The organism is Pseudomonas sp. Wu6 (genome assembly GCF_019891515.1).
Classification (GTDB): Bacteria; Pseudomonadota; Gammaproteobacteria; order Pseudomonadales; family Pseudomonadaceae; genus Aquipseudomonas; species Aquipseudomonas orientalis_A.
The window spans coordinates 57,672-114,408 of record NZ_JAFLXH010000017.1; the positions used below are offsets into that span (position 1 = coordinate 57,672).

The 56,737-nt window shown below is 60.5% G+C and carries 52 protein-coding genes and 2 pseudogenes (2 of these 54 only partly in view); 26 read left to right on the forward strand and 28 right to left on the reverse strand.

Features of this window, described 5'->3' with window-relative positions; all coding sequences use genetic code 11:
• From J1G34_RS13770 to J1G34_RS13785, 4 genes are all read left to right on the forward strand, one after another.
• Positions 1-49: the end of a CBS domain-containing protein gene (locus J1G34_RS13770; RefSeq protein ID WP_065884401.1), read on the forward strand. 392 nt of this gene lie to the left of the window's left edge; 49 of the gene's 441 nt are visible here — the last part of the coding sequence; the start codon falls outside the window, past its left edge; its stop codon occupies positions 47-49.
• 8 nt (positions 50-57) lie between these two features.
• Complete coding sequence (locus J1G34_RS13775; protein ID WP_222994200.1) at positions 58-900, forward strand: NAD-dependent protein deacetylase; 843 nt, start codon at positions 58-60, stop codon at positions 898-900.
• 8 nt (positions 901-908) lie between these two features.
• Positions 909-1,205, forward strand: a complete 297-nt coding sequence (locus J1G34_RS13780) for a hypothetical protein (protein WP_222994201.1) — start codon at positions 909-911, stop codon at positions 1,203-1,205.
• 226 nt (positions 1,206-1,431) lie between these two features.
• Positions 1,432-1,761: a hypothetical protein gene (locus J1G34_RS13785; protein ID WP_222994202.1), complete on the forward strand. Its 330-nt coding sequence runs from the start codon at positions 1,432-1,434 to the stop codon at positions 1,759-1,761.
• 58 nt (positions 1,762-1,819) lie between these two features.
• Here the strand turns inward: J1G34_RS13785 and J1G34_RS13790 are convergent, their stop codons facing one another.
• The gene (locus J1G34_RS13790) at positions 1,820-2,722 is read right to left on the reverse strand and encodes a LysR family transcriptional regulator (RefSeq protein ID WP_065898296.1); all 903 of its coding nucleotides are present in this window, start codon (positions 2,720-2,722) and stop codon (positions 1,820-1,822) included.
• A 188-nt stretch (positions 2,723-2,910) separates the two neighbouring features.
• On the opposite strand from J1G34_RS13790, the gene J1G34_RS13795 reads away from it, so the two are divergent.
• Genes J1G34_RS13795 through J1G34_RS13805 form a run of 3 tightly spaced genes read left to right on the forward strand, consistent with a single transcriptional unit; the run spans position 2,911 to position 5,493 of the window.
• The gene (locus tag J1G34_RS13795; protein WP_057725645.1) at positions 2,911-3,609 is read left to right on the forward strand and encodes a CoA transferase subunit A; all 699 of its coding nucleotides are present in this window, start codon (positions 2,911-2,913) and stop codon (positions 3,607-3,609) included.
• Between the two features lie 31 nt (positions 3,610-3,640).
• Complete coding sequence (locus J1G34_RS13800) at positions 3,641-4,300, forward strand: CoA transferase subunit B (RefSeq protein ID WP_057725646.1); 660 nt, start codon at positions 3,641-3,643, stop codon at positions 4,298-4,300.
• Positions 4,301-4,311: 11 nt separating this feature from the next.
• Positions 4,312-5,493 carry an acetyl-CoA C-acetyltransferase gene (locus tag J1G34_RS13805; RefSeq protein ID WP_122738406.1) on the forward strand — a complete coding sequence of 394 codons (1,182 nt, stop codon included), beginning with the start codon at positions 4,312-4,314 and terminating at the stop codon, positions 5,491-5,493.
• Between the two features lie 217 nt (positions 5,494-5,710).
• Here the strand turns inward: J1G34_RS13805 and J1G34_RS13810 are convergent, their stop codons facing one another.
• The gene (locus tag J1G34_RS13810) at positions 5,711-6,796 is read right to left on the reverse strand and encodes a DUF1615 domain-containing protein (protein WP_065936103.1); all 1,086 of its coding nucleotides are present in this window, start codon (positions 6,794-6,796) and stop codon (positions 5,711-5,713) included.
• A 235-nt stretch (positions 6,797-7,031) separates the two neighbouring features.
• On the opposite strand from J1G34_RS13810, the gene J1G34_RS13815 reads away from it, so the two are divergent.
• A complete protein-coding gene (locus J1G34_RS13815; protein ID WP_222994203.1) occupies positions 7,032-11,732 on the forward strand; it encodes an RHS repeat-associated core domain-containing protein in 4,701 nt (1,566 codons plus the stop codon).
• The gene (locus J1G34_RS13820) at positions 11,729-12,058 is read left to right on the forward strand and encodes a hypothetical protein (protein ID WP_122464224.1); all 330 of its coding nucleotides are present in this window, start codon (positions 11,729-11,731) and stop codon (positions 12,056-12,058) included. The genes J1G34_RS13815 and J1G34_RS13820 overlap by 4 nt, the downstream gene beginning before the upstream one ends.
• 85 nt (positions 12,059-12,143) lie before the next feature.
• On the opposite strand, the gene hemB is transcribed toward J1G34_RS13820, so the two are convergent.
• The 3 genes from hemB to J1G34_RS13835 all read right to left on the reverse strand — a co-directional run bounded on the left by hemB (position 12,144) and on the right by J1G34_RS13835 (position 14,766).
• A complete protein-coding gene (gene hemB / locus J1G34_RS13825) occupies positions 12,144-13,118 on the reverse strand; it encodes a porphobilinogen synthase (protein ID WP_016977356.1) in 975 nt (324 codons plus the stop codon).
• A 116-nt stretch (positions 13,119-13,234) separates the two neighbouring features.
• Positions 13,235-14,065: a PhzF family phenazine biosynthesis protein gene (locus J1G34_RS13830; protein ID WP_122464223.1), complete on the reverse strand. Its 831-nt coding sequence runs from the start codon at positions 14,063-14,065 to the stop codon at positions 13,235-13,237.
• Positions 14,066-14,067: 2 nt separating this feature from the next.
• Positions 14,068-14,766 carry a glutathione S-transferase N-terminal domain-containing protein gene (locus J1G34_RS13835; protein WP_065891833.1) on the reverse strand — a complete coding sequence of 233 codons (699 nt, stop codon included), beginning with the start codon at positions 14,764-14,766 and terminating at the stop codon, positions 14,068-14,070.
• A gap of 249 nt (positions 14,767-15,015) precedes the next feature.
• On the opposite strand from J1G34_RS13835, the gene J1G34_RS13840 reads away from it, so the two are divergent.
• A complete protein-coding gene (locus J1G34_RS13840) occupies positions 15,016-15,717 on the forward strand; it encodes a histidine phosphatase family protein (RefSeq protein ID WP_065884075.1) in 702 nt (233 codons plus the stop codon).
• A 58-nt stretch (positions 15,718-15,775) separates the two neighbouring features.
• Positions 15,776-16,831: a permease gene (locus J1G34_RS13845; RefSeq protein WP_065884073.1), complete on the forward strand. Its 1,056-nt coding sequence runs from the start codon at positions 15,776-15,778 to the stop codon at positions 16,829-16,831.
• A gap of 171 nt (positions 16,832-17,002) precedes the next feature.
• Here the strand turns inward: J1G34_RS13845 and J1G34_RS13850 are convergent.
• The 5 genes and pseudogenes from J1G34_RS13850 to J1G34_RS13870 form a co-directional block, all read right to left on the reverse strand.
• Positions 17,003-17,158, reverse strand: a pseudogene (locus J1G34_RS13850) (transglycosylase SLT domain-containing protein); the annotation flags it as partial.
• Between the two features lie 53 nt (positions 17,159-17,211).
• Positions 17,212-18,315, reverse strand: a complete 1,104-nt coding sequence (gene mnmH / locus J1G34_RS13855; RefSeq protein WP_065896552.1) for a tRNA 2-selenouridine(34) synthase MnmH — start codon at positions 18,313-18,315, stop codon at positions 17,212-17,214.
• Positions 18,315-19,349, reverse strand: a complete 1,035-nt coding sequence (gene selD / locus J1G34_RS13860) for a selenide, water dikinase SelD (RefSeq protein ID WP_065891831.1) — start codon at positions 19,347-19,349, stop codon at positions 18,315-18,317. Before selD ends, mnmH begins: the two co-directional genes overlap by 1 nt.
• 93 nt (positions 19,350-19,442) lie before the next feature.
• Complete coding sequence (locus J1G34_RS13865; protein ID WP_065884069.1) at positions 19,443-20,192, reverse strand: TerC family protein; 750 nt, start codon at positions 20,190-20,192, stop codon at positions 19,443-19,445.
• A gap of 28 nt (positions 20,193-20,220) precedes the next feature.
• On the reverse strand, positions 20,221-20,472 hold the full coding sequence (locus tag J1G34_RS13870; protein ID WP_065891830.1) for a hypothetical protein: 252 nt from the start codon (positions 20,470-20,472) through the stop codon (positions 20,221-20,223).
• A gap of 134 nt (positions 20,473-20,606) precedes the next feature.
• Between J1G34_RS13870 and nhaR the strand changes: the two genes are divergently transcribed.
• Positions 20,607-21,509 (forward strand): transcriptional activator NhaR, encoded by a 903-nt coding sequence (nhaR, locus tag J1G34_RS13875; RefSeq protein WP_065937400.1) that lies wholly within the window; start codon positions 20,607-20,609, stop codon positions 21,507-21,509.
• 159 nt (positions 21,510-21,668) lie between these two features.
• Entirely contained in the window at positions 21,669-22,889 is a 1,221-nt protein-coding gene (gene sstT, locus J1G34_RS13880; RefSeq protein WP_065896553.1) for a serine/threonine transporter SstT, read from the forward strand.
• An 85-nt stretch (positions 22,890-22,974) separates the two neighbouring features.
• Here sstT and J1G34_RS13885 read toward each other — a convergent pair whose 3' ends face one another.
• Positions 22,975-23,484 carry a DUF1993 domain-containing protein gene (locus tag J1G34_RS13885; protein WP_057726249.1) on the reverse strand — a complete coding sequence of 170 codons (510 nt, stop codon included), beginning with the start codon at positions 23,482-23,484 and terminating at the stop codon, positions 22,975-22,977.
• A gap of 115 nt (positions 23,485-23,599) precedes the next feature.
• On the opposite strand from J1G34_RS13885, the gene J1G34_RS13890 reads away from it, so the two are divergent.
• A complete protein-coding gene (locus tag J1G34_RS13890) occupies positions 23,600-24,250 on the forward strand; it encodes a YceH family protein (RefSeq protein WP_065896554.1) in 651 nt (216 codons plus the stop codon).
• 169 nt (positions 24,251-24,419) lie between these two features.
• Here J1G34_RS13890 and J1G34_RS13895 read toward each other — a convergent pair whose 3' ends face one another.
• Complete coding sequence (locus J1G34_RS13895; protein WP_065884062.1) at positions 24,420-25,238, reverse strand: shikimate 5-dehydrogenase; 819 nt, start codon at positions 25,236-25,238, stop codon at positions 24,420-24,422.
• A 165-nt stretch (positions 25,239-25,403) separates the two neighbouring features.
• Here J1G34_RS13895 and J1G34_RS13900 point away from each other — a divergent pair, with 165 nt between their 5' ends.
• From J1G34_RS13900 to J1G34_RS13910, 3 genes are all read left to right on the forward strand, one after another.
• Positions 25,404-25,757, forward strand: coding sequence for a hypothetical protein (locus tag J1G34_RS13900; protein WP_065884089.1), 354 nt, complete (start codon positions 25,404-25,406; stop codon positions 25,755-25,757).
• 233 nt (positions 25,758-25,990) lie between these two features.
• Positions 25,991-26,185, forward strand: coding sequence for a hypothetical protein (locus tag J1G34_RS13905; RefSeq protein WP_057726255.1), 195 nt, complete (start codon positions 25,991-25,993; stop codon positions 26,183-26,185).
• A gap of 91 nt (positions 26,186-26,276) precedes the next feature.
• Entirely contained in the window at positions 26,277-26,459 is a 183-nt protein-coding gene (locus tag J1G34_RS13910; RefSeq protein ID WP_065884060.1) for a hypothetical protein, read from the forward strand.
• Here J1G34_RS13910 and J1G34_RS13915 read toward each other — a convergent pair.
• Entirely contained in the window at positions 26,456-27,523 is a 1,068-nt protein-coding gene (locus tag J1G34_RS13915; RefSeq protein WP_065891825.1) for an AI-2E family transporter, read from the reverse strand. The genes J1G34_RS13910 and J1G34_RS13915 overlap by 4 nt on opposite strands.
• Positions 27,524-27,779: 256 nt before the next feature.
• Between J1G34_RS13915 and flgE the strand changes: the two genes are divergently transcribed.
• Positions 27,780-29,090: a flagellar hook protein FlgE gene (gene flgE / locus J1G34_RS13920; protein ID WP_222994204.1), complete on the forward strand. Its 1,311-nt coding sequence runs from the start codon at positions 27,780-27,782 to the stop codon at positions 29,088-29,090.
• Positions 29,091-29,158: 68 nt separating this feature from the next.
• On the opposite strand, the gene J1G34_RS27650 is transcribed toward flgE, so the two are convergent.
• From J1G34_RS27650 to J1G34_RS13930, 3 genes and pseudogenes are all read right to left on the reverse strand, one after another.
• Positions 29,159-29,980, reverse strand: coding sequence for a methyl-accepting chemotaxis protein (locus J1G34_RS27650; RefSeq protein WP_371914185.1), 822 nt, complete (start codon positions 29,978-29,980; stop codon positions 29,159-29,161).
• A gap of 36 nt (positions 29,981-30,016) precedes the next feature.
• Positions 30,017-30,838 (reverse strand): annotated as a pseudogene (locus J1G34_RS27655) (cache domain-containing protein); the annotation flags it as partial.
• A gap of 177 nt (positions 30,839-31,015) precedes the next feature.
• Positions 31,016-32,335, reverse strand: coding sequence for a Na+/H+ antiporter family protein (locus J1G34_RS13930; RefSeq protein ID WP_163002846.1), 1,320 nt, complete (start codon positions 32,333-32,335; stop codon positions 31,016-31,018).
• A 241-nt stretch (positions 32,336-32,576) separates the two neighbouring features.
• On the opposite strand from J1G34_RS13930, the gene J1G34_RS13935 reads away from it, so the two are divergent.
• Positions 32,577-34,724: a methyl-accepting chemotaxis protein gene (locus J1G34_RS13935; RefSeq protein WP_222994206.1), complete on the forward strand. Its 2,148-nt coding sequence runs from the start codon at positions 32,577-32,579 to the stop codon at positions 34,722-34,724.
• Positions 34,725-35,119: 395 nt separating this feature from the next.
• Here the strand turns inward: J1G34_RS13935 and J1G34_RS13940 are convergent, their stop codons facing one another.
• Genes J1G34_RS13940 through J1G34_RS13955 form a run of 4 tightly spaced genes read right to left on the reverse strand, consistent with a single transcriptional unit; the run spans position 35,120 to position 37,711 of the window.
• Entirely contained in the window at positions 35,120-36,433 is a 1,314-nt protein-coding gene (locus J1G34_RS13940; protein ID WP_128875600.1) for a sensor histidine kinase, read from the reverse strand.
• Positions 36,430-37,098 (reverse strand): response regulator transcription factor, encoded by a 669-nt coding sequence (locus J1G34_RS13945; protein WP_065884046.1) that lies wholly within the window; start codon positions 37,096-37,098, stop codon positions 36,430-36,432. Before J1G34_RS13945 ends, J1G34_RS13940 begins: the two co-directional genes overlap by 4 nt.
• Complete coding sequence (locus J1G34_RS13950; protein WP_057726271.1) at positions 37,098-37,409, reverse strand: PepSY domain-containing protein; 312 nt, start codon at positions 37,407-37,409, stop codon at positions 37,098-37,100. The genes J1G34_RS13945 and J1G34_RS13950 overlap by 1 nt, the downstream gene beginning before the upstream one ends.
• Positions 37,409-37,711: a PepSY domain-containing protein gene (locus J1G34_RS13955; protein WP_065891818.1), complete on the reverse strand. Its 303-nt coding sequence runs from the start codon at positions 37,709-37,711 to the stop codon at positions 37,409-37,411. The genes J1G34_RS13950 and J1G34_RS13955 overlap by 1 nt, the downstream gene beginning before the upstream one ends.
• A gap of 137 nt (positions 37,712-37,848) precedes the next feature.
• Between J1G34_RS13955 and J1G34_RS13960 the strand changes: the two genes are divergently transcribed.
• The 4 genes from J1G34_RS13960 (at position 37,849) to codA (ending at position 42,147) form a co-directional block, all read left to right on the forward strand.
• The gene (locus tag J1G34_RS13960; RefSeq protein WP_065891817.1) at positions 37,849-38,928 is read left to right on the forward strand and encodes a patatin-like phospholipase domain-containing protein; all 1,080 of its coding nucleotides are present in this window, start codon (positions 37,849-37,851) and stop codon (positions 38,926-38,928) included.
• Positions 38,929-39,004: 76 nt separating this feature from the next.
• A complete protein-coding gene (gene queD / locus J1G34_RS13965; RefSeq protein WP_065884039.1) occupies positions 39,005-39,361 on the forward strand; it encodes a 6-carboxytetrahydropterin synthase QueD in 357 nt (118 codons plus the stop codon).
• Positions 39,362-39,577: 216 nt separating this feature from the next.
• Entirely contained in the window at positions 39,578-40,846 is a 1,269-nt protein-coding gene (gene codB / locus J1G34_RS13970; RefSeq protein WP_122483469.1) for a cytosine permease, read from the forward strand.
• A 65-nt stretch (positions 40,847-40,911) separates the two neighbouring features.
• Complete coding sequence (gene codA / locus J1G34_RS13975) at positions 40,912-42,147, forward strand: cytosine deaminase (RefSeq protein WP_222994207.1); 1,236 nt, start codon at positions 40,912-40,914, stop codon at positions 42,145-42,147.
• A 7-nt stretch (positions 42,148-42,154) separates the two neighbouring features.
• Here the strand turns inward: codA and J1G34_RS13980 are convergent, their stop codons facing one another.
• The 5 genes from J1G34_RS13980 to J1G34_RS14000 form a co-directional block, all read right to left on the reverse strand.
• Positions 42,155-44,305 (reverse strand): lipase family protein, encoded by a 2,151-nt coding sequence (locus J1G34_RS13980; RefSeq protein ID WP_222994208.1) that lies wholly within the window; start codon positions 44,303-44,305, stop codon positions 42,155-42,157.
• A gap of 15 nt (positions 44,306-44,320) precedes the next feature.
• Positions 44,321-45,094 carry a hypothetical protein gene (locus J1G34_RS13985; protein WP_222994209.1) on the reverse strand — a complete coding sequence of 258 codons (774 nt, stop codon included), beginning with the start codon at positions 45,092-45,094 and terminating at the stop codon, positions 44,321-44,323.
• Positions 45,087-45,923, reverse strand: coding sequence for a DUF4123 domain-containing protein (locus J1G34_RS13990; protein ID WP_222994210.1), 837 nt, complete (start codon positions 45,921-45,923; stop codon positions 45,087-45,089). The genes J1G34_RS13985 and J1G34_RS13990 overlap by 8 nt, the downstream gene beginning before the upstream one ends.
• A complete protein-coding gene (tssI, locus tag J1G34_RS13995) occupies positions 45,923-47,941 on the reverse strand; it encodes a type VI secretion system tip protein TssI/VgrG (RefSeq protein ID WP_222994211.1) in 2,019 nt (672 codons plus the stop codon). Before tssI ends, J1G34_RS13990 begins: the two co-directional genes overlap by 1 nt.
• A 292-nt stretch (positions 47,942-48,233) precedes the next feature.
• Positions 48,234-49,220 carry a diaminopimelate epimerase gene (locus tag J1G34_RS14000; RefSeq protein ID WP_065891839.1) on the reverse strand — a complete coding sequence of 329 codons (987 nt, stop codon included), beginning with the start codon at positions 49,218-49,220 and terminating at the stop codon, positions 48,234-48,236.
• 225 nt (positions 49,221-49,445) lie between these two features.
• Here J1G34_RS14000 and J1G34_RS14005 point away from each other — a divergent pair, with 225 nt between their 5' ends.
• A complete protein-coding gene (locus J1G34_RS14005; RefSeq protein WP_065891810.1) occupies positions 49,446-50,597 on the forward strand; it encodes an MFS transporter in 1,152 nt (383 codons plus the stop codon).
• A gap of 56 nt (positions 50,598-50,653) precedes the next feature.
• Here J1G34_RS14005 and J1G34_RS14010 read toward each other — a convergent pair whose 3' ends face one another.
• From J1G34_RS14010 to bglX, 3 genes are all read right to left on the reverse strand, one after another.
• Positions 50,654-51,577, reverse strand: coding sequence for a hypothetical protein (locus J1G34_RS14010; protein ID WP_240997043.1), 924 nt, complete (start codon positions 51,575-51,577; stop codon positions 50,654-50,656).
• A 599-nt stretch (positions 51,578-52,176) separates the two neighbouring features.
• The gene (locus tag J1G34_RS27205) at positions 52,177-52,974 is read right to left on the reverse strand and encodes a hypothetical protein (protein ID WP_240997044.1); all 798 of its coding nucleotides are present in this window, start codon (positions 52,972-52,974) and stop codon (positions 52,177-52,179) included.
• Positions 52,975-53,253: 279 nt separating this feature from the next.
• Positions 53,254-55,518, reverse strand: a complete 2,265-nt coding sequence (gene bglX / locus J1G34_RS14020; protein ID WP_222994212.1) for a beta-glucosidase BglX — start codon at positions 55,516-55,518, stop codon at positions 53,254-53,256.
• A gap of 178 nt (positions 55,519-55,696) precedes the next feature.
• Here bglX and J1G34_RS14025 point away from each other — a divergent pair, with 178 nt between their 5' ends.
• Together J1G34_RS14025 and J1G34_RS14030 are read left to right on the forward strand one after the other, a co-directional pair.
• Positions 55,697-56,497 carry a glucose 1-dehydrogenase gene (locus J1G34_RS14025; protein WP_065891808.1) on the forward strand — a complete coding sequence of 267 codons (801 nt, stop codon included), beginning with the start codon at positions 55,697-55,699 and terminating at the stop codon, positions 56,495-56,497.
• Positions 56,490-56,737: the beginning of a glycoside hydrolase family 15 protein gene (locus J1G34_RS14030; RefSeq protein WP_222994213.1), read on the forward strand. 1,579 nt of this gene lie beyond the right edge of the window; the window shows 248 of its 1,827 coding nt (coding positions 1-248); it begins with the start codon at positions 56,490-56,492; its stop codon lies beyond the right edge, outside the window. The genes J1G34_RS14025 and J1G34_RS14030 overlap by 8 nt, the downstream gene beginning before the upstream one ends.

Here is a 56,737-nt window from a genome sequence, read left to right on the forward strand (position 1 = left end):
ACAAGCCGCCTTGATCAAACAGCTGGAGCAGTACATCCGCGGCGAATAGGAGATCCCATGCTCGACACGCTGCAACATCAAGCAGACCACCTCGACACGCTGCACCGGGCGATGGTCGAAAAGCGCTTCCTGGTGCTGACCGGTGCGGGCATCAGCACCTCGTCGGGTATCCCCGACTACCGTGACGGCGAAGGCGTGCGCCGGGGCAAGGCGCCGATGATGTACCAGGAGTTCCTCGCCACCGCGCAGGCACGTCGCCGTTATTGGGCCAGGGCAATGCTGGGTTGGCCACGGGTGCGCCTTGCCCAACCGAACAGGGCGCATCAGGCCCTGGCGACGTTGCAGCAACGTGGGATCATCAGTGGCCTGATCACGCAAAACGTCGACACGCTGCACGATCAGGCCGGCAGCCACGAGGTGATCGAGTTGCATGGCAGCTTGCACCGGGTGCTGTGCCTGGATTGCCGGCAGCGCAGCGAGCGCGACGCTATCCAGCGGCGGATGGAAATCGACAACCCGCACTTTGCGCACGTCCATGCGGCGCAGGCGCCTGACGGCGATACCTTGCTCGACCCTGTTTTCGAGGAGCACTTCCAGGTCCCATGCTGCCCCCACTGCGGGGGGCAACGGCTGAAACCGGACGTGGTGTTCTTTGGTGAAAACGTGGCGCCCGCTACCGCAGCCAGAGCCATGGCTGCCGTGCATGATGCCGAAGGGCTGCTGGTGGTGGGATCATCGCTGATGGCTTATTCGGCGTTTCGCCTGTGCAAGGCGATGGTGGAACAGGGCAAGCCGGTGATTGCCATCAACCTGGGCAAGACCCGCGGGGATGAGCTCCTGCAGGTAAAGATCGAAGCGCAGTGTGAGCAATTATTACCTCTGCTGGTCGAGCGCCTGTAGGAGCGAGCGTGCTCGCGAAAAACCCACAGGCGCCGTGCAACTTTATCCACTTTACCAAACGCTATCACGCGACCCACCGCACGAAAAATGACGCCCAAGTCACGTTTCTCCTGCATCTCCCCGCCCCCACAGCGATTTATGTAGTGCCTAAAAATAATCACTACATAATCGTTGACGTAAGCTTTTTGTCCTTGCATTATCGAGACGTCTCCCGGATCGGGAGTGTTGGTAACACGCGTTTTGAACAGGCTCGTCTGACCGCCGAGCTGTTTTTCCGGATGTGCACTGCCCACAAGGCAGATTGATGAAGCTGACTGGCCCCGAAAGGGAACGGTACAAGGAGCTAAAGCGCTGCTTGTCTTCGTTATGAAAGCGTTGCGTAGCGGTTCATCAGCAAAACTACATGCATCGGTTCACGACCCTGCCCGTATTCGGCAGACCGTCACTGACGCCCGGTTTTCTGAGCCGGAGACAACTTTGAAGTGTTAACGAATCAATTGATAGATCGCCAACTGGTCAAGGGGCTTACACATGAATCTGAACAACCAACCTACTATTGATGAACTGGCTGAGATGTTTGCCGCGCAGAAAGACACACTCGACGACCATATCCTGTGGATTGGCAAATCGGGCGAAGTTCAACTTGACTGCGTAGCGCCTCACACCGAGGAAGCCGAGTTCGACCGCAATCACCGTGAACTGGCGGCGCGCCTGAAGATGTACCGTCGCGGCCAGGGTTATGTCGGCAAGAAAGCGGCGGCCGATCGCAACTTCATCGAGCATGTATTCGACACACTTAACAATGCCTGGGCGTCTTTCAAAGACAGCTCGCAAGTTAAAGTGATAGATCGTTACTACTAAGTAGTTGTTCTAATGTGGGGGCTGGCGTGCCAGTCCCCACTTTTATTATGTGGTGTACTCAAAAAGTTGGAAACCGCCCCTTCCCCGCTTCATCTTTAAAGATATCGAACAGCACCTGCGCCGCTGCCGACAGTTCATGCCCAGGCTTGGTCAGTACGCCAATAGGCCGCTCGATCACCGGGCCGGTCAAGGTGATGCAACGGGCACCCGCCTCCTCCATCTGCCGTGCGCACAATGCCGGCACAGCACTGACCCCCAAGCCGCTGGCAACCATCTTGCCCACCGTAGCCAATTGATGGCTTTCCAGCGCCACGGGCAGTTTCATCTGCAAGGCGCCCAAGTGCTCTTCCAGCATGACCCGCACCGTCGATGGACGCTGGAGGGTAATGAAGGGTTGCTCCAGCAGCGTTTTCCAGTCGATCTCGGCCACCTGTGCCAAAGGCGAATCGCCCGGTACCACGGCGATAAACCGGTCCAGGTACAACGGCGTGAACGCCAGTGACGAACCGTCGGACGGCTCGAACGCCACGCCCAGTTCCACTTGGCGATCGCGCACCATCTCCAGCACCTGCTCGTTGATCAAGTCATGCACCGTCACGTTCACCTGAGGGTAACGCGCGCGGAATATCTTCAGGATCGGTGGCAGCAGGTTGCCGGCAAATGACGGCATCGCCGCCACCGTTACACGCCCGCGTTGCAGGGTGAAGCGTTGGCGCAGTTCGTCCTCGGCGTTGTCCCAGTCGGCAATCAATCGGCGCGCCAGCGGCAGCAGGGATTCGCCTTCGGGCGTCAGCGCGACATTGCGTGTATTGCGGCTGAACAGGCGCCCGCCCAGGCCTTCTTCCAGGCCTTTGATCGTCAGGCTCAGCGCCGATTGGGACAGGTGCAGACGCTCACACGCAGCGGCAAAACTCAGGCTCTGGGCCACGGCCAGGAAGGCACGCATTTGTTTAATAGTCATAGGAAGCTCCAAGCGACAAGTTGAAAGCTGCAAGTCAAAGCAGTCGCCGACTAGGCTTGAAGCTCGCGGCTTGAGGCTGATTATGCTGTTTTCCAAACCAATCAACCTTAAAAAACAACTTAACAAATCAATCCTTCAGCGCAACACTCGGTCCATTTGCTGGCCCACAAACAATAAAAGAGGTGCATATGGCAGGTTTCGATAAGCGCGTGGCGTCCTACGAAGAAGCGCTGGCAGGCCTGGAAGACGGCATGACCGTACTCTCCGGCGGTTTTGGCCTGTGCGGCATTCCGGAAAACCTCATCAATGAGATCAAGCGCAAAGGCACCCGTGACCTGACCGTGGTGTCCAACAACTGCGGCGTCGACGGTTTCGGCCTGGGCGTGCTGCTGGAAGAAAAGCAGATCCGCAAGGTGATCGCTTCCTACGTGGGCGAAAACGCTCTGTTCGAAAAGCAGTTGCTCAGCGGCGAAATCGAAGTGGTGCTGACCCCCCAGGGCACCCTCGCGGAAAAAATGCGTGCAGGCGGCGCCGGCATCCCGGCCTTCTTTACCGCCACCGGGGTCGGCACTCCTGTCGCCGAAGGCAAGGAAACCCGCGAATTCAACGGCCGCCCCTACCTGATGGAAGAGTCCATCACCGGTGACTTCGCTATCGTCAAAGGCTGGAAAGCCGACCACTTCGGCAACGTCATCTATCGTCACACCGCCCAGAACTTCAACCCGCTGGCCGCCACCGCCGGCAAGATCACCGTGGTCGAAGTCGAGGAAATCGTCGAACCGGGCGAACTGGACCCGGCGCAGATCCACACCCCTGGCATCTACGTCGACCGGATCATCTGCGGCACCTTCGAGAAGCGCATCGAACAGCGCACCGTCCGCAAATAATCCACGTCCAGAACAATAAGAGGAATCAACCATGGCTCTTACCCGCGAACAAATGGCTCAACGCGTCGCCCGCGAAATGCAGGACGGTTTCTACGTCAACCTTGGCATCGGCATTCCAACCCTGGTGGCCAACTACATTCCCGACGGCATGGAAGTGATGCTGCAATCGGAGAACGGCCTGCTCGGCATGGGGCCGTTCCCGACTGAAGACACCATTGACGCCGACATGATCAACGCCGGCAAGCAAACCGTCACCGCACGCATCGGCGCCTCGATTTTCTCCTCCGCCGAGTCCTTCGCGATGATTCGCGGCGGCCACGTCGACCTCACCGTACTCGGCGCCTTTGAAGTCGACGTCCAGGGCAACATCGCCTCGTGGATGATTCCCGGCAAGCTGGTCAAGGGCATGGGCGGCGCGATGGACCTGGTGGCCGGCGCGGAAAATATCATCGTGATCATGACCCACGCGTCCAAGGACGGTGAGTCGAAACTGCTCAGCCAATGCAGCCTGCCGCTGACCGGCGCCCACTGCATCAAGCGCGTGCTGACGGACCTGGCCTACCTGGAAATCGAAAATGGCGCTTTTGTCCTCAAGGAACGCGCACCTGGCGTCAGCGTTGAAGAGATTGTCAGCAAGACCGCCGGTAAACTGATCGTCCCGGACCACGTTCCAGAAATGCATTTCCAGTGAGGACAGATTCCATGCAAGACGTCGTGATTGTTGCTGCCACCCGCACCGCCGTGGGCAGCTTCCAGGGTTCGCTGGCCACCATCCCGGCCCCTGAACTGGGCGCTGCGGTGATTCGTCGCCTGCTGGAGCAGACCGGCCTCGACCCGGCCGAAGTCGATGAAGTGATTCTCGGCCAGGTACTCACCGCAGGCAGCGGCCAGAACCCGGCGCGCCAGGCCTCGATTCTCGCCGGCCTGCCCCACGCCGTGCCGAGCCTGACCCTGAACAAGGTGTGCGGCTCCGGCCTCAAGGCCCTGCACCTGGGGGCGCAGGCGATCCGTTGCGGCGACGCGGACGTGATCATCGCCGGCGGCATGGAAAACATGAGCCTGGCGCCGTACGTATTGCCCGCCGCGCGCACCGGTCTGCGCATGGGCCACGCCAAGATGATCGACAGCATGATCACCGACGGCCTGTGGGACGCGTTCAACGACTACCACATGGGCATCACCGCTGAAAACCTGGTGGACAAGTACGGCATCAGCCGTGAGGCACAGGACGCCTTTGCCGCCGCCTCCCAGCAAAAAGCAATCGCCGCCCTCGAGGCCGGACGGTTTGCCGATGAGATCACACCGATCCTGATTCCCCAGCGCAAGGGCGACCCACTGGTCTTCGACGTGGACGAACAGCCGCGTGCCGGTACCACCGCCGAGTCCCTGGCCAAGCTCAAACCCGCCTTTAAAAAGGACGGCAGCGTCACCGCCGGCAACGCCTCCAGCCTTAACGACGGCGCCGCAGCGGTGCTGTTGATGAGCGCCGCTAAAGCCAAGGCTCTCGGCCTGCCCGTGCTGGCACGAATCGCCAGCTATGCCAACGCCGGGGTTGACCCGGCAATCATGGGCATCGGCCCGGTCTCGGCCACCCGCCGCTGCCTGGACAAGGCCGGCTGGCAGTTGGGCGACCTGGATTTGATCGAAGCCAACGAAGCCTTCGCCGCGCAATCCCTGGCGGTGGGCAAAGAGCTGGAATGGGACGCCGAAAAGGTCAACGTCAACGGCGGCGCCATCGCCATCGGCCACCCGATTGGTGCTTCAGGCTGCCGCGTGCTGGTGACCCTGCTGCACGAAATGATCAAGCGCGACGCCAAAAAAGGCTTGGCAACACTGTGCATCGGTGGCGGCCAAGGCGTAGCCCTCGCCCTCGAACGCGGCTGATCATCCAAGAGCAACACGGAAAAGGCCCGGTTCCACGAAAACCGGGCCTTTTCTTTATTGATCGTTTGATCGTTCCCTCGCTGCGCGTGGGAATGCATCCCGTGACGCTCCGCGTCACCCTTGCGCAGGTGCCGGATCCTGCGCCGAAAGCGGGACGCGGAGCGTCCGGGGCGGCATTCCCACGCAGAGCGTGGGAACGATCAAACGCCGCAAGAAATCAGCGCTTCATACAACGCTGATAGCGCTCATCCACACGTTTGGCAAACCACGCCGTGGTCAGGTTGCGGGTAATCTTCGGGCTCTTGAGCACGATGCCCGGCAGGATTGCCCGTGGCAATGGTTTGCCGGCAGCCTTGTCAGCCAGGGCGAACACGCGCTTGTAGAGGGTGGTGTCCTCGAAGTCCAACGCTTCGCCTTGCTCCAGTTGACTGCGAATGCTGGGGTTGCGCATATCCAGTTTCGCCCCCAACGAACGCACCGCCAACTCAGTGGTGCCGGGCAGCAACGAACCGTAGCGAATCAAATCCCCATCCAGCGCCAATTCGGCGCCAGAGGCACGGCTGACGGCGGCCTGGAACGCAGCATTGCGGCTGGCGTACCAACCTGCATTGAAATCGGCAAAGCGGTACAGCGGCTGGTCATAGCTGACCGGGTAGCCCAGCAGATGGGCGATACCAAAGTACATGCCGCCACGGCGAGTGAACACTTCGCGGCGAATCGTACCGTCTACCGTGTAGGGATAACCCCGTGCCTGTTTTTGCGCAAAGTCGATGCTGACCTGCATCGGGCCGGCGGTGTGCACCGGGTTGAAGCCGCCAAACAGCGTGTTGCCCAACGGCACGACGCCGATGAAATCGTCGAAGATCCAGCTCAGGTCCTTCTCGGTGCGCGCAGCATTCAAACGCTCGGCGTAGGTTTTGCCGGTGGGCGAGCGCAATTGCAAGGCGCTGCGCACGACAAACGCCGGCACATGAACCTTCCCGGCACGCCGCAGGATTTCGTCCTGGGCGATCTTGCCCATGCCCGGCACCGGTGGGTCGACCTGATACGTGGACTCCTGCTCGGTCACCGCCAGTACGGCGCAGATGTTTTCGGTGCTGGGATAGATCTTCTGGGTGTCGAATGCGGTGTAGATATCCTGGGCCCAACCTTCGCGATCCGCGACCTTGGCCGGCAGCAGGCGCACGATCTGCGTCTTCACCTCGGCCTCGCTGCGCTCGGGTTGCTGCGGACCGCGTGAGGTGGAGCAACCGGCCAGCACCAGTAAAGTTGCAAGGCAGAGGATCAGGCGGCTTGAATACATATGGCTTCCTTGGTGAACGGCGGGTCGGGCGATGGGGATATCGACAGGCAAGTCTAACCGGGGTTCGTGGGTATGCCGAACTCACTGCGACTCTGGCTGAAACTTCCCACATAACCGTCGGATAAGCTCTACTCCCCGCCTCTGAAAACCGCTGCAAAGTCCTTCGCCTGATTAAACAGTGCGAGGGATTGCAGATGGTTTTTCCGGTTAAAGCCCTGATCGACAGGGCTCACCCATGATCGACGCAACCAGCCAAGCCATTGGCTTCCTGGTGTTGGCCGCGATGGACGCAAAGACGCGGGACGTCGAATCCATCCTCAGCGATTTCCGGGGATGCCTGCACCCATACGACACCTGGGCTCAAAGCTTTTTCAGCTTTTCGGCACTGAATGTCGAGCAAGTGTTCAAGGTGGGAGAAGAAGTAGCGCTCGTAGCGCCGATCAATCGCTCCCTCTTTCCCAGCAGCACGGTCGCCACGTGTACAGCCAACGGCACGTTGACCCTGGTGCATATGTTCCAGAGTTCGCGATTCGTGCCGATCGGCAACACGCCGGTCGTGGTGCAGCGCATCGATCCAGACGGCGGTCCCCTGGGGGACCCACTCCATAAAATCATCGGTCCCAGTGGCATTCTGGAAATCACCGAGTGTGATCGCAACCTGAAGTACCGAGTCAGTTTCTACCCCGACGTTTCTTCAGAGCATTTCAAGGCGCTGTACGCTTCTTATCAGTCGGTCATTGCGTCACTGGAAGGCTGGTTGCGCAGTGAGTGGGGGACCACTTTCGAACCCCTGTGGAAGGGGTACTCCGAGGCAAACTTCCTCAAGCGCTACCTTTCGCTGTACGGCGCCTATGCCCGAGGTTTCAGCGACGCCCTCTACTCAATCTGGGACGACGTAGAGCAGTTATTTCAATGGCTGTCAGCCCCCCTGGCCAATGCTGAAAAGCTGCTGCATTACTTTTCCCAGGACGAGTTTGAAAAATTACTGACGTTAAGTGCCGAGACGCTCGCCAAGGGTCTGCTGGTGCTGAGCGACGAGCCGTTGCTGTTCATTTACCTGGCGGCGCTGGTCAGTTGGATGCGCATGCTGCCACCGCCCTATATGAACGAAATGCTGGGCGAGATTGGCGCCGAGGTCGTCATCAACCTGTTATTGGGCCTGGCGACGGGCGGCATGGGTATTGTGCTGCGCATAAGCACGAAAGTGCTGGCTGGCATCAAGTCGCGCCGGGTGCGCAGGTGGCTGGAGCAGATAGCCGAGCAGTTCGGGAAAGTTCGCCTGGTCGGGCATAGCGAAGCGCTCAAGCCGGTGCTGCTGAGCAGCGCGGCGACGCCGATCAAGGCAGTGCCGGTAGCGCCGTTGAAGGCGGGCGAGCATCTGGTTTCGAATCCGGTGCCGATGGTGCGCAACAAAACGCAGCGTACGGCGTTGGTGCGCCAGGAGCCGGAGGATGATGTGCCTGCCGTGGCGTCGAATCCGAAGGGCGATGCGGCGGCTTCTGCAGATAAAACCGTTACGAACGGTTGCCCGGTGTCGATGGTCACCGGCGAGGAACTGCTGACCCTGACCGATGGCGCGCTCGATGGCATCTTGCCGTTCGAGTGGACGCGCTTGTATCGCACCAGTGCGGTGGAAGTGGATTGCGGGTTGGGGTTTGGCTGGAGTCATGCGCTGGCGCACAGGCTTTCTGTGTCGGGCGATTCGGTGGTGTGGACCGACCATGAGAACCGCTCGACCACCCTGCCCTTGCCGACGGTGGCTCGGCCGGCGATTACCAACAGCCTGGCGGAAGCGGCGATCTACTTGGGGTCTGCGCCTGATGAACTGGTGCTGGCCCAGGCTTCTCGGTTCTATCACTTTTGCGACGGCGTGCTGACGGCGATCAGCGATGCGTATGACAACCGATTGCGCATTTTCCGGGATCGGTTGGGGCGCATTGAGCGACTGGATAACGGTGCAGGCCGTTCGCTTTTTTTGCGGTATGAATTCGACCGCATCGTGGCGGTGGACTACCAGGTTCATCGCGCCCAAGGCCATGGACCCTTCGTGTGGGTGACCGAGCAGAACGTCGTTTCCTACGCCTACGACGCCGCCGGACGACTGGTATCGGCGACCAATGCCGTCGGTGAACGCGAGGCTTATCGGTACGACGAAGAGCACGTCATTCTCGAGCGGCAATTGGCCGGTGGGGCGAGTTTCTTTTGGGCGTGGGAAAGGTCTGGTAAAGCAGCACGCTGTGTCCGGCACTGGGCCAACTTTTCGCAGATGGACACGCGCTATGCCTGGGGCGATGACGGCAGCGTCAACGTGCACAACACCGATGGCAGCCAGGAAGTCTACGTGCATGACCAGAGAGCGCGACTGGTACAGCGCATCGATCCCGACGGCGCCCGGCATTTCAAATCCTACGACGACAAGGGCCGACTGACCGTTGAGCAGGACCCTCTGGGCGCGGTGACGGCGTATCAGTACGACGAAGCCGGACGCTTGATCGCGCTGTTTCCGGGGGAGGATGAGCCGACTTCCTACGAGCATGACAATGGTTTCGTACGGGTCGTGCGGCGTGGTGAGGCGGTTTGGAAATACGAGCGTAATGAGCAAGGCGATGTCATCCGCAGGATTGATCCGGAGGGCAACGCGACGGATTACAGCTACGACAAGCGGGGACAACTGACGGGGGTCTGGTATCCCGACCACAGTTGTCATCGGCTGGTGTGGAATGAACGCGGGCAGCTTGTTGAAGAACAACTGCCCAATGGCGGGATCAAGCGCTATCGCTATGACGACCTGGGGCGGCAGGTTGCGCGGGAGGATGAATACGGCGCGCTGACTCAGTATCAATGGGACGCGGTAGGACGCTTGACTCGCTGGGTACTGCCGGACGGCGCTACGCGGGAATTCAGCTACAACCCCTACGGAAAAATCATCGCCGAACGCGATGAACTCGGCCACCTCACCCGCTACGAATACGCCGACGGCCTGCACCTGATCAGCCGCTGCATCAACGCCGACGGTACTCAGGTCAAGTACCGCTACGACAACGCCCGCCTTTTGCTGACTGAAATCGAAAACGAAGTCGGCGAAACCTATCGACTGGACTACCACCCCAACGGCCTGATCCGACAGGAAACCGGCTTCGACGGCCAACGCACCGCCTACGCCTACGACCTCAACGGCAACCTGCTGGAAAAGACCGAACACGGCGACGACGGTAGTCAGCTTGTTACCCGTTACGAGCGCGACCACGCCGGTCGTCTTGTAAGAAAAACCCTCCCCGATGGCAATACGGTCGACTACACCTACGACCGCCAAGGCAACCTCCTCAGCGTCGAAGACGGCCACTGGGCGCTGGCCTACGAGTACGACAAACAAAACCGCCTCACTGCTGAGCACCAGGGCTGGGGCACCTTGCGCTATGGCTATGACGCCTGTGGCCAACTTCAGCATTTACGCCTGCCGGATAATAACCGTCTGACCTTCAACCACGACAAAGGCGGCCACCTGGCCACCGTCGAGCTGAATGGCGCACTGCTGACCTCCCACCTGTTCCACGCCGGTCGCGAACACCAACGCCAACAAGGCCAACTGCTCAGCCACTACCACTACGACGACCAAAACCGCCTGCACGCCCACGCCGTCACCCAGCAAGGAAACCACCTTTACCAACGCCAATACGACTACGACAAAGCCGGCAACCTCACCCGCCTGCTCGATACCCGCAAAGGCGAACACCGTTACCGCTACGACCCGCTAAACCGCCTGACCCGCGCCGATCACTCACAGGATGTGCAGGAGCGTTTCGGCCACAACCCCGCCGGCAATGTGCTTATGCAAGACAGGCCGGGGCCAGACATCGTGGCGGGCAATCGCCTGATGATCCAAGGCGATCACCATTACGACTATGACGCCTTTGGAAATCTAATAAGAGAACGGCGCGGCAAAGGTCATTCACTCGTCACCGAATACCGCTACGACTGCCAGCACCGGCTGATCGGCGTCACCAAGCCCAACGGCCAAACCGCAAGCTATCGCTATGACCCGTTTGGTCGACGTATCAGCAAAACCATCGAAGAGAAAACCACAGAGTTCTTCTGGCAAGGCGACAAGCTGATCGCCGAACACCACGCCGATCGCCATCGCAGCTACCTCTACGAACCCGACAGCTTCCGTCCGCTGGCACTGCTGGAAGGCTTCGGGCCAGAAGAGGCCAAGCCTTACTACTACCAACTCGACCACCTCGGCACACCGCAGGAACTTACAACGTCCGACGGCGAAATCGTCTGGTCCGCCCATTACCGCGCCTACGGCGAAATCAGCCGCCTCGACGTAGGCAAAATCGACAACCCTCTACGTTTTCAAGGCCAGTACTACGACCAGGAAAGCGGCCTGCACTACAACCGGCATCGCTACTACCATCCGGATATTGGTCGTTACCTGACGCCGGACCCGGTGAAATTGGCGGGTGGGATCAATGCGTACCAGTACGCACCGAATCCTACAGGGTGGGTTGATCCGCTGGGGCTTAGTAAGTGTCCTGGTGAATGCGTGCCCGTTAAAGTTGTCGAAGATCCGGTACTCAATGCGAAAGCCGAAGAAAACCAACCGACGCTGCCCTCACTTAAAGATGTCGAATGGACAGCCCATGGTTATAAGCACAGCCCTTCAAAGAAAATGCCTTGGAAAGACATTTTGGCAACCACAAAATCCGGGCCGGCCAAGTACAAGCCGGGCATAGACATTGAAAACTTAGAACGAGAAGCCTATAAAAATGGCAGAACGACCACCAATGGCAAACCGTGGAAAGTGATGGAGTACCCTGAAAGCATCGGCGCCAGCGATGGCCTACCCAGTCGTTGGATACGCATTGAATTGAGTGCTGGAACAATTCATGGCCATCCTATCTCAGAGCAAGAATTTCGGAGACTAACCAAATGATCTCGTTAGACTTCCTAAAAGGCAAAATCACTTACGATGAGCTATCTATGTTGCAGGATTGCGCGATTGAGCATCAAGCTCACCATCTGAAAGAGGACATGCTGCAGGTGGAATATCCAGACGGTTTCCTCATAGATGTGGGTTGGTATCCTTCGTTCGACGCAAATGGCCACTTTCAAATCAGGGTTGTCAGGGACTACGAGTGGGACCTGCCAGCGTTAACACTGACTGCGCGATCAATTGACGCACTAAAAGAAGTACTGGTTCTCGCACAAGGTTCGATTAATACAGGACGTCAAAAAGAAGCCACTTCATTGATCGCCTGATACCACACTCAATTGATTGCCTTTCTGCACGCCTCCACCTGTGACGAGAACGCTCGCTCGCCACAGGCAGATTAATTCAGCGCCCTTAAATCCCCGCCAACGCCAAATCCATCGCAAAATACGTAAATATCAAATCCGCCCCCGCCCGCTTGATCGAGCCCAGGGTCTCGCGCACTACGCGATCCTCGTCAATCGCCCCGGCCTGTGCGCCGAATTTGATCATCGCGTACTCGCCGCTCACTTGATACGCCGCCACCGGCAGGCGTGAGGCCTCGCGGATGTCGCGGATGATGTCGAGGTAGGCGCCGGCCGGTTTGACCATCAGCGCATCGGCGCCTTCCTGCTCGTCGAGCAGCGATTCGCGTACGGCCTCGCGGCGGTTCATCGGGTTCATCTGGTAGCTTTTGCGGTCGCCCTTGAGGGCGCTGCCGCCGGCTTCGCGGAACGGGCCGTAGAGGGCCGAGGCGAATTTGGTGGAGTAGGCCATGATCGGGATGTGGGTGAAACCGGCATCGTCCAGGGCGCGGCGGATGGCCTGGACCTGGCCGTCCATCGCCGCCGAGGGCGCTATGACGTCGGCACCGGCGCGGGCGGCGGCCACGGCTTGTTTGCCGAGGTTGACCAGGGTCGCGTCATTATCGACGTGGGCGCCGTGCATCACGCCGCAGTGGCCATGGTCGGTGTATTCGCAGAAGCAGGTGTCGGACATCACGATCATTTCCGGCACGGCGTCCTTGATGATCGACGACATGCGCGAGACCAGGCCGCGCTCTTTCCACGTATCGCTGCCGCTGGCGTCCAGGTGGTGGGAAACGCCAAAGGTCATCACAGACTTGATGCCGGCACGGGCATAGCGCTCGATCTCGCCGGCCAGCTTTTTCTCAGGAATACGCAACACGCCCGGCATGCTGGTGATCGGCACGAAATCGTCGATTTCTTCTTCGACGAAAATCGGCAGCACCAGGTCGTTGAGCGTGAATTCGCTTTCCTGGAAAAGGCCACGCAGCTCCGGAGAGCGGCGCAGGCGACGGGGGCGGGCTTGGGGGAACTGGCTGGTCATGGTTTTCCTGAAAAGTGGCTGAACTCTTTGGGGCCAAAGCTTATGCCCCAAGCCCCGGCGGCACAAATGCCGAGGGGCCAACAGTGTATTGCGCGGCGCGTAACAATTGCATTGATCTAGAGCTGTAAATGCCCTTCGATGCAGACGGCAACGGCGCCGCCAACCCAGATTTCACTGCCCTGGCGCTCGATGCGAATACGCCCCGCTCGCCCGATGGCGGTGCCTTGGCTGACCACATAGCGCTCCGGCGCCAGGCCCTCGCCGAGCAGCCATTGGGCAAGCCCGGCGTTCAAGCTGCCGGTGGCCGGGTCTTCCTGAGCACCGTCGCCGGCGATGAAGGCGCGCACCTCAAACTGTGCGTCGTCCCCTGTGCCGGGCGCGATGACGCCAACCGCCAGCCCGAGCAACTGCGAGTAGTCAGGCCGCAGCGCCAGCACAGCCTGTCGATCAGCCAGCATCACCGCCAGCCAACCCGCGCCGTTATCCACCCACTGGCTGCGCACAATAGCGCCGGGCGCCAGGCCCAGCCCCACGCGCACACGCTCCAGCAGCGACGCCTCGACAACGCCGGAACGCAACAGCGGTGGCGCGATGAACGCCAGCTCGTCGCCTTCGCGTCGAATGCGTACCAGACCGATTTCGCACTCCTGAATGATCTCTTGCCCACGCGCAACACCGCCTGCCTGCAACCACGCGTGGCAACTGCCCAAGGTCGGATGCCCGGCAAACGGCAGTTCCTGCATAGTTGTGAAAATTCTTACCCGGTAGTCGGCTCGTGGGTCACGGGGCGTCAGCAAAAACGTGGTTTCGCTGAGGTTCGTCCACTTGGCGAAGTCGGCCATCTGCTGGTCCGTCAGGCTGTCGGCCCCAAGCACCACGGCAACTGGGTTGCCTTTGAGCGGCACACGGCTGAAGACATCCAGTTGTTTGAAATCGAAAATCGGCATGCTCAGCTCGGAATATTCAGGCCACGAATCACCGCTGGGCGTGCGACAAAACCGTCCAGCGCGCGCAGTACGTTAGGGAAATCGGCGATGCCTACCAGGTCGCCCGATTCGTAGAAACCGATCAGGTTGCGAATCCAGGGGAAGGTGGCGATGTCGGCGATGCTGTAATCGTCACCCATGATCCAGGTGCGGCCCAGCAGGCGTTTTTCCAGTACCTGGAGCAAGCGCCGCGACTCGGCGGCATAACGGTCGCGCGGGCGCTTGTCTTCATAGGCCTTGCCGGCGAACTTGTTGAAGAACCCCAACTGGCCGAACATCGGGCCGATCCCGCCCATCTGGAACATCAGCCACTGGAGGGTTTCGTAGCGAGTGGCCGGGTCTTCGGCGAGCAACTGGCTGGTCTTTTCCGCCAGGTAAATCAGGATCGCGCCGGACTCGAACAACGCCAGCGGCTGCCCGCTGGGGCCATTGGGGTCGATGATTGCGGGGATCTTGTTATTGGGGTTCAGCGACAGGAACTCGGGGGATAATTGGTCCTGGGTGTCGAAGCTGACCTTGTGCGCCTCATAAGGCAGGCCCAGCTCTTCGAGCATGATCGAGACTTTTACACCGTTGGGCGTAGGCAGCGAGTACAGTTGCAGGCGCTCCGGGTGCTGCGCGGGCCATTTGCTGTTGATCGGGAAAGCGGCGAGTGCGTTCATCGAGGAAGTTCCTGAGCTCAAAATCCCCATGATAGTCATCTGCTCGGCGTCGTGCATGCGTCATCATTGAGCAACATTGCCTGACTAGAATCCCCGTGGGCGAACCAAAATGCCCGAATGCACTCATAAGTGCGCTTGTTCGGTGAATGGAGGCACCTGGCTATACCGACATGGAACACCCTCAGACGCGCACCGCGCCACTGGGCCGGGCCTGTCAGCCTTAACCCGACGCAAGAAGACTCGAACCTAATGAAGATCAAGCCTCTGCGCCTTGTGCAACACATCAAACGTTATTCATACATCATGTTACCGCTGCTGCTGGTCACGGCGGGTATTGTCACGGCACTGGATGCCCGTGAAAGCCGCGCGCAACCGGTAGACGGCGTGCAAACCCTGGTATTTCTGCGCCACGGCGAAAAACCTGCCGGGGGCCTGGGCCAACTCAATTGCCAGGGCCTGAACCGTGCGATGAACCTGGCCAGTGTCTTGCCGGAAAAATTCGGCAAGGCCGATTTCGTGTTCGCCGCCAACCCGACGCGCAATGTCGAGGAAGGTGAGCACGACAACTCCTACAGCTACATTCGCCCGCTGATGACCATCAGTCCCAGCGCAATCAAGCTGGGCCTGCCGGTCAACATCAAGTTCTCGGCAAACGACACCAGTGCCCTGGCCGATGAACTGGTCGAAGACAAGTACCACAACGCCACGATCTACACCGCCTGGTCCCACGGTTACCTGCCGGAGTTGATCAACAAAGTCGCCAGTGAAGCGGCAGGCGAAAAGCACACCATCACCGAAGACTGGTCCGGTAACGACTATGACTCGCTGTATGTGCTGACACTCACCTGGCACAACGGCAAGGCCTCGCTGCTCAGTCGCAACTACAAGCAGGGACTCGATAATGGTGTGCAAACCTGCCCGGATCCGACCCAAGTCAGCGCAGATATCTGAAGGTTGAGCGTCAGGCGCGTATGATGCTGCGCTATTGACTCATCGGCGGAACATCTTCATGTCCAACCTCCCTTCTGCCCAGCCCAACCGGGGCTGGTCGTTCTGGTGCAAACCTGCGCTGTTTCTCCTGGTGGCCTGCGTCGGCCTCTACTACGTGAAATGGTCGCCCTACTACCTCAAGGCCTTTGTCGCGGCCGACAACCACAGCATCGGTGCCTCGATTCTCAATGACCAGCAAAGCTCGCCCCTCGCGGCGGCGCTGGCCTATGCCCAGGTGTATTTCCTGGCGATCTGGAAAGCCGCCGTGCTGGCGGTGATCCTCGGTTCGCTGCTGCAAGTGCTGATCCCGCGCGACTGGCTGCTGCGCCTGTTTGGCCGGGCCGGACTGGGCTCGACCCTGCGTGGCGGGCTGTTCGCCTTGCCGGGGATGATGTGCAGTTGCTGCGCGGCGCCGGTGGCGGCAGGCATGCGCCGTCAGCAGGTGTCGGTGGGCGCGGCGCTGGCGTTCTGGATTGCCAACCCGGTATTGAACCCGGCCACGCTGGTGTTCATGGGCTTTGTGCTGGGTTGGGGCTTTACCGCGTTGCGGCTGGTGGCGGGGATTGTGCTGGTGGTGGGTGTGTCATTGATCGCGCAGCGTATTGCGCGCCCGGACCAAGTGCCGGAAGCGGCGCTGGAGGCCGTGGCCGAGGTCAGCACTGCTGAGTCCGAACCCTTCCTGACGCGCTGGTTACGGACGTTGTGGCAGCTGTTCTGGAGCACCATCCCGGTGTATATCCTCGCGGTGCTGATCCTCGGCGCGGCACGGGTCTGGCTGTTCCCCCATGTGGACGGGGCGATGGCCGACAGCCTTGTGTGGCTGGTTCCGCTGGCGATAGTCGGCACGTTATTCGTGATTCCTACGGCGGCCGAGATTCCCATCGTACAAACCATGATGACCCTGGGCATGGGCACCGGCCCGGCCGTCGCCTTGCTGATGACCCTGCCGAGCATAAGCTTGCCGTCGCTGCTGATGCTGCGCAAGGATTTCGATGCGCGGGTGCTGGTGACGGTGGCCGGGCTGACCATGCTGATGGGAGTGGTGTGCGGGTTGATCGGGGCGGTGATTCTTTAGATTTCAAGTGGGCTGACGACCCTTTCGCGGCCGTCGCCGTACCGCCATCTACTGTGGGAGGGGGCTTGCCCCCGATAGCGGTACATCAGTCGCAACATCAGTGGCTGACACTCCGCCATCGGGGGCAAGCCCCCTCCCACATTTTGATTTGCATGCATCCAGCGCAGTGCTTTACAACCAATGCCAGAACTGGCTCCAGAACCCTCGACCCAACTCATCCTTGCACCCGGCATATTGCCGCGCATACAGCTGCGAACGCGCCTGCACCTTGCTCGCCACCGGCAGTAGCCAGGCTTTGCTGGCGTAGGTGCGCTGTCGGTAGCCGCCCCTACAAAAAACCCTTAAGGCTTGCCCGCGAAGGCGTCTTTGAAACCTGCCAATCAACTGCGCCGAACACCACGCTCACGCAAGTATTCCACCACCGCCCCCTGCTCCCCGGCGAACTCGATCCGCGCGCCTTTCTTTTCACGCTGAAACGCGTACATCGGGTCGTAATACTCGCGCAACAAGCCTTCGATCCACACGCGGTGCAGGTCCACTGCCCCGCTGCGTGCCTGTTCCGCCAGGGCGTCCTGCAAAATCGCCTGCAGCCGCTGAAAGCGTTCGCCGCCCAGGCGCTTATGGATATTGGCAAGGCTTTGGGTCAGACGTTCGGCAAAGAGTGCCTGGCCATTTTCACCCAATACCTCAATGAACTCGGCGCACAGGTCGACCACATAATCGCGCAGGATGCGCTCGACGCGACCTTCAACGCTGTCTTCGAGCCACACCATCGGGAATGCCTGCATACCTTTGTGTAACGGCAGCGGCAGCGCGCAGCTGCCGATCATGCGGCTCTCGTCCTCGACCACGAACTGTTCGATGCCCGCCGCGCGTTTTTTCAGCACGTCCACCGCGAGGCGGTTTTCGAAGTCGATAGTGGAAGGCTGCGCCGTGGCGCGCTTGCCGAAGCTGGAGCCGCGATGGTTGGCATGGCCTTCCAGGTCCAGGGCGTTGCGTAACTGACCGAGCACTTCGGTCTTGCCGGTGCCGGTCATGCCGCCGAGCAGCACAAAATCACATTGAGCAGTCGCCTGGTCCAGCGTATCCAGTAGGAAAGTACGCATGGCCTTGTAGCCACCACCGACACGCGGATACTCGATACCCGCTTCGGTTTTCAGCCATTGCTGCACAATCTGCGAGCGCAACCCGCCGCGAAAGCAGTACAGGTAGCCCTGTGGATTGGCCTGGGCGAACTGTGCCCATTGCTCGATACGCACGGCCTTGACCGCCCCCGACACCAGCTCATGGCCCAGCACGATTGCAGCTTGCTGGCCTTGCTGCTTGTAGCAGGTGCCGACCCGCTGGCGCTCTTCGTCGGTCATCAGCGGCAGGTTGACCACGCCGGGGAACGCGCCCTTGGTGAACTCGACCGGCGCGCGGGTATCCATCATCGGCCGGTCGTTGAGGAAAATGTCGCGGTAATCGGTGATATCAGTCGCCATCAAATCACCTCTACCGCGTTGGTCTGTCGCTCAAGCAGTTCGCCAATGGACTCCAGGACCAGGCCCAGTTCAGCGGCCACCGCGTGGAACTCGGCGTCGCCTTCGGGCGTGACGGCGATCAGCAAGCCACCGCTGGTTTGCGGATCGCACAGCACGCGCTTGTGCAGTTCCTGCACGCGCCCGACCTTGCTGGCGTAGCTGTCGAAGTTGCGCAAGGTGCCACCGGGTACGCAGCCCTGGTCCAGGTAGTATTCGACGCCTGGCAAGCGTGGGACTTTTGCATATTCGATGCGGGCCGTGAGGCCGCTGCCGTCGGCCATTTCCACCAGATGTCCGAGCAAGCCGAAACCGGTGACATCGGTCATCGCAGTCACCCCGGCCAGCTTGCCGAAGCGGCTACCGGGTTTGTTGAGGGTGCACATCCAGTCGCGGGCCAGGCCGATGTCGGCCTCGCGCAATTTGCCCTTCTTTTCGGCGGTGGTGAGGATGCCGATGCCCAAGGGTTTGGTCAGGTACAGCTTGCACCCTGCGGTGGCGGTGTCGTTGCGCTTCATATGGCGTTTTTGCACGATGCCGGTCACGGCCAGGCCGAAGATCGGTTCCGGCGCGTCAATGGAATGCCCACCCGCCAGCGGAATGCCCGCAGCGTCGCACACCGCACGGCCACCGCGGATCACTTCGCGGGCGATCTCCGGCGCCAGCACATTCACCGGCCAGCCAAGAATGGCAATAGCCATCAACGGGTCGCCGCCCATGGCGTAGATGTCGCTGATGGCGTTGGTGGCGGCAATGCGCCCGAAGTCGAAGGGATCGTCGACAATCGGCATGAAAAAGTCCGTGGTGGAGACCACGCCGCGTTCGTCGTCGATGGCGTACACCGCCGCATCATCGCGTGAAGCGTTGCCCACCCAGAGGTTGGGATCGAGGTTTTGTGCGCCACTGCCGGCCAGAATCACCTCCAGCACCTGAGGCGAGATCTTGCAACCGCAACCCGCACCATGGCTGTACTGCGTAAGTCGAATCTGCTCGCTCATGGGAAACCTCTAGCTATCGTGTAGGAAAATTCTACCAGATAGCCAAAAGCCAACCGCGCTCTAATGAACGCGGCCGGCTTTTCAGGTCAAGCGTTACTGCCGGGCTGCCAACAAACGCGCGTGCCGGTTACGTCGGGCAATGTTCAGGCATTCGATCGCCGCCGAGAACGCCATGGCCGCATACACGTAGCCTTTTGGCACATGGGCGCCGAAGCCTTCGGCGATCAGCGTCATGCCGATCATGATCAGGAAACCCAGGGCCAGCATCACCACGGTCGGGTTGTCGTTGATGAACTTGGCCAAGGGTTCGGCCGCCACCAGCATCACGATGACCGAGGTCACCACGGCAATGATCATGATCGGCAAGTGTTCGGTCATGCCCACTGCCGTGATGATGCTGTCGATGGAGAACACCAGGTCGAGCAGCAGGATCTGTCCGATGGCGGCAGCAAAGCCGATGGCCACCGTATTGCCAACGCTGGCTTTCTCTTCGGGCGCCGGGTCCATGCTGTGGTGGATCTCGGTGGTTGCCTTCCACACCAGGAACAGGCCACCGGCGATCAGGATCATGTCCTTCCACGAAAAGGCCTGGCCGAACACTTCGAACACCGGCGCCGTCAGCTGCACGATAAAGGCAATGGTGCTCAGCAAGCCCAGGCGCAATATCAGCGCCATGCTGATGCCAATGCGCCGTGCCTTGGCCCGATGCTGCTCGGGCAGTTTGTTGGTGAGGATCGAGATGAAGATCAGGTTATCGATGCCCAGCACGATTTCCATGACGATCAAGGTGGCCAGCGCGATCCACGCGGTGGGGCTGGCGGCCAGTTGTAAAAGATAATCCATAGGTCAGTCCTGACGTTGTGCTGGGAAATTAGGTTTCTTGGGTGTTCGATTCAGCGTCTTTTTCTGCCGGGTCGTCCTTTTTCTGCGGACTGATCAAGCCTTGGGTCGCTTCACTCAATGCCTGTTCGGCGGCCTTCTGGGTGTCATCGATGGCTTGCTTGGCCGACTCGGTGGCCTTGCCCAGCACCTGCTGCGCGCTTTTCTCGACCTGATCACAACCGCTGATCATCACCAATGAAAGCGCAAGCAGCGACGCCGCGCCCAGGGAATTGAGTTTCATGATGTATTCCTCGTTAGAACCCCTGGGGCCAAATAGTGGCCCCGCGATAGCGAGGCATTCTATGCAGATGAACAGTTCAGAAAAATTCGTATTTTTCTCAGGTATACTTCGGTTTTTACGAAGTGTAGACGGTGATGCTCAATTATCGACAGTTGCATTACTTTTGGGTGGTGGCGAAGACGGGCAGCATTGTGCGCGCCTGCGAACAACTGAACCTTACGCCCCAAACCATCAGCGGGCAGATCAGCCTGTTGGAACAGACCTTTGGCATCGCCCTGTTTCAGCGCGTAGGGCGCCAGCTGGAGCTGACCGAAACCGGGCGCCAGGCCCTGCCCTACGCCGAGCAGATGTTCCAGACCGGCAATGAATTGGAGGCGATGCTGCGCGCGCAGCCCAATGAGCAGCAGATCGTGTTTCGCGTCGGGGTGGCGGACGTGGTGCCCAAGTCCATCGTGTACCGCCTGATCGCGCCCACCATGGAGCTGAGCGAACCGATCCGCATCACGTGCCGTGAAGACAAACTCGAACGGTTATTGGCCGACCTGGCGATCCAGCGCCTGGACCTGGTGATTTCCGACAGCCCGATGCCTACTCACCTGGACATCAAGGGCTACAGCCAGAAGCTGGGGGAATGCGGCATCAGCTTTTTTGCCACCCACGCGTTGGCCGAGCAACATGGCGGCGCGTTCCCGGCGTGTTTGCACGGCGCACCGTTGTTGATCCCCGGCGCGGAGACCGTGGTGCGCAGCCGTTTGCAGCGCTGGTTCGCCGATCAGCAGATTCAGCCCAGGATCATCGGCGAGTTCGACGACAGCGCCTTGATGCAGGCATTCGGGCAATCCGGCAGCGGCATTTTTATCGCCCCCAGCGTGATCGCCGATGAGGTGGTGCGCCAGTACGGCGTGGCACTGATCGGCCAGACCGACGCGGTGACCGAATCGTTTTACGCCATCTCGGTGGAGCGCAAGGTCAAGCACCCGGGCATCGTGGCGATTACCGAAGGCGCCCGACGCGAACTGTTTACCGCCCTGCCCTGAGCACACTGTGGGCGCGATTTGGCAAATCCGACGGTGGCGGTGACGCAATGACGCAGCAAACGGGACTCGTCCTACAGCATGCTAGACTTTGCGCCTGCTTCCTACAGTACTTTCTCCCTGCAATGCTGTGCCCACTAAAAAAACTAGAGACAACCGTTTATGACTGCTGCCCCTTCTCTGCTGCAACGTTTAATGCGCGTCAGCCTGGTCACCCAAATCATCATCGGCCTGATCGCCGGCATTCTGCTGGCCCTGTTGCTGCCAGAGGCCGCCAAGGCCACCGGCTTTATCGGCAAAGTGTTCGTCGCGGCCCTGAAGGCCGTCGCGCCGATCCTGGTGTTCGTGCTGGTGATGGCGTCCATCGCCAATCATAAACACGGCCAGGAAACCCATATCCGACCGATCCTGTTTCTGTATTTGCTGGGTACCTTTGCCGCTGCGGTGGTCGCGGTGGTTGCCAGCATGATGTTCCCGTCTTCCCTGGTCCTGGCTACCCATGACGCCACCGTCAGCGCCCCCGGCGGTATCGGCGAGGTGCTGCAAAGCCTGCTGCTCAGCGTGGTGGATAACCCGGTCAGCGCGCTGATGAATGCCAACTTCATTGGCATCCTGGCCTGGGCCATCGGCATGGGCATTGCCATTCGCCATGCAGGCGACACCACCCGCACCGTGCTCGACGACCTGTCCAATGGCGTAACGTTGATCGTACGGATGGTGATCCGCTTCGCGCCGCTGGGGATCTTCGGCCTGGTCGCCTCGACCCTGGCCACCTCCGGCTTCGGCGCCCTGCTCGGCTATGCCCATCTGCTGGTGGTATTGATCGGCTGCATGCTGTTTGTGGCGCTGGTGATCAACCCGGCCATCGTATTCTGGAAACTGCGTCGCAACCCTTACCCCCTGGTGCTGCTGTGCCTGCGCGAAAGCGGTATCACCGCGTTCTTTACCCGCAGCTCGGCGGCGAATATTCCGGTGAACCTGGCGTTGAGCAAACGCCTGGGCCTGCATGAAGACACGTATTCGGTGTCGATCCCCCTGGGTGCCACGATCAACATGGCCGGTGCGGCAATCACCATCACTGTACTGACGCTGGCAGCCGTGCATACGCTGGGCATCGCCGTGGACCTGCCCACCGCCGTACTGCTCAGCGTGGTCGCGGCCATCTGTGCCTGCGGGGCTTCGGGCGTGGCCGGCGGCTCGCTGCTGCTGATTCCGCTGGCGTGCAGTCTGTTCGGCATTCCGAGTGAGATTGCCATGCAGGTGGTGGCTGTCGGCTTCATCATCGGCGTATTGCAGGATTCGGCGGAAACCGCGCTCAACTCGTCCACCGATGTGTTGTTCACCGCAGCGGCGTGTTTGGACAAGGATGCACAGCCGGCTTGAACACCAGCCATTGCGCAACGAGCCGGACGCGGAGCGTCCAGGGCGGCATTCCCACGCAGAGCGTGGGAACGATCATGTCACAGGCTTAGAAAGCGCCCATGTAGTCACGCTTGCCCACTTCCACGCCGTTGTGACGCAACAAGGCGTAAGCGGTGGTGACGTGGAAGAAGAACTGCGGCAGGCCGTAGGTCAGCAGGTAGGACTGGCCGCTGAAGCGCTTCTCTTTCGGGGTGCCCGGACGGGTGACGATCTCGATGCCTTCCTTGCCGTCGATTTGCTCAGGCTTGATGGTGTCGACGAAGGCCAGCACTTTGGCGATCAACGCTTGCAGGTCGGCGAAGGTGACTTCGCTGTCTTCGTACTTGGGCACTTCAATCTCGGCCAGGCGTGCACTGACACCTTTGGCGAAGTCGACAGCGATCTGTACCTGGCGCACCAGCTGGAACATGTCCGGGAACAGGCGCGCCTGCAGCAAGGCGTTCGGCTCGATGTTTTTGGCGCTGGCGTGGGCTTCGGCCTTGTTCAGCACATCGCTCAGGGCGTTGAGCATTTGCTTGAAGACTGGGATGGAAGCGGCATACAGGGAAATAGTCATGTCAGTCTCACGGTAATGGCAGGGTTGGAACCAGCGACGATTATAGCCATGCCTGCCGCTTGTCTTTTATTTTTTCCGGCTTAGGCTAGTGGATTCACTGCATAGGGAACGCGCGATGACCGCCGAGCACGACACCGACACTTCTGAGCCGCGCCTGAACAGCACGGAAATCCGCGTCCTGGGCTGCCTGATCGAGAAGCAGGCGACCAATCCGGAAACCTACCCCCTGACCCTTAACGCCCTGGTGCTGGCGTGTAACCAGAAGACCAGCCGCGAACCGGTGACCAACCTCAGCCAGGGCCAGGTTGGCCAAAGCTTGCGCGTACTGGAAGGCCAGGGTTTTACCCGGCTGGTCATGGGCAGCCGCGCCGACCGCTGGGAACACCGCGTCGACAAGGCGCTGGAACTGGTACCGGCGCAGGTCATCCTGATCGGGCTGTTGTTCCTGCGCGGGCCGCAGACCGTCAATGAGTTGCTGACGCGCAGCGGGCGCATGCATGACTTTGAAGACGCCGAGCAAGTGGTGCATCAGCTGGAACGCCTGATTGCCCGCGGCTTGGCGGTGTTGGTGCCGCGCCAGGCGGGGCAGCGCGAAGATCGGTATACCCATGCGCTGGGCGACCCGGCGGATATCGAAGCGATTATTGCCGCGCGCGGGAACCAGATGGAGCGTGGCGGCGGGGCCGTCGGCGCCGACCGCATTGAAGAGCTGGAAGCGCGGATTGCCGCCCTGGAAGAACGCCTGACACAGTTGGAACAGGCCTGACGAGATTCAATCTTGCGCTAATGCCAATTAGTTAAGCGCACACCACCGTCTGTAGGAGCGATGGGGACGCCTAGCTCTTGCTCGCGAAAAACTCACTGGCATCGCGTTCATTCAGAAAACACGCGTTATCGTTGACGTTTTTCGCGAGCAAGCTCGCTCCTACAAGGCGTCAGCTCCGGGCGAAGGCCACCGCCGCCTGGAACTGCTCCTGCGTAGGGCGCACGCCGGTATACAGCACAAACTGCTCCAGCGCCTGGATCGCAATCACTTCAAGCCCGGTAATCACCCGCTTGCCCTTGGCCCGCGCACGCACGATCAAGGGTGTTTCAGCAGGGATCGCGACGACATCGAACACCGTCTCGGCGTTATCCACGGCCTCGGCCGCAAATGCCAGCTGATCCGCTTCGGCCCCGCCGCTCATGCCGATCGGTGTCACATTCACCAGCAGTTGCGGGCGTAACTCTCCCAACTCAGCCTGCCATGCGTACCCCAGGTTCTGCGCCAGGGCCCTGCCCGCCGCTTCGTTGCGCGCCACGATCACACCCTTGGCGTAACCGCCATCGCGCAAGGCACTGGCCACGGCCTTGGCCATGCCGCCGCTGCCGCGCAGGGCGAAGCTCGAATCTTTGGGCACCTGATGCTTTTTCAGCAGTTGCTCAACGGCGATGTAATCGGTGTTGTAGGCCTTGAGACGGCCATCGGTGTTGACGATGGTGTTCAACGAATCGATGGCTTGAACCGAATCGTCAAGTTCGTCCACTAAAGCGATGGCAGCTTCCTTGAACGGCATGGACACGCCACAGCCGCGAATGCCCAGCGCTCGTATGCCGCCGATCGCGCCAGGCAAGTCCTGGCTGCTGAAGGCTTTATAGTAGAAATTCAGGCCCAGTTGCTCATACAGATGGTTATGGAAACGCAGGCCGAAATTTCCGGGACGTGCCGACAGTGACATGCACAGCCGGGTGTCCTTGTTGGGGTGCATCTGCATGGGTAACTCCTTGAGGTAAGCAAATCGGTACAGACCTTACACAACCTTTACCTATTGGCTGTGCTGTTTTTTAGAAATACGTTGTCTTAAAAGTATCCCCGCGACAATCCTTGAGTCTATTGATTGCAGACCACAAGCGCAGGGGCTAACCGAGGAAAGATCATGATGCGTAAAGTCCCCAGGATTGCTTTGCTTATTGGCGCACTCGCTATGGCAGGCCAAGCTTCCGCTCACGGTGGTGGGTGGGGCGGCCCGGCCGTGTTGGGTGCGATTGTCGGTGCAGCCGTCGTCGGCTCCGTGGTTGCCAGCCAGCCTCGTGAGGTCTATGTACAGCAACAACCGGTGTACGTGCAGCCGCAGCCGGTGTATGCCGCTCCGCCGCCGGTCTACTACGCGCCGCCACCACCGGTGTACGTGCAGCAACAGGTCTATTACCGCCCGGCGCCCGTCTATTACGGCCCGCCACGGGGTTATGGCTACTATGGCCCGCCCCACGGCTACTATCGCCACGGCTGGTAACCGCCGATCGGTGCACACGCCACAGGCCTCGCCCACACGCGGGGCCTTTTTTTGCGGCAAAGTCTGGATTTATGCTGCCAAGGTCGTTGTGAGGACAATGCTTGAGCGCCGATCCCACATCATCAGGTTGGGATCGCCTCTTGATCGACTCATACAAACGCTGTCATGTTTGTGTCACCAAGCCGTCTCAGTATTGATTCTGTCCACTCAATAACAATTAAGGACGATGGACCATGCCCACGCAAAATCCGCACCGCACCGCTGGCCTCTGCACGTCCAGTAAGGTCTACAGCGCCTTGACCGAACTCAAGCACCTGGAAGGCCACCGCAGCGCAAAGTTCCTGGCATTGCTGGCCGAAAGCCTGGTGCGCAAAGGCTTGCTCAGCGAACAGGAAGTGGTGCACATGCTCGATCAGGTGGTGGACTGACGCCTGGCATTGATGTCGACTATCGAGCCAGGTGATTTTTCCTTGGCGCCGGCGCACCGTAAGGTGACCCCCATAACATTTGGAGGTACTTATGCCCACTGTTCAGATCATGTCCGTCATCGGCAGCGCCGTTCCCGCCCCTCTTCGCAAGCGGGGCCTGCTCGCCTGCTGGTACGTGGTAAGCGATGGCGAGCCCATCAGCGGCCCGCTCACCTCATTATCCGACGCCCAGATGCAACGCCAGCTGGCAGCCGGCTACAGGCTTGAAGCCTAGGGCAGCGGCAGCTTGACGCGTGGCTTGGTTTCGACAAACAACGCCCAGCAGGATATGAACAGCGCCGCGACCAGCGGCCCGATCACGAAACCATTGAGGCCAAACACCGACAGCCCGCCCAGGGTCGAGATCAGGATCAGGTAATCCGGCATCTTGGTGTCCTTGCCCACCAGGATCGGGCGCAGCACATTGTCCACCAGGCCGATCACGAACACGCCGAACAAGGCCAGCACAACGCCCTGCCAGATCGAACCGCTCAACAGGAAGTACGCGGCCACCGGTCCCCAGACAATCCCGGCGCCCACCGCAGGCAGCAGGGACAGAAACGCCATCAATACCGCCCAGAGCAACGCGCTGGGAATATCCAGAAACCAGAAGATCAAGCCCCCCAGCGCACCCTGGGTGACAGCCACCAGCACGTTGCCCTTGACCGTAGCCCGCACCACCCGGTTGAACTTGAGTTGCAGGCGACGCTTTTGCGGCTCGGCCAGCGGCACCGCCGTGCGCACCTTGCGTACCAGCTCCGGGCCGTCGCGCAGCAGGAAAAACAGCAGGTACAGCATGATGAAGAAGCTCACCAGGAAATCGAACGTGCCCTGGCCGAAGCTGAATGCCTGGGAGGCGAAGAACTGGCTGCCCTGCATCGCGCCCTTGACCACCTTCTCGCGCAGACCTTCCAGGTTGCCCATGCCGAAACGGTCCAGCAGGTGCTGGAAATACGGCGGCAGGAAATGCTTGAACTGCTCGATATAACCGGCCACATCCAACTTGCCGCTTTCGACGTTTTTATAGAGCGTGGCGCCCTCTTGCACCAGCAAGGCGCTGGTAATGATCACCGGCAAAATCGCGATCACCAGGCACACCAGCAAGGTGGTCAGGGACGTCAGGTTGCGGTTCCAGCCAAAGCGCTGCTGCAGGCGGCGCTGCATGGGCGCAAAGATGATGCCGAGGATCACCGCCCAGAACACCGCGCCGTAGAACGGCAGCAATATCCAGATAAAGGCGACCGTGACCAGGGCCAGCAGTAACAACAAGGTTTTGAATTGCAGATTGGTTTGATTCATGTCCGATCCATGTCAGAAAAGCAGAGCGCGCATGTGCGCCCTGCTGCTTAGTCCGCTGCCAGCGCTGCGAGTGCCATCTTTGTTGCAAGGGTAGACGCAGATCAATCGTGCTGATGCGCGACCTCTGACGTCGCGCCGGGTAAATAAATCCAGGCCTCCACCCTCTCTCCACACAACCTCCCACAAACATCCATGCGCGTTGTACACACTCAGCCCTTCCCCGCCTTGAACAGCAACGGCACCCCAAGGAGTTGATATGTCTTTCAATACTGGCCTTAGCGGTCTGCACGCCGCCAACAAGCAGATGGACGTGACGGGCAATAACATCGCAAACGTCGCGACCACAGGCTTCAAGTCCTCCCGTGCGGAATTCGCCGACATCTATGCCGCCTCCAAACTGGGTACCGGCCAGAACAGCATCGGCAACGGGGTGAACCTGGCGACCGTGTCTCAGCAGTTCACTCAAGGCGACGTCAACGGCAGCGGCGGCATCCTCGACATGGCGATTCAGGGCAGTGGTTTCTTCGTCCAGAAAGGCAGCGACGGTTCGCTGGCCTACACCCGCAGCGGTGCCTTCCGTGCCGACAAAGACGGCTACATCACCAACAACACGGGCACCTCGCGCCTGCAAGGCTACGCGGCGGATGCCGATGGCAAGATTATCAAGCGTGGCCTGACCGACCTGCAACTGAACCTGTCGAACCTGCCGCCGAAGGCCTCCACCAAGGTGGACTCCACCAGTAACCTGAACGCCTCGGAACGGGTGATCGACCAGGCGGCCAAGCCATTCAACCCGACCGACACCAGCACCTTTACCACTCAATACAGCACGACGTTGTACGACGCCCAGGGCAACGCGCACCCGATGGTGCAGTACCTGGTGAAAACCGACGGCAACAAGTGGAACGCCTACACCTTGATTGACGGTCGCAACCCTGATGGTTCGGCGCCAACCGGCACGCCATCGACCCCACCGGTGCCGTCGACGTTGACCTTTGACGGTGCAGGCAGGCTCACCAGCGTGGTAACCGCAGGCGTATCCGATAAAATCCTGACCATTACCGGCTGGGTCCCTGGCACTGTGACGGGAGGTGTGTGGAAAGCAAACGGCGCGACTGCCAATCCGACCGGGATCGCCATCAACATCGCCAACACCACCCAATACAATTCGGCCACTTATCGCAACCCGCCGTTCACCGACGGCTATGCCACCGGCCAGATCACCGGCCTTAAAATCGACGGCAACGGCGTACTGTTCGCCACGTTCAGTAACCAGCAGAGCAAGGCTGTCGGCCAGATATCGCTGGCGAGCTTCAACAACGAACAAGGCCTGCAGCCTGGCGGCGGTACGACCTGGCGAGAGACCTTCGCTTCGGGCCAACCCGGTTACGACGCCCCGCAAACCGGTACGCTGGGTTCGATCAAGGCCAACGCCCTGGAAAACTCCAACGTCAACCTCACCAACGAGTTGGTCGACCTGATCAAGGCCCAGAGCAACTATCAGGCGAACGCAAAAACCATCTCAACCGAAAGCACCATCCTCAAGACATTGATCCAGATGAGCTGATGCCGTACAGCCTGTGAACCTCTCACGCGTTGCCGCGTAAAAAAGCGGTGGAGCCAAGCCTGGAGTGATCAGATCCTGAACTGACCGACCAACTGCCCCAGGCGTTGACCCAAATCCGCCAGGCTGCGGGAAGTCTGGGCGCCGAGTCGGGTTTCATCGGCCACGCTGTCCACCGCCACGGCAATCTGGTGCACGCTGCGGTTGATTTCCTCGGCCACGGCGGTTTGCTCTTCGGCGGCGCTGGCGATCTGCGCGTTCATGGCGTTGATGGTGCCGATCAACTGCGCCATGGTGTCCAGCGATGCTCCGGCCTGGTTGGCCTGGGCCGAGGTGCCGTCACCGGCATCGCTGGAGCGGCGCATGGCGTCCACGGCGGCTTCGGTGCCTTTTTGCAGGCGGTCGATCATGCCCTGGATTTCCTGGGTGCTGGTCTGGGTGCGGCTGGCCAGGGCGCGCACTTCATCGGCAACCACGGCAAAGCCCCGCCCTGCCTCCCCGGCACGCGCAGCTTCAATCGCCGCGTTCAGCGCGAGCAGGTTGGTTTGTTCGGCAATCGAGCGGATCACACTGAGTACGCTGACAATCGACGACACATCCTGCTGCAGGCTGTCGAGGGACACGCCGCTGCTGCGGATATCGCTCACCAGCGCATGGATCTGCGCGATGCTGCCGTCCACGACGCGCTTGGCGGCCTGGCCCTCGGCATCGGTCTGCTGCGCGGCAACGGCGGCGCCCTGGGCACTGCGCGCCACTTCATGGGCGGCCGACGACATCTGATTGATTGCGGTGGCGACCTGGTCGGTTTCGTGACGCTGACGCTCCATGGCGGTTTCCGAACGCTGGGCTTGCTCGGACACCTGGCTCACCAGGCCGGTGAGTTGCGCGGTCATTTCGGTGATCTGGCGGACCAGGCCGTGAATCTTGTCGACAAAGCGGTTGAACGCGCCGGCCAGGTCGCCGAGTTCGTCCTGGCTGGTAATGGCCAGGCGGCGTGTCAAGTCACCTTCGCCGGCGGCGATATCGTCGAGGTTGGCCTTCATCAGGCTCAGTGGGCGCAGAATGGTGTTGGCCACCAGCAGGCCGACAGCGGCGATCACCAGCAACACCACGGCGGCCAAACCGAGAATGCTCAACAGCACGCCCTCCATGCGCGCGTGGACCTTGGCCTCGACCACTGCGACCTGGGCTTCGATGCCATCCAGGTTGACCGAGGTGCCGATGACCATGTCCCACTTGGGCAGGTATTCGGTGTAACCGAGCTTGGGCACCAACTCGGTCTGGCCGGGCTGGGTCGAGCTGTATTGCAGGTAGTGGGTGCCATCCTTGCCGACTTTGACCAGGTCGCGGTTGACGTAGACGCCGTTGGGGTCGCGGTTATCCTTGAAGCTCTTGCCCACGCCGTCCGGGCTGTTGCCCTTGAACAGGCGGATGGTCTCGGAATCGTAGCCGAAGAAGTAGCCGTCCTTGCCATAGCCGGTGTTGGACAGCAACTTGACCACCTGCGCCCGCGCCGCCGTATCGCCGGGGGCAGCGGCGTCGTAGAGCGGTTTGATGGTGGTCATGGCCACTTCGACATAACCCTGCAGGGTAGCCTTGGCATCGTTGAGCAGGCGCTGGCGGGTTTCATCCACCTCGTTGCGCGCCTGGCCCTGCAGCATCCACACGGTGGTCAGGCTGATGACCAGGGCGAACAGCAACACCGGCACGACGGCAAGGGACAGGACTTTGGCCTTGAGGCTCAGACGCATGGCTTTTCTCTCTTATTAGGGGCGACTTGAGAGGTTAGCGGCCAAATGCGTCATTTCTGTAGGAGCGAGCTTACTCGCGAAGGTCGTCAACGATAACGCGTGCATTCTGGATGAACGCGTTATCTGGGCGTTTTTCGCGAGCAAGCTCGCTCCTACAGTGAGGTGAGGGAGCTGATGTCAGAGCGTCATCGCCGCCAGCCAGCCAAACGCCAGCAGCGGCAGGTTGTAGTGCAGGAAAGTCGGCACCACGGTGTCCCAGATATGATGGTGCTGGCCGTCGATATTCAGGCCGGAGGTCGGGCCGAGTGTGGAATCGGAGGCCGGTGAACCGGCGTCGCCCAACGCGCCGGCGGTGCCGACGATACACACGATCGCCACCGGGCTGAAGCCCAGTTGCACACACAACGGTACGAAAATCGCGGCCAGGATCGGCACCGTGGAAAACGACGAACCGATGCCCATGGTCACCAACAGCCCCACCAGCAGCATCAACAACGCCCCGACTCCACGGCTATGGCCGATGAACGCCGCCGAGGTTTCCACCAGGGAGCGCACATCACCGGTGGCCTTGAGCACTTCGGCAAAGCCCGACGAGGCGATCATGATGAAGCCGATCATCGCCATCATCTTCATGCCTTCGGTGAACAGGTCATCGGTCTCGCGCCAGCGCACGATGCCCGACACCGAGAAAATCAGGAACCCGGCCAACGCGCCGATGATCATCGAGTCCAGCCACAGTTGAATGATGAACGCCGAGGCAATCGCCAGGCCCGCCACCAGCAGGGTCAATGGGTTGTACTGCACCGCCACCTGCTCGACACGCTCGATTTTCTCCAGGTCGTACACGCGTTTTTTGCGATAGCTGATAAACACCGCCACCAGCAGCCCGACCACCATGCCCAGCGCGGGCAAGCTCATGGCATGGGTCACGTTGACCTGGCTGATGTCCACACCGCTCTTGGCCACGTTGGCCAGCAGGATCTGGTTGAGGAAGATATTGCCGAAGCCCACCGGCAGGAACATGTACGGCGTGATCAAGCCGAACGTCATGACGCAAGCGATCAGGCGGCGATCCAGTTGCAGCTTGGTCAGCACATACAACAGCGGCGGCACCAGCAGCGGGATGAACGCGATGTGGATGGGCAGGATGTTCTGTGAAGCGATCGCCACTGCCCCGAGCAGGCCGATCAGCAGCCATTTGACGTGGTTGCCGCCGCTGGCTTCCTGGCGATCGACCAGCAGCAGCGCTTTGTCCGCCAAGGCATGTGCCAGGCCGGATTTGGCAATCGCCACTGCGAAAGCGCCGAGCAAGGCGTAGGACAAAGCCACCGTCGCACCGCCGCCCAAACCGCTGTTAAACGCCTTGAGCGTGGCGTCGATCCCCAGCCCTCCGGTCAAGCCGCCCACCAGGGCGCCCACAATAATGGCGATGACCACATGCACACGGGACAGGCTGAGCACCAGCATGGTGCCGACCGCGGCGATAACAGCGTTAATCATGTTTACCTCAAGACAGAAACATAAAAGACAGGCATGCCCGCGCCGCAGCGGCCATTGAAGGCGCTGCCGGCGTACGGGCTCAAAGAGGTCTTATTAGAGGGCCCGCACTTTGCAGCAGCCGGCCGGCCATGTCAAAAAGCTGTGACCCCGGGCAGGTTTAAATTGACTGTTTGAATAAAGAAAAAACGCGCGCAGCCGATAACGGTGTCTCTATGTGTATTCATGTAAGGATGTCCCGATGTCGCTCAGGCAGCTCTCCATTCAATGGAAAATTACCCTGCTCGCGGGCCTGTGCCTGCTGGGGATCGTGACCCTGCTGGTGGGTCTGTCGCTGTACCGAATGGCGCAGAGTTCCGAGCAGGTCAAGGCGTCCAGCATGCAGATGCTCGATGAAGCCGCCCTGGCGCGTATCGAGGCGCAAGGTGAAGTGCAGGCGCTGGGCATTCGCCAGCAGTTCATGGATGCCTACCAGTACGGCCATGGGTTTTCCCGCCAGGTGCTGTTTTTGCGCGAACAGGCGGAAAAACGCTTCCTGGATGCCTTCGACACCCGCGAAGACCTGACTCGTCAGGTCCGCGCCGCGCTGCAGGCCAACCCCGACCTGCTGGGTTTGTCCCTGGTATTTGAAGCCAATGCGCTGGATGGCAAGGATGAGCTGTTCGCCAACCAGGCGGAGCTGGGCAGTAACGACAAAGGCCGCTTCGCCCTGTACTGGTCGCAGCCGACGCCCGGCAAAATCACCTCCATGGCGCTGCCCGAAAGCGACATGACCGACACGTCCATCGGCCCCAGCGGCGAAAAAGCCAACGCCTGGTTCACCTGCCCGCGCACCACCCTCAAGCCCTGCGTGATCGAACCTTACTTTTATGTGATCGACGGGCAGAACGTGCTGATGACCAGCATCGTCTTCCCGCTGATGGTCAACGGCAAGGTCATTGCCTCGTTGTCGGTGGACATCAATCTCAACAGCTTGCAGGCCGTGAGCCAACAGGCCAGCCAGAAGCTCTACGACGGCCAGGCCCACGTCAGCATTCTGAGCCCCACCGGCTTGCTCGCGGGCTACAGCCCGGACGCCAGCAAACTCAGTCAACGCCTGGACCAGGTCGACCCCGACAGCGGCGCACAGTTGATCAGTGCCCTGGCGAGCGGCACACAGATCCGCAGTCTGCGCACCGACCACCAACTCAAAGTGCTGGCGCCCTTTGCCCCGATCCCGGACGGCAAGCCATGGGGCGTGCTGCTGGACGTACCGAAAAAAGTCCTGGTGGCGCCGGCCGAGGCGCTCAAGGCCCAGTTGGATGCCGACAATACCCAAGGCACCCTGCTCGAACTTGGCCTGGGCCTGCTGGCCGCCGTGGTCGGTTTGATCCTGGTGTGGCTGATGGCGCGCAGCGTGACTCGGCCGATCCTCGGCGTAGCACATATGCTCGAGGACATCGCCAGCGGCGAAGGCGACCTGACCCGCCGCCTGGCCTACGACAAACAGGACGAACTGGGCCAACTGGCCGGCTGGTTCAACCGTTTCCTCGACAAGCTGCAGCCGATCATCGCCGAGGTCAAACAATCGGTGCAGGACGCCCGTGGCACCGCCGACCGATCCGCCGCGATCGCCAGCGAAACCAGCGCCGGCATGGAGCAGCAGTATCGTCAGGTTGACCAGGTGGCCACGGCCTCCCACGAAATGAGCGCCACCGCCCAGGACGTCGCCCGCAGCGCAGCCCAGGCAGCGCAAGCGGCCCGCGATGCCGACCAGTCCACCCGCGACGGCCTGACCGTGATCGATCAGACCACCAGCAACATCGGCCTGCTGGCGGCTGACATGAGCACTGCCATGACCCAGGTTGAAGGCCTGGCGAGCAACAGCGAAAAAATCGGCTCGGTGCTGGAAGTGATTCGCGGCATCGCCGAGCAGACCAACCTGCTGGCGCTCAATGCCGCCATCGAGGCCGCCCGCGCCGGTGAGGCCGGCCGGGGTTTTGCCGTGGTGGCCGACGAAGTGCGCAACCTGGCACGACGCACCCAGGAATCGGTGGAAGAAACCCGCGTCGTGATCGAGCAATTGCAAAGCGGCACCCAGGAAGTCGTCGGTGCCATGGGCAACAGCTATCGTCAGGCTCAAGGCAGTGTCGAGCAAGTCGGCCAGGCGGTCACCGCACTGCGCCAGATCGGTGACGCCGTCACCGTGATCAGCGACATGAACCTGCAAATCGCCAGCGCCGCCGAAGAGCAAAGCGCCGTCGCCGAGGAGATCAACAACAACGTGGCGACGATTCGCGACGTGACCGAGTCGCTGTCGGAACAAGCCAATGAATCGGCGCGCGTGAGCCGGGCGTTGAACAACCTGGCGAATCAGCAGCAGGGGTTGATGGATCAGTTCCGGGTGTAACGACGCTGGTCCAATGTAGGAGCGAGCTTGCTCGCGAAAAACGTCAACGATAACGCGTGCTTTCTGAATGAACGCGGTGCCTGTAAGTTTTTCGCGAGCAAGCTCGCTCCTACAGACGGCGATGCCCCCACCCTAACCACGATGCGAAGCGAGCCGCTTTTGATCTTGATCTGCTTTTGATCTCAGGCGCCCCGTCAAACCACGCTGGCCGAACGCAGGCTTGAATCCGTGGGCAACCCGGCAGGACGCCGGGTTAGCCCAGAGGCCGCCATCGGGGGCAAGCCCCCTCCCACATTGAATTGTGGAGCATCAGTAAGATAGTCATAGGCTGACAAGTAGCAACGGGGGGGCAAGTCGAATCGTCGCACCACCCCTCCCACAGTTTTAGATTGGCACTACCGCCTGGGCAATTCGATCAGCGCTTTGAGCCCACCCAGCTCACTTTCCTGCAACTGCAGCACCCCGCCCCACACTTCAACAATATCGCGCACAATGCCCAGCCCCAGGCCGTGGCCATCAATCTGTTCATCCAGGCGTGCGCCACGGCTGAACACCTGCTCACGCTGGATCTCCGGAATGCCCGGGCCATCGTCTTCGACCGCCAACCGATAGCCGTGCGCCGCCTCACTCACGCTCAGTCGAACTTCGGCATCCGCCCATTTACACGCGTTGTCCAGCAGGTTGCCGAGCAGCTCCAGCAAATCTTCCCGGTCCCAGGGCAGTTGCAGGCCCGGGGCGACGTGGTAGCTGAGGTCCAGGTGTTCGCCGTGGATCATGCGCAGGGTGGCCAATAGCCCCGGCAGTTCCTTTTCACAGTCAAACAACGCCCCCGGCAAGGTTTCACCGGCCAGGCGCGCGCGATTGAGCTCGCGGTTGAGGCGCTGCTGCACCTGTTCAAGCTGATCGCGCAATAACTTGCTCAACTGCGGCTGATCCCTGAGCGCCTCGCTTGACGCGGCACTCAGCATCACCGCCAACGGGGTCTTCAGCGCGTGCCCCAGGTTGCCCAGGGCATTGCGCGAGCGTTTGAGGCTGTCTTCGGTGTGCGCCAGCAAATGGTTGATCTGCGCCACCAGCGGCTCCAGCTCCGCCGGCACCTGGGTGTCCAGTTGCGAACGCTGGCCCTGTTGCAACTGAGCAATCTGATTGCGCGCGGTTTCCAGCGGGCGCAAGGCGCGGCGTACGGTGATGCGCTGCAATACCAACACCACCAGCAAGGCCGCCAGCCCCAGTACCAGGCCGATCTGGCGCATCAGGCGGAAACTTTCCCGCACCGGCGTGTAGTCCTGCGCCACACTGATGGAGATCGACTGGCCGAAGCGTTTGTAGTCCGAGCGCAATACCAACAGTTTCTGGCCTTCAGGCCCCAGTTGCAGGTTGCCCTTGAGACCGGCCTCGGGAAGCGTCGGCAGCTCCTGGTCCCACAATGAGCGGGAGCGCCAGTGCGTGTCGGCAAAATCAATGCGGAAATAGTGCCCCGAGAATGGCCGTTGATAGGCCGGTGACAGGCGCTGCTCATCCAGCTGCACACCGTTGGGTCCACGCACCAGCGCTACCAGCAGGTTCTCGCTGTCGTTGCGCAGCCCGGCCTCCAGATAGCGCTGCAATCCGGCCTCGAACAGCCACAGGCTGGTTTGCGCCAGCACCACGCCGACGATCACCATCACGCTGATCAACCCCAGGCTCAAGCGCCGCTGGATCGACTTCATGCAGGGCTGGCGCCAAACCGGTAACCCTGGCCGCGCCGGGTTTCGATCACACTGCGTCCCAGTTTGCGCCGCAGATGGTTGACGTGGACTTCCAGCACGTTGGAATCGCGCTCGGTCTCGCCATCATAGAGATGCTCGGCCAGATGGCTTTTGGACAGGATCTGTTCGGGGTGCAGCATGAAATAGCGCAACAGGCGGAACTCGGCGGCCGTGAGCTGGATCTCGTCACCGTCGCGCAGCACGCACTGGCGGCCTTCGTCCAGGTGCAGACCGGCGGCCTGCAGGGTCGGTTGGTTGGCATGCCCGTGGGCCCGGCGCAACAACGCCTGGATGCGCAGGTGCAGCTCTTCGGGGTGAAAAGGCTTGCTCAGGTAATCATCGGCACCGGCCTTGAGCCCCTCGATGCGTTCCGCCCAGGAATCACGCGCCGTCAGCACCAGCACCGGCGTGGCCAGGCCTGCCGCGCGCCATTGCCCCAGCACCTCGAGCCCCGGCAAGCCCGGCAGGCCAAGGTCGAGGATGATAAGGTCATAGGGCTCGCTGCGGCCCTGGTACGCCGCGTCGCGTCCATCGGCCAGCCAATCGACCGCATAGCCCTGACGCTGCAGGCCGGCCAGCAGCTCATCGGCCAGCGGGACGTTGTCTTCCACCAAAAGCAGGCGCATCAGTCTTCCTTATCCTTGATCAAGGTACCGTTGGTGGCGTCGAGCTTGATTTCGCGCACGACGCCTTCGGTGGTCACCAGTTCCACTTCATAGGCGTATTGGCCATGCTTGAGCTCCAACTCCGCCTCCAGCAGCCGGCCTCCCGGGTAGCGTGACATCGCCTTATGCAACAGGAGCTCCAGCGGCAGGATCACGCCCTGCTGCCGCAGCGCCAAGGCTTCATCCTGATTGAGGTCGCGAGCGGCCAGGCTTGAGCAAAAGGCCAAGAGCGCCAGCAGCACCAGACTACCGGCGCGTCGATATAGCGTCATTACGTGTCCTGATGATTCTTGAGAACGTGCCCGGTGAGCGCGTCCAATTCAACGTCCCATTCAAGGCCGTGGGCATCTTCCAGCTCGATCTGGTAGATGTACTTGCCGTATTCCTCGTCCAGGTCGGTGCCCAGCAAGGTCGACCCCGGATGCAAGCCCAAGGCGGTGGCTTCAAGCTGATCGAAGGCGACAATTGTAACAGTGCCAGGCAATTTCAGTGGTTTGTCGGGGTCCATTGCCCAGGCCGGCGTGACCGAGAACGCAATGATACCGGCGGCGACCAGCGCTGTGAGGCGCTTCATGATAAGTCTCCGTTTCAGGATGTTTTTCCTACGAATGATCACGGTACGCGCGGCAACTTAATTGAAACTGAATTGCCACCATGGCAATTTCCCGCAGAAGTGCGCTTGCTCCTGCAATCGCTCTGACAGAGAACGGTATGACCGCTATTCACATCAAGTTCCCCGCCCTGACGCTCAGGGCCGGCAAACGCGCCTTTGCGCGCATTCGCGAGCAAGGTCTTGCACCTGCCGACGTTGGCATTCTCCCGGGTGCGGCCGGAGGCCCCAAGGCGCTGGGCATCCAGGGCCTGGACCTGGCGCTGTTCGGCGACTGGCTGGCGCGCATGCCTCGGGAGCGCGCGCTGATCGGTGCGTCCATCGGTTCCTGGCGGTTTGCCAGCGCTTGCCTGCCCGACCCGGTGCAAGGCTTGCTCGACCTGGGCCGCCTGTACAACGAACAGCGTTTCGCCAAAGGCGTGACCATGGCCGAAGTCAGCCAGAGCTGCCGGCGCATGCTCGACGACCTGCTGGCCGGCCGTGATGCACAGGTGCTGAACCACCCCGACTACCGCCTGAACATCATGGTGGTGAAAAGCCATGGCCTGCTCGCCGATGACCATCGAGGCCGGCTGGGCCTGGGCCTGTCATCGGTGATTGCCGACAACCTGCGCGGCCGCGCACGACTGTCGCGGCATTTCGAACGCCTGATCATCCACGATCCCCGCCAGGCGCCTCCGGTGCACGCGCTGGAGGATTTCCCGTCGCGCTTCCTTGAACTGCAAATGGGCAACCTGCGCCAGGCGCTGCTGGCATCCGGCTCGATTCCCATGGTGATGCAAGGCGTGCGCGACCTGCCCGGCGCAGGCGTTGGCACCTACCGCGACGGCGGCCTGCTGGACTACCACCTCGACCTGCCCTACTGCGGCGACGATATCGTGCTGTACCCGCATTTCACCGACCGCGTCATTCCGGGCTGGTTCGACAAAGGCCTGCCGTGGCGGCGCAGCAACCCACAGGGGTTGCAGGATGTCCTGCTGCTGGCACCGTCAAGGGACTACCTGGCCCGCCTGCCCCACGGTAAATTGCCGGACCGCAGCGACTTCAAGCGCTTCATGGGCGACGACGCGAGCCGCAACGCCTACTGGCAGACGGCAATGAGCGAGAGTCGACGGCTGGGCGATGAGTTCCTGCAGTTGGCGGACAACGGTGGCCTGGGCGAGCGTTTGCAAGCACTTTGACCCGGCGGTATGCGCGGCGGCGGGTCAAGCTGTTAAACTCGCCGCCTGCCAGATACCTGACCGAGCTGAAAATACCGTGGAAATCTTCAAAGAGTTTACGTTCGAATCCGCCCACCGCCTGCCCCACGTCCCGGACGGCCATAAATGCGGGCGCCTGCATGGGCATTCGTTCAAGGTGGCGATCCACTTGAGCGGCGACCTGGATCCCCATACCGGCTGGATTCGCGACTTCTCGGAAATCAAGGCGATCTTCAAGCCGCTCTACGAGCGTCTGGACCACAACTACCTCAATGACATCCCCGGCCTGGAAAACCCCACCAGCGAAGTGCTGGCCAAGTGGATCTGGGTTGAATTGAAACCCTTGCTGCCGGAACTCAGCGCGATTCGCATCCATGAGACGTGCACCAGCGGCTGCATTTATCGCGGCGAATAAGCGATCCAGCGTTGAAGAACCACCTGCGGGTGGTTTTTTTTCGCCTGGCCGCAGCTGATCCAATTTGTTTCACGACTGCACTGCTTTCGCGCTTGATAGGCCACCTGGAACCCTCGCGCCGACGCCCTCCCTGCGCTTGGCTGCCGATACACCGCTGCCGAAAGCTTGGCACGCTCGGTGCAACAGGCCTGCGTCATCATTCAGGGAGCAAGGCACATGACCCAGCAAGAACCCGGCAACGATTACCCGCTCAGTGAAGTGCCGCTGCATGCGCGCAAGGGCCTTGCGTCCACGGCCATGGTGCTGCTGGGGTTCACGTTTTTTACGGCAACGATGTTTGCCGGCGGCAAGCTGGGCGTGGCCTTCAGCTTTACCGGCATGCTCGGCGTCGTGGCCCTGGGTAACCTGCTGTTGGGTATATACGCTGCGGGGCTGGGGTACATCGCCTTCAAGAGCGGCCTGAACTCGGTATTGATGGGGCGGTTCTGCTTTGGTGAAATCGGCAGCAAGCTCAGTGATCTGATCCTCGGTTTCACCCAGATTGGCTGGTACGCCTGGGGCACCGCCACCGCCGCCGTGGTGCTGGGCAAGTATTTCGCGTTGAGCCAGGGCAGCGTGCTGGCCTTGATGGTGGTGTTTGGCCTGGTGTTCTGTGCGACCGCGTACGTGGGGTATCGCGGGCTGGAAATTCTGTCCTATATCGCGGTGCCCGCCATGGGCCTTTTGCTGTTGCTGTCGATGTGGGTCGCCACCGTGAAGGTCGGCGGGCTGGACGGCCTGCTGGCGGTGGTGCCGACCGCCGAGTTGGACCTGTCCACGGCGATCACCCTGGTATTCGGCACCTTTGTCAGCGGCGCGACCCAGGCCACCAACTGGACGCGGTTCTCCCGCTCGGCCAGGGTTGCGGTGCTGGCCAGCCTGATCGGTTTTTTTATCGGCAACGGCCTGATGGTGCTGATCGGTGCCTACGGCGCCATCGTCTATCAGCAACCGGATGTGGTGGAAGTCCTGCTGTTGCAGGGTTTCGCCATGGCGGCGATGGCCATGTTGCTGCTCAATATCTGGAGCACCCAGGACAACACCATCTACAACTTCGCCGTCGCCGGTTGCAACCTGCTGCGCACCCGCCGGCGCAAAACCGTGACCCTGGCCGGTGCGGTGATCGGCACCCTGCTCGCCTTGCTGGGCATGTACGACATGCTCGTGCCGTACCTGATTCTGTTGGGCACGGTGATCCCGCCGATTGGCGGGGTGATCATGGCGGACTTCTTCTATCGCTATCGCGGCCAGTACCCACGCCTGGCAGATGCCCGCCTGCCCGCGTTCAACTGGCCCGGGCTGACGGCGTACGCGGTAGGTACGCTGCTGGCGTTCAACTCGCCCTGGGTTGCACCGCTGGTGGGGATCGCGGCCGCGTCGCTCACCTACGTACTGCTCAGCGCCGTACTGCGCGTGCGCGCACCGCTGGCTGACGTCCAGGCATGAGCCTGGGCACCGCCAATGGTAATCTGACGGTCGCCTGATTGAATTTAGCCAAGAGGAACTTGACCATGCACATCATCAATGCCCGGCTGCGCGACCGTGAAGGCCTGCATGATCTGCACCTGGAACACGGCCGGATCGCCAGCATCACCGCGCAAACAGGCGTACCGATGTTAATGGCAGGCGACCTGGATGCCGCCGGCAACCTGGTGATCCCGCCCTTCGTCGAACCGCACATCCACCTGGATGCCACGCTCACCGCCGGCGAACCCCGCTGGAACATGAGCGGCACCCTGTTCGAAGGCATCGAATGCTGGGGCGAACGCAAAGCCACCATCACCGAGGAAGACACCAGGACTCGCGCGAAGAAAACCATCCAGGCCCTTGCCGCCCACGGTATCCAGCATGTGCGCACCCACGTCGACGTGACCGACCCGGACCTCACCGCGCTCAAGGCCATGCTGCAAGTGCGTGAAGAAAGCGCGCACCTGATCGACCTGCAAATCGTGGCCTTTCCCCAGGAAGGCATCGAGTCGTTCCGCAATGGCCGTGAACTGATGGAAGAAGCCATTAGCCTGGGCGCCGACGTCATCGGCGGCATCCCCCACTTCGAGTACACCCGCGATCAAGGGGTGAGTTCGGTGAAGTTCCTCATGGACCTGGCCGAACGCACCGGCTGCCTGGTAGACGTGCATTGCGATGAAACCGATGACCCGCACTCACGCTTTCTTGAGGTGCTGGCCGAAGAAGCGCGCAGCCGCGACATGGGTGCCCGCGTCACCGCCAGCCACACCACCGCCATGGGCTCCTACGACAACGCCTACTGCGCCAAACTGTTTCGTCTGCTGGGCCATTCCGGCATCAGCTTCGTCTCCTGTCCCACCGAAAGTATCCACCTGCAAGGTCGCTTTGACAGTTTCCCGAAACGCCGAGGGGTCACCCGCGTCAACGAACTGCTCGAAGCCGGCATGAACGTGTGTTTCGGCCAGGACTCCATCGTCGACCCCTGGTATCCCTTGGGCAACGGCAACATCCTGCGGGTATTGGAAGCCGGTTTGCACATCTGCCATATGCTCGGCTACCGCAACCTGCAGAGCGCCCTGGACCTGGTCACCGACAACAGCGCCAAGGCCATGGCGCTCGGCGACCGCTACGGCCTGGCACCCGGCCGACCGGCCAACCTGTTGGTGCTGTCGGCAGACAGTGACTATGAGGTGATTCGCAGCCAGGGCCTGCCGTTGTATTCGATCCGCAACGGCAAGGTGCTGATGAAGCGTCAGCCGGCCCAAGTTGAATTCATGTAACGCGGCGCTAGACGATCGAGTCGATGTCCAGCACTTGCGCTTTGCCCAGGTCGCTGTGGATGGGTGAAGGGATACTGGCAAACTGGGACAACACTCGGTTTTCCCGGTGCGTGAACCAGCGCTTGAGGCCCTGTTGCAGGTGGGCACCCTGGGCGCGGCTGCCATACACATCGCGCCCATCGAGACGGCGCCAGCGCAGGCTGGCCAGGCGCTCGCGACTGGTATGCAAACGGTCGATCTCTGCATTCAAAGCGTCGTTATGCTCATGGCTGCGGTCGTTGGCCGGGCGCATGCGGGCCAGTTCGCGGCGTTTGGCCCTCAGTTGTTCCCGCATGTCTTCGAGCGCGCGATCAAGCCACTCCAGCTCCCTCGCAGTGACCAGGGGACCCTGGCTATCCAGGGTTTGCTGCCAGCGGCGCAATGTCGCCCAGGCCGCAGGAATATAGCTGGCGGTCATGAAGTGCTGGTTGGCCTGGAAGAGCTGCCTCAACAGGTTGTCGCGGTCGGGCATGTCGCCGTGCAACCGCAACGCCCGATTGCAGCCCAGCTCCTGGATCGATTCACAGCCAGGTTTCCATAGCACCGAAGAATGCGTGCCATCCGGGAGCGTGATCGGCATGAAGTGCTGTTGTTCGCCATGGTGCTGGTAGGCATTCCCACCGACGCGCACCAGGCCGGCGGCGAACAGCAAACCGCCGGCGGTGGGCGCACTGAACAAGGTGACCGCCCCCGGCACCCACAGTTTGGCAGTGGTGTTCATCCACGGCGCCGGGACACTGGGAACAGGATCGTTATGGTTGACGATTCGATGGTGAACCAGGGCAGATGCGCCAGAGATAAATTCGGAATCGGCGGCGCGGGGGGCGCCGTAGGTGTAGAGGAGTGGGTTGTAATGGGCGTCCGGGATTCGGCGCAGTCCTTCAGCCAGCAGCAGGGCGATCGCGCCGCCCAGGCTGTGGCCGCAGATGATTATCCGCTGCCCTACATGAAACTGGTCAAGGTATCGCACTATGAAATCACGCATCGCTCGGTATGCCTGATAAAAGCCCTCATGCGCCTTGCCGATACCATCAGCGAACGCCACTTGATGGGCATTGGCGTCCCGCAGCGCGTCGGCCTTGCTGAATGTGCCTCGCACGGATATCAGAACCACCTCATCGTGGTGAGTGATAAAAGCCTGGGTATCGGTACCGTCTTTTTCGTCATCGAAGAAGTGCAAGCGCGCAGGGTGTTCCTGTTCATCTTTCAGTTCTGGGCGATTTTGCGGGTACAACTCAGGATCGAAAGGCAAAATTTCGAAGCGTTTTGAATAAGCGACTTCTTCATAAAGCGGATAAAAACGCTGCACTTGCTCCGGATCAATCTGCCAGGCTTCGTGGTATCCCGACAGCTGTTCGGCGAACAGATTTCCAACGCTGGGGTGCTGCGGGAAACGGACTTCATCCACAGGATTTTTTGGCGGCACCTGGCCGAAATCGCAGTAGCTCATCGCGGCAAACAATGCCAGTTGATACAGGTTCAGGGCACAAAAGCTGTCCTGCGTCGACAGCATGGGGCGTAGCGCTCGCAGTGGCCGAACTTCGAGAGCGGTGTGGAGGTTGGGGAATAGTACGATGCCCGCCAAGGTTGATTCTGGCGGGCCAAACCCCAGTTCGGCCATCATTTTCAGAGCATGGCGTTTGGGGCGGTGTGCCCGTGATTCTATCGGAGGCAGATGGGCGACATGACGGACCAGGTCTCGGACTTCCACTTGATAGAACCGGTCGGCTTTCTGCTGTACAGGATTACTCTCGGTTCGCTGACCATTGGCATTGGCGAATCGCGTTTGTTCGGCGCGAAACTGGAGGTCGGTAATAGGAAGTTCATAAGTGGGTCGCTTCATTAACCGCTTGTACGGCTGCTCTAAGCCCGAGTACAGGTCGTCGAGAAGAAGAATCGCAGGGCCACAATAAATATTTCTCAGCTTGGCAAAGCCTTGCGCATTTAGTCGACCTTCGTATCGTTGTCCGGCACTGTCATGGACAATGTATCGCAAGCCGCCGTACGCTTTTCCCACACCGAGTTCATCAACTAAACAAAAACTGGTCCAGTGGCCTAACCTTGCACAGGCTGGTTTGCTGTCGTTGAAAAAAGTTTGCTTCCATGCATCTTTATTCATGAGATTTCGTCCTTGTTAATTACATGACGGGTAGACGTCACAGATGCGGCCATCCGGCATTTTTATAGGTTTGAAGTGGGTCGTATCACCGGTGCAGTAAGCATCCATATCTTCAAAGCTCGTTCCTCTGCAACGTTTCCATCCACCGGGTACAGCTATCCAATTATCATCAAAAGCAGGCTGTTCCTCCGCCGACACCGTCAACACCACCCTGAGTGTTTTCCCCGGTAACTGGTCGCGTTGCGCAACACCACCTGGTCTCGCGTTTTGCAGTTGTCCGACATCATCCACCGAACGGCACTGCAGAATTTTCCTGATGCCATGAACAGGACCAACCGTGCGAAACCACCACTGACACATCCCTGATATCTGCTGAACCCCCGACTCCGGCATTCCAGGCGTATCCAGACGATCTCTGATGGAAATGCGGGCATAATCTCCTCCGATATCTGCAGTGCGCGTTCCCCACTTCGCCGTGAAGTCGAACTCGACATTGGCCAATACCAACGGACATCCGTCCACCCTTTCACTCAATGCAAGCTCATAACTCACCCGGCTCGCCAAAGGCTTGTAGTCAGAAAAAAATAATTTCCGCTCGGGCCGCTTGCCTCTTCGTTGCGGCAACATACAGGTCTCGCCCGTTGCGGGTCGGTAATTAGCCGCCGTCTTAAGTTTAAACTCCGCCGGCAAATCCACCTCCAACGTAAAGCTATCCGGCGCCCTCCCCGCACATCCCGTTAGCCACACCATCCCAACGCCAAGCAACACTTTTCCCATCCACCTACGCATTCCCAAGCCCTTCTGTGCACCACTGTTCCCGCACCCGCTCAAAATGCTGTGCAGGTGTCTCGCCCTCCAGCGGCTGCCAGCGAATGACACTGCTCCGGGTCGCCTCCTCCAGCCGGCGCACCACCAGAAATTCAAGTTGCTCAGGCGACCGCCATCGCCAGGTACGGGCCTGGTCCAGTACACCGGCCAACCAGATCCTGGGATCGTGAAATTCCACCAGGGCCGCCAGGTCTTCACTGTGTTCAGCCAGCAGGTAGCGCAGGATATTGGCCTGGAGAATGGCCGACGCCCGGGGATTGGGCACCTGCAACCAGGGCGCAGGATCGGGCACCGGGTAAGCACCCGGCGCGGGGTTGTCGTGGCTGCACCAACGTCCCTCATGCCAATAACACACGCTGGTCAGCGGGCCCAGGTAGACCGGCCATTGCTCTGCCGGAAGATACGCCAGGGCACGGGCCAGGGTGCGGTTGTCGTGAAAACGGTACAGGGCCTTTTCGCCTTCAGGCCCGACCAGCAGGCGCTCACGCCAATGTCGGACCACAATGGCCAGGTCATCGTTGGGCAAACTGCCCAACCACCCTCGATTGGTCTCGGGGCTTTGCAGAAGATCGATCAGCGCAGGCTCGCCTATCTGCTCCACCAGCAGGATAACCGGGCCCTTGCTCGCCAGTTCCGCTGCCGCGGTTTCAGCATAGAGCGGGCAATAGTGCGAGAGGTCGCGAGCCGCCATGAGCGACTGGCAGTGCTCGTTGCTGGCTTCGAGTATCAGGCACAGGTGACGCCCCGCCTGTTGCTGCTGCGCCATCCATTGATAAGGCTCGTGCTGCATCACGCGGCCCTCCCGGTGCTGGCGCATTGACCTTCGCGACAGCGCTCGCACAGGGGGCAAAAATCCGCATCCAGTTGGCCGGCCATGTCCGAGATGAGGCCCTGTACCAGCGAAATCTCAGGAGTGCCCGCAGCAGACAAAGGGTTGGCCGACCTTGCAACGGCTGGCGAACCACCGACAGTGATGGGCCGGCTGCTGAAAATCCCGCCAGCCTGAATCTGCAAATGCTCGCCGCCCGCCTTGAAACTCAACTGGGCGCCCGCATCGATGACAAGGCTGGCTCCTGCCTTCAGATGAATCTGTTGACCGGCTTGGATCACCATGACCTGGGCCACCTGGGTGTGGCTGTCGCCTTGCACGGTGAGGTGATCGCTTGCCTTGATCACAACGCTGCGCTCGCCCGTGATGTGGCGCTGCTCACCGCCCTCGAGACGAACCGTGCTCAAGCCTCGGATGACTTCACTGCGCTCACCGAGCACCTGCAAACGGCTGTCATGGCCCACGTGCTGCTCCAGGTCACGTTGGGCGCGCAGGTAGATCAGTTCCTCACCACGGCGGTCTTCCAGGTGCAGCTCGTTACTGCCCGCGCCACCCGGAACACTGCAACTGCGCAACACGCTGCGGGTCTTGTGCTGCGGCAAGGAAAAGGCCGGCATGTGCAGTGCATTGGGCAGGCAACCATTAATCACCGGCTGGTCCGGGTCTCCCTCAAGGAAGGTCACCAGCACCTCCATGCCCACCCGTGGAATCAGCATGGCGCCAAACCCGGAACCGGCCCAACCGGTTGCAACCCTCACCCAGCCGCTGCTTTTATCATCCGACCTGTCCAGCCGATCCCAATGAAACCGCACCTTCACGCGACCATACGCGTCGCAGTGCACCTCCTCGCCCGCAGGCCCCGTAACCGTCGCCGTCTGGCTGCCATTAATGGAGGCCTTGGGATGTTTGAGGGGTGGCCGATGCACCGCACGCCAAGGGGTCGCAGTGAAATGGTTGCTATACCTCACGAAGGTGTCCGTATCCCCTGCCGCTTGCTCCAGAACCTGGGGCTGATAGCCTTCGTGGCGCACCGAGGTGAGCAACCACAGGTCATTGCAGGTCGGGTCCGGATGATCTTGCAACTCAAGGAAATGACCACTGCGCAGCAGGGGCTGATCACTGCTACCCGACGCGCGCTGGCGCTCGGACTGATGCCGCTCCAGACTGCGACGCGTCAATTGCGCCCCCCGTGCACGACGGGTAAAACCTGCCGGGTAATGGTAGTCCTCAAGGGCTGTGTCCGGTGCATCGCCGGAGGCGTCCTGCAGCTGCAGCGACGGGTGTTCGAAGTCGTGATCACGGCGCACCGTTCGCCGAATGCGGGTTTCCAGGCGTGTATCGAAGCGCTGGACCCCGTTGGTTGCGGCCATCGGATCAAGCGTCGAGCAGTACCGCTGCATCGGCAGGCGCTGAAACACAGTCTGATCATCACCAAACACCAGGAAATGACCATCGGCACGATGACGGAAGTGGTAATGGATACCCTCTTCCTCGCACAGTCGCTGAATGAAGTGCAGGTCAGTTTCCCCATACTGCACGCAGAAGGGCCGCGGCGGATAAATCACCGGGCCGAGCTCGAAGGCATAGGCATCTGCGAGGATGCCGTGTTGTTCAAGCACGCTGGCGATAATCTGCGGCACGCTACGCTGCTGGAAAACCCGCTGGTCAAGGCGATGGGCCAGGCACGCCAGGCGCGGTGCGAGCGTGAGGTGGTAACGGGTGAACCGGGCCCCCGGGCCATTACGGCCGATGGCGTAGACCAACCCGTGCAGGCCTTGATCCGTTGTGCCCAGATCCAGATAGGCCGGCTGATGCAGCAACGCCTCCAGATCCAGGTCAGGGTTTTCGCTGGTGACTTGCACATCTATGAAATACGGCTGATCAAGACACTCACTGCCTTCGAAAGCGAGTACCTGCAAGTTGGCAGTGACGCCTGGAATCATTAATTTGAAACGTGACGAAACAAACGCGTCAACCATCCGTTGTTACCCGCCCTCAATAACCCGCTGATTAAAAGCTCTCCTCGTTGATTGCCGGAATGCTGGCCGAGAAAAAGCGCCTGAACGCTCTGAAGCTTAGCGATTTCAGGAAAAAAACGGCCCTTTGAAAATAAAACAGAAGATTCGTACGGCGAGAATGGAAGTGTCCTTTAAAAAATAAAAGACACATGCAAATAAACACATAATCAACAACAGAACTTTCTTACATCAGTACTTCTCAAGATAGATATCCGACAGGGAAAAAGCCGACACTTATTACAGTGTCAGTTGCCTATGCCTGTGGGTATGCAGTTCCGAAAAGACTGACGCTCGACAGTGTTCCATCCTCAACCTGCAAACGCACTGGCGCCGTGCCCCCCGGCATCACCACAGCCACTTCGCCGGCGCCAACCCAACCCGCCCGCCAAGCCGCGCAGGCCACTGCACTGGCGCTGGTACCAGAGGAAGCAGTGGGTCCCTCGCCGCGCTCGAATACCCGCGCGAGTACCTGATTGCCCGACGCACGGGCGGCCCATTGCAAATTGATCCCAGCGCTACAGGGACGACCACTGCCCGCAGGCGGCGCAAATGCAATTTGTTGCAAACACTCAAACAATGCCGGTTGATCCATGGCGTCATTGCCTGGCAATGCCGCTGCCTGCTCGATGAGCGTCACGCAATGGGGATTGCCTATTCGCACAAACTGGCTGCGTGTCCATTGCGGATCTATCGCCGACAGCGCGACAACGTGACTGAACCCGTCCTGCTGCGCGACAACGCTCTGAACCTCCTCGGCGCTGACGGCCGACGGACCGAAAGCCGGCTGTCCCAAGGCCAGCCAGAATCCCCTGACCTGCTTGTAAACCGCAGGCTCCACCTGAGTGACCACCGGTGACGCGGCATCCGCCTTATCGTGATGCACCCTCAACTGGCAACCCTCGGACATAAGGCCCTGATCGGTCAATGCCTGGGCAAAGATGGTTAACCCGTTGCCGCTGCGCTCGGCGAGGCTGCCGTCGGTATTGACGATCAGCACATCAAAGGGCGGCGCTGCCTGAAAGGGTCCCACCAGCAACCCATCGCAGCGATGGGCCTTGGCATCGGCTGCCGGTGAAACCGCACCCCACCCACATTCGGCAGCGATGGCCGACACGGTCCAGGCCTGTCGCGCCTTCGCGGCGAGGTCGGCGCTGTCTGGCAGTTCCACACCCCGGCGACGCAAGTACTCCGGGCTGACAACCCCATAGATATTGCCGCGCGCATCATAGAAACGCGTCACGCTGAAAACGGCCTGAGAAATCTCATCGATCTGCTCGTCGGTTAACTGAAAAGAAGGCAACAGCGTATTACAGAACACTCACCTGCATACAGTCGACAGCCTTTGCGTGGACGTATCTCCACTCAGCGCGCCGATCCCCGGGGAACACGGCTCGCCCGACGAGGCCTGATGTGCAAGGATGTCGCGCCGGACATCGTTCGTTAAACGCAACACCAAGGATTATTCATGACTGCCATCCCCACTTCCGCCCCCGTGGTTCCCGGGCGGCTGGAGCAAATGTCCACCCGTATCGCTTTTTTCATCGCCGGCTTCGGCATCGCGGCCTGGGCGCCGCTGGTGCCGTACGCCAAGGCACGCGCGCAACTCAACGAGGGCACGCTTGGCCTGTTGTTGTTGTGCCTGGGGGTGGGGTCGATTCTCGCGATGCCCGTGGCAGGGGTGCTGGCGTCGCGCTTTGGCTGCCGGCGCGTGTTGACCGCCGGCACGATCATGATCTGCCTGGCGCTGCCGATGCTGGCCACCGTGAGTTCGATTCCGCTGTTGATGGCGGGGTTGTTCCTGTTTGGCGCAGGCCTGGGTACCGTGGATTCGACCGTCAACCTGCAAGCGGTGATTGTTGAACGCGCCAGCGGGAAAACCATGATGTCGGGCTTCCACGGCTTGTTCAGCCTGGGCGGCATCGTGGGCGCGGCGGGGGTCTCCGGCCTGCTGGGGCTGGGCTTGTCGCCGCTGCAGGCAACCCTGGTAGTGATCGTCATCATGGTAGTGGCGCTGCTCAAGGCTGCGCCGCATTTGCTGCCCTACGGCAGTGAAAGCTCTGGGCCGGCGTTTGCCATTCCCCATGGCGTGGTGCTGTTTATCGGCTGCTTGTGTTTCATCGTCTTCCTGGCCGAAGGCGCGGTACTGGACTGGAGCGCGGTGTTCCTGAGTGACGAGCGCGGGCTGGACCCAGCGTATGCCGGCCTGGGCTACGCGGCATTCGCCCTGACCATGACCGCCGGGCGCCTGACCGGTGACATTATTGTGCGGCGCCTGGGCGCCACCCGAGTGATCGTGGGCGGCGGCACGCTGGCAGCGGCGGGTGTGTTCCTGGCAACGCTCTCCCCTGCCTGGGAAATGGCGCTGCTCGGGTACGCGCTGGTGGGCGCCGGCTGCTCCAATATCGTCCCGGTGCTCTATACCGCTGTCGGCAAGCAGAGCGTGATGCCGGAACACATTGCCGTGCCCGCCATTACCACACTGGGGTACGCAGGCATTCTGGCGGGGCCGGCAGTGATCGGGTTCATTGCCCATGGCAGCAGCGTGGCAACCGCCTTCCTGCTGATCGGTGGGTTGCTGGTGGCGGTGGCAATCAGTGGGAGGATACTGCGGGTATAAACTCACAGGTATGAGCGGCTTGCTTCATGCAACCCGCTCATGCCTCTGCGGCGCCTTCAGTTGCCCTTTTCTTTCTTGTCGTTTTCCAACCATCGATCGATGCTGTAGTTCTTCAGCCAGCCATCATTGTTACGGCTTCCCGTGAGTTCGTAGCCATTGGCCTTATAGCTGTCCAGCGAGTCCAGCAAGCCGGGTCTTTCAACGATATTTTTGGCGAGATACACCAACTGTTCGCTGTATTTCTTCTTCGGGAAACCGTTGGCGGGGTCTCGCACAACGTTACCTTTACTGTCCAGTTCGTCAGGGTCTTTGCTCATTTCAACAAGCGTGTCTGTTTTTACAAATCGGTGCTTATCGAAGGGCCAGACGAAATCTTCCGATTTATCCCGCAGCTGGTCGAACATCCCCCTGAATGCGGTAACGACCTGGGCATTGGACTTACTATGGAACGGGTCCGCACTTTGAGTATTGGGGCTGGTGTTACCGGTGAGCCGTTCGGAAGCGTTGGCCAAGCTTTCAGGCGTGATTTTACCGCCATCCACCAGAATCGCTTCGTTGAGCCTGGGGCGATTGAGTATCTCCCTGGCCAACATGATGGTGCGTTCGGAGACGCTGCTTTTGTGCACATCCTCACCGGCAATTTTTTGCAGCCCACTCTGGGTCAGATGGCCATCTGTCTTGAACTTATCAAGCATGGGAAAGTTACTATTGAGGTCTGTCGCCAGCAGGTGGTCATCCGAGCTGGTATAGGGGTTTCCCACATTCGACATACCGCCATACAAGCCTTGCCCGTCGAAATGCCGACTGGCGCCATTGACCATCAAGCTGTTCGAGAAAAAACCTGAGTCCGTTGCCAGCGGCTGCTGAGTACCGATCGCCTTGTCGACGACGCTGAGTCGCGTGTAACCACCGCTGGCCGACGCAGGCTCCTGATTCGGTATGAAAGGTATTCCAGAGCCTGGATTAATCCCGTTCGTCATGTTCATTCCCACCCTATTAGATTCCATCAACTGAACCTGGAGTGCTCAGCCTTCGAACGCGCGTCGACTGTCAGCACCAGACAAGCATCGGATGTGTGGCAACCTAAAAATAATGGTTCCTATCAGCCCAGGGCATGCGCCGGGTAAAACTTGAGCGTTTGTAACCGACCAGGCTGGCCCGTCACGGCCGACGTGAAAATTTGCTCCACAGCGTTTCAAGCAATGACCACGCGGACCGGGGCGCCGGCCCGTCCTCCGCGGCTCGCGAGCCCCTGTCGAAGTCTTCGGTCGTAGGCGCCTTGAAACTGAACTTCGGCGAAGACGTAAGGTTGAGCCCCTTTGCCTGAGATTTGCCTGGGCTTGGTGCCGAAGTTGCCGGAGCAGGCAGGCTTGCAACAGCGTACTGGGAGTGAGACTGGCGAGGTTCAAATGATGTCGAATTCATAGGCCATTACCTGTTCCAGTAGACGAAGGCATCCAAGGGCAGGACCCATGGATGCTCTGTTCGTGGTAAATCCTTGCAAATGGTTCCCGCATCGCCGACAGGCGATAGCGCGGCCGGGCATCCACCAGCCGATGCAATGCAGTGGGGCCAGGTCTCAGCGCAGCAGCCGATACAGATCGTCTCGGGTGATCTTGCCGTCGCGCAGGAACCCGAAAACGTTGTCCATCGAGCCCTTGAGTTCCGAACGATTCATGATTTCCCTCGACAGTTGGGTGATGCTGTCGGTTGGCCCATGACCATAAAGCGGGCGCGAGGCGTACTTTGCAAACGTATTGACATCGATGGCGTTTCTGTCGGCGCTCCACCACGGCCCTTTCAACGCGTTGAAGTTATTCAAGACATTCTGGGCAAGTTGCTTGTCGTCCTGAAGCTTCAGTGGATTGGACGAAAGAATGAATTTACTGATGTCGTCCTTGGAGAGGGACTGATCCAAAGCACCGGTTCCGCTATTTCGATCCAGGGCTTGCGTCAGGCCCGGGCGCTTGAGCACCTCCCTGGCCAGCCTGATATTCGAATCGCGCTCCGGGTTACCGGTCAGGGGCCGACCTGCCAGGTTATTGAGATGCTCAGGCGTAACGGTCGGGGCGTACCAAGGTTTGAAGGCGTTGTATTTATCCAACAGCCCCTGAGCCAGTACCTCGTTGCTCTGCTTGCCGTAGTAAGGGTCCGGCAGCGTAGGATTGGGCCGTGGAGGTGGGCCTGGATTGAAGGCGGATTTCGAAGACTGCGTTGCGCTATCGAAAACCGGGCCGGACTGACTCGCCGATGGCTCGAAACTCGGGCCGGCCGCGCCTGCTGCCTTGGCCGCCGGGCTGGCCTGCGCGCCTGCAGAGGGCTGCGCGAAGTTGTCCGTTGATGGGGTGTACGCTTGATTGGATGCGGATACCGACATGTGGTGCTCCAGTTCTGATTTAGGGCGGTGCCTTGCTGCTGCAGCCGTGCCAGCGATCAATAAACCGTGGCGCAGGTCTGCACCAGCAGGCATTTGCTGTGTGGCAAAGCCATGGCATTGGGTTCCTAGACGTGTTGAAAACTTCTGAATGCGGGTAGGAAGGAGGTCGTGACAGATGAAGAGCGAACCGCGAAATGTTCCCCATCTGAATGGGCGACGCATACGCGGCGCTGTGAGGGAATGCCTGGGAAATCAGGGGCGATTCAACGTTCGATCGCTTTACTCACCCAAGACAAAACGCTGTTCAATCACATTTCTGGAGTCCAGCCCTACCTGTACGATAAATTCACCAGACTCGGCAACGTGACGCAACTGAGCATCATAGAACTTCAACGCTTCTTCGTTCAGCCAAAAATCAACGACTTTTCGCTCACCCGCCTTGAGCATGACTTTTTCAAACCCCTTCAGCTCTTTGACCGGTCGACTGACCGAAGCCACCACATCGCGCACGTATAACTGCACCACCGTTTCACCCGATCGTGTACCGGTATTGGTCAGCGCAACGCTGACTTTCAGTGGCTGACCGCGCGGCAATACGGTGCGCGACACCTGCAGATTCGACAGGTTGAAATCGGTGTAGCTCAAACCGTAACCAAAGGGAAAGAGCGGCCCCGCCTCTTCGTCGATATATTGCGTGGTGTACTTGTAGGGCGCAGCAGGGTTGTAGGGTCGCCCGGTGCTCAAGTGGTTGTAATACACCGGGACCTGGCCGACGGAGCGAGGAAAGCTCATCGGCAGCTTGCCCGCAGGGTTGTAGTCACCGAATAACACATCAGCCACGGCATTGCCGCCCTCGGTGCCGCTGTACCAGGTTTCCAGCAGCGCATCGGCTTGCTGGTGTTCGGTTGTGAGGTCCAACGGGCGACCATTCACCAGGACAATCACCAGGGGCTTGCCCAAGGCTTTCAGCTCCAGGAGCAGTTGTTTCTGGCTGTCGGGCAAGTCGATTCGCGCGCGACTGCTTCCCTCGTCATTGAAGCTCCAGGGCTCGCCCACCACCGCCACCGTGACGTCAGCCCGACGGGCAATCGCCACGGCTTCCTCCAGCAGCGCATCCGGTGCCCGCGCATCCCTGTTCAACGGCGTGTGGTAGCGCTGCATGCGGGCGATCAACCCGCTATCGTCGCTGACATTGGCGCCCCTGGCATAGAGCAGGGTTGCCTTGCCTGCCACGGCGCGGGCTATGCCGTCATGGATACTGACCACTCGTTGCGCGCCGCAATCACCGCAATAGCTGCCCAATAGGTCCCGCTGGCTTTTCGCCAGGGGCCCCACCACGGCGAGGGTGCCGTGCTTGCTCAGCGGCAGGGTGTGTCGAGCGTTTTTCAATAGCACGAAGGTTTTGCGCGCAATGTCGCGGGCGGCCTCACGTTGCAGTCGCGATTCGATCGGTGCCGGCGGCGCGCGCCGCAACTTGCGATACGGATCGTCGAATAAGCCCAGTGCATATTTCATCTCCAGGACTCGGCGTACCGAAGCGTCCAGGTCCTCCACCTTCACGGCACCCGACCTGACGGCTGCCGGCAGTTCGTCGACGTAGGCACTGTCGCATAACGCCATGTCAACACCGGAGCGCAAAGCCAGCCCTGCAGCCTCCGCCGGCCGGGCCGCCACTCCGTGGTCGACCAATTGGCCAATCGCGGCGCAGTCGCCCAGCGTCACGCCTTCAAACCCCCACTCTTGACGCAGTACCTGCTTGATCAGCCAGGGGTTGGCCATCGCCGGGACGCCCCCTACGGCATTGAAAGCAATCATCACCCCGCCCGCGCCCGCCTCCACGGCGGCGCGATAGGGCGCGAAATAATACTGGTACATGCTGGCCGTGCTCATCTCGACACTGTTGTAATCCCGACCGCCCTCCACCGCACCATAGAGGGCGAAATGCTTGACGACCGACATCACGCTGTCGGCGCCGCGAAGGTCCGTGCCCTGATAGCTTTTCACCAGGGTTTCGGCGATGCGCGAGGCCAGGAAAGGGTCTTCGCCATAGCCCTCTGAAACCCTGCCCCACCGAGGGTCACGGGCGATGTCCACCGCAGGGCTGAACGTCAGATTGATGCCTGCTGCGCTGGCCTCCCGGGCACTGACTTTCCCCACGGTAGCGATCGCCGACATATCCCAACTCGCGGCAAGCCCCAGGCTTACCGGAAAGATCGTGTGCAGGCCATGCACGACGTCCTGCACGACGAACAACGGTATCTTCAGGCGGCTGCGCTCCACCGCCTGGCGCTGCAACGCCACGCCCACCTGCCAGGATGGCATGCCACCCAGCCCGCTGGCCGAGCCATTGGCGATCAGTTCAAGTGTCTCGGGCGCCGCTTTATCCGCATCGACACCGACGATATTCAGTTGGCCAGCTTTCTCTTCCAGCGTCATGTGCGCCAGCAGTTGATCGATGAAAACCTCTTTTCCAGCGCTGGCCTGCGCGGTCGCCAGCAGGCAACAAGAGCCTGCCAGCACCCCTACCCACCACCTTGTGTCCATGGTATCCGTCCCAGGGCAATCCAACACTCGTAGTGTTCAGCTGAGGATGGAGAGGCGTCTACTGTCAGAAATCACAGTTCCATTGGTTGTTCCCCGTCGTCCCGCGCAGTGGCATGCTGAACTTCCATTGCCCCGCATCAGTCAGCACAAAGGACTCTCATTAAACAGCGGGTGGGTGATGCAGATTTCCTTGCAGCAACAAGTGGCGCTGGTCACCGGCGCCAGTTCCGGTATCGGTGAAGGCGCCGCCAAGGCGCTGGCCGAAGCCGGAGCAGCCGTGGTGCTTAACTACAATTCCCAGGCGGCACCGGCCGAGGCGCTGGCGGCGCAGATCAATGCCAACGGCGGCCGAGCCATTGCTCTTGCTGGCGATGTGTCGAAAGAAGCCGACGTCGAACGCCTGTTCGCCCAGACCCTCGACGCCTTCGGCCATCTGGATATTCTCGTCGCCAACTCAGGCCTGCAAAAAGACGCCAACCTGGTCGACATGAGCCTTGAGGACTGGAACACCGTGATCGGCGTCAACCTCACCGGCCAATTTCTCTGCGCGCGCGCCGCCGTGCGGATTTTCAACCGCCAGGGCGTGCGTGAGGGCGTGTCCCGCGCCGCCGGCAAGATCATCCACATGAGCTCGGTGCACCAGTTGATTCCCTGGGCCGGGCACGTGAATTACGCAGCGTCCAAGGGCGGTGTGGAGATGCTGATGCGCACCCTCGCCCAGGAAGTCAGCGAGCAGCGCATTCGCATCAACGGGATTGCGCCGGGGGCGATTCGCACGGCGATCAACCGTGCAGCCACTGAAGGCGCCGCCGAACAGGAGCTGCTCAAGTTGATTCCCTATGGCCGCGTCGGCGATGTGCAAGATGTGGCGAATGCGGTGGTGTGGCTGGCCAGCGACGCGTCCGATTACGTGGTCGGCAGCACGCTGTTCATCGATGGCGGCATGAGCCTTTATCCGGAGTTTCGTGGCAATGGTTGATTTGAAAAACGAACCACAAAGTGCCATCGATGCCCACGGCATCATCGGCGACATGCGCAGCGCAGCCTTGGTGAATGACCGGGGCAGTATCGATTTTTTCTGCTGGCCGGAATTCGACAGCCCGTCGATCTTCTGCGCGTTGCTCGACAGCCCTGAAGCCGGCACCTTCCAGCTCACCCCTGACCTGCCCAATGCACGCCGCGAGCAGATCTACCTGCCCGACACCAATGTGCTGCAAAC

What these genes read in the sequence shown, in the direction of transcription:
- J1G34_RS13775 (WP_222994200.1), top strand. Translation starts at nt 58, where the DNA reads ATGCTCGACACGCTGCAACATCAAGCAGACCACCTCGACACGCTGCAC.
- J1G34_RS13785 (WP_222994202.1), top strand. Translation starts at nt 1,432, where the DNA reads ATGAATCTGAACAACCAACCTACTATTGATGAACTGGCTGAGATGTTT.
- J1G34_RS13790 (WP_065898296.1), bottom strand. Translation starts at nt 2,722, where the DNA reads ATGACTATTAAACAAATGCGTGCCTTCCTGGCCGTGGCCCAGAGCCTG.
- J1G34_RS13795 (WP_057725645.1), top strand. Translation starts at nt 2,911, where the DNA reads ATGGCAGGTTTCGATAAGCGCGTGGCGTCCTACGAAGAAGCGCTGGCA.
- J1G34_RS13800 (WP_057725646.1), top strand. Translation starts at nt 3,641, where the DNA reads ATGGCTCTTACCCGCGAACAAATGGCTCAACGCGTCGCCCGCGAAATG.
- J1G34_RS13805 (WP_122738406.1), top strand. Translation starts at nt 4,312, where the DNA reads ATGCAAGACGTCGTGATTGTTGCTGCCACCCGCACCGCCGTGGGCAGC.
- J1G34_RS13810 (WP_065936103.1), bottom strand. Translation starts at nt 6,796, where the DNA reads ATGTATTCAAGCCGCCTGATCCTCTGCCTTGCAACTTTACTGGTGCTG.
- J1G34_RS13815 (WP_222994203.1), top strand. Translation starts at nt 7,032, where the DNA reads ATGATCGACGCAACCAGCCAAGCCATTGGCTTCCTGGTGTTGGCCGCG.
- J1G34_RS13820 (WP_122464224.1), top strand. Translation starts at nt 11,729, where the DNA reads ATGATCTCGTTAGACTTCCTAAAAGGCAAAATCACTTACGATGAGCTA.
- hemB (WP_016977356.1), bottom strand. Translation starts at nt 13,118, where the DNA reads ATGACCAGCCAGTTCCCCCAAGCCCGCCCCCGTCGCCTGCGCCGCTCT.
- J1G34_RS13830 (WP_122464223.1), bottom strand. Translation starts at nt 14,065, where the DNA reads ATGCCGATTTTCGATTTCAAACAACTGGATGTCTTCAGCCGTGTGCCG.
- J1G34_RS13835 (WP_065891833.1), bottom strand. Translation starts at nt 14,766, where the DNA reads ATGAACGCACTCGCCGCTTTCCCGATCAACAGCAAATGGCCCGCGCAG.
- J1G34_RS13840 (WP_065884075.1), top strand. Translation starts at nt 15,016, where the DNA reads ATGAAGATCAAGCCTCTGCGCCTTGTGCAACACATCAAACGTTATTCA.
- J1G34_RS13845 (WP_065884073.1), top strand. Translation starts at nt 15,776, where the DNA reads ATGTCCAACCTCCCTTCTGCCCAGCCCAACCGGGGCTGGTCGTTCTGG.
- mnmH (WP_065896552.1), bottom strand. Translation starts at nt 18,315, where the DNA reads ATGGCGACTGATATCACCGATTACCGCGACATTTTCCTCAACGACCGG.
- selD (WP_065891831.1), bottom strand. Translation starts at nt 19,349, where the DNA reads ATGAGCGAGCAGATTCGACTTACGCAGTACAGCCATGGTGCGGGTTGC.
- J1G34_RS13865 (WP_065884069.1), bottom strand. Translation starts at nt 20,192, where the DNA reads ATGGATTATCTTTTACAACTGGCCGCCAGCCCCACCGCGTGGATCGCG.
- J1G34_RS13870 (WP_065891830.1), bottom strand. Translation starts at nt 20,472, where the DNA reads ATGAAACTCAATTCCCTGGGCGCGGCGTCGCTGCTTGCGCTTTCATTG.
- nhaR (WP_065937400.1), top strand. Translation starts at nt 20,607, where the DNA reads ATGCTCAATTATCGACAGTTGCATTACTTTTGGGTGGTGGCGAAGACG.
- sstT (WP_065896553.1), top strand. Translation starts at nt 21,669, where the DNA reads ATGACTGCTGCCCCTTCTCTGCTGCAACGTTTAATGCGCGTCAGCCTG.
- J1G34_RS13885 (WP_057726249.1), bottom strand. Translation starts at nt 23,484, where the DNA reads ATGACTATTTCCCTGTATGCCGCTTCCATCCCAGTCTTCAAGCAAATG.
- J1G34_RS13890 (WP_065896554.1), top strand. Translation starts at nt 23,600, where the DNA reads ATGACCGCCGAGCACGACACCGACACTTCTGAGCCGCGCCTGAACAGC.
- J1G34_RS13895 (WP_065884062.1), bottom strand. Translation starts at nt 25,238, where the DNA reads ATGCAGATGCACCCCAACAAGGACACCCGGCTGTGCATGTCACTGTCG.
- J1G34_RS13900 (WP_065884089.1), top strand. Translation starts at nt 25,404, where the DNA reads ATGCGTAAAGTCCCCAGGATTGCTTTGCTTATTGGCGCACTCGCTATG.
- J1G34_RS13905 (WP_057726255.1), top strand. Translation starts at nt 25,991, where the DNA reads ATGCCCACGCAAAATCCGCACCGCACCGCTGGCCTCTGCACGTCCAGT.
- J1G34_RS13910 (WP_065884060.1), top strand. Translation starts at nt 26,277, where the DNA reads ATGCCCACTGTTCAGATCATGTCCGTCATCGGCAGCGCCGTTCCCGCC.
- J1G34_RS13915 (WP_065891825.1), bottom strand. Translation starts at nt 27,523, where the DNA reads ATGAATCAAACCAATCTGCAATTCAAAACCTTGTTGTTACTGCTGGCC.
- flgE (WP_222994204.1), top strand. Translation starts at nt 27,780, where the DNA reads ATGTCTTTCAATACTGGCCTTAGCGGTCTGCACGCCGCCAACAAGCAG.
- J1G34_RS27650 (WP_371914185.1), bottom strand. Translation starts at nt 29,980, where the DNA reads ATGACCGCGCAACTCACCGGCCTGGTGAGCCAGGTGTCCGAGCAAGCC.
- J1G34_RS13935 (WP_222994206.1), top strand. Translation starts at nt 32,577, where the DNA reads ATGTCGCTCAGGCAGCTCTCCATTCAATGGAAAATTACCCTGCTCGCG.
- J1G34_RS13940 (WP_128875600.1), bottom strand. Translation starts at nt 36,433, where the DNA reads ATGAAGTCGATCCAGCGGCGCTTGAGCCTGGGGTTGATCAGCGTGATG.
- J1G34_RS13945 (WP_065884046.1), bottom strand. Translation starts at nt 37,098, where the DNA reads ATGCGCCTGCTTTTGGTGGAAGACAACGTCCCGCTGGCCGATGAGCTG.
- J1G34_RS13950 (WP_057726271.1), bottom strand. Translation starts at nt 37,409, where the DNA reads ATGACGCTATATCGACGCGCCGGTAGTCTGGTGCTGCTGGCGCTCTTG.
- J1G34_RS13955 (WP_065891818.1), bottom strand. Translation starts at nt 37,711, where the DNA reads ATGAAGCGCCTCACAGCGCTGGTCGCCGCCGGTATCATTGCGTTCTCG.
- J1G34_RS13960 (WP_065891817.1), top strand. Translation starts at nt 37,849, where the DNA reads ATGACCGCTATTCACATCAAGTTCCCCGCCCTGACGCTCAGGGCCGGC.
- codB (WP_122483469.1), top strand. Translation starts at nt 39,578, where the DNA reads ATGACCCAGCAAGAACCCGGCAACGATTACCCGCTCAGTGAAGTGCCG.
- codA (WP_222994207.1), top strand. Translation starts at nt 40,912, where the DNA reads ATGCACATCATCAATGCCCGGCTGCGCGACCGTGAAGGCCTGCATGAT.
- J1G34_RS13980 (WP_222994208.1), bottom strand. Translation starts at nt 44,305, where the DNA reads ATGAATAAAGATGCATGGAAGCAAACTTTTTTCAACGACAGCAAACCA.
- J1G34_RS13985 (WP_222994209.1), bottom strand. Translation starts at nt 45,094, where the DNA reads ATGCGTAGGTGGATGGGAAAAGTGTTGCTTGGCGTTGGGATGGTGTGG.
- J1G34_RS13990 (WP_222994210.1), bottom strand. Translation starts at nt 45,923, where the DNA reads ATGCAGCACGAGCCTTATCAATGGATGGCGCAGCAGCAACAGGCGGGG.
- tssI (WP_222994211.1), bottom strand. Translation starts at nt 47,941, where the DNA reads ATGGTTGACGCGTTTGTTTCGTCACGTTTCAAATTAATGATTCCAGGC.
- J1G34_RS14005 (WP_065891810.1), top strand. Translation starts at nt 49,446, where the DNA reads ATGACTGCCATCCCCACTTCCGCCCCCGTGGTTCCCGGGCGGCTGGAG.
- J1G34_RS14010 (WP_240997043.1), bottom strand. Translation starts at nt 51,577, where the DNA reads ATGACGAACGGGATTAATCCAGGCTCTGGAATACCTTTCATACCGAAT.
- J1G34_RS27205 (WP_240997044.1), bottom strand. Translation starts at nt 52,974, where the DNA reads ATGTCGGTATCCGCATCCAATCAAGCGTACACCCCATCAACGGACAAC.
- bglX (WP_222994212.1), bottom strand. Translation starts at nt 55,518, where the DNA reads ATGGACACAAGGTGGTGGGTAGGGGTGCTGGCAGGCTCTTGTTGCCTG.
- J1G34_RS14025 (WP_065891808.1), top strand. Translation starts at nt 55,697, where the DNA reads ATGCAGATTTCCTTGCAGCAACAAGTGGCGCTGGTCACCGGCGCCAGT.